Origin of the sequence: Mycolicibacterium duvalii (genome assembly GCF_010726645.1) — a bacterium.
In the GTDB taxonomy this organism is placed as follows: Bacteria; Actinomycetota; Actinomycetes; order Mycobacteriales; family Mycobacteriaceae; genus Mycobacterium; species Mycobacterium duvalii.
The window spans coordinates 5570418-5627177 of sequence record NZ_AP022563.1 but is presented as its reverse complement, the minus strand read 5'-3'; the positions used below and the strand labels follow the sequence as shown (position 1 = coordinate 5627177).

Sequence of the window (56760 nt, the reverse complement as noted above, 5' to 3'; positions counted from 1 at the left end):
GCTCGATTCCGCTGCGGCGATGGCGGCGTCGGTCTACCGCACGGTCCGTCCGGTCAACTCCACCGGGTCGCGGCTGATGACGCAGCGGACCCTGATCCGCCGGCTGGACGTGCTCGAGGTGCCGATGCCCCCGTTGCGGGAGGCCGCCCACCGCAGCGGCGGCGCACTGAACGACGCGTTCGTCGCCGGGGTGGCCGGGGGTCTGCGTCTGTATCACGAGAAGCACGGCACCGGCGTCGAAGCGCTGCACCTGTGCATGCCGATCAGCCTGCGGGCTGAGGGTGACGCGCCCGGAGGTAACCGAATCACGTTGATGCGTTTCGATATTCCGGCCGGCCTGACGGACCCCGCCGAACGCATCCGGCAGATCCGTGAACGCACCGAACGCGTGCGCCACGAGAAGTCGTTGCCGTACACCCAGGCGATCGCCGGGGCGCTGAACCTGATGCCGCGCTGGTACATCGGCTCCATCCTGCGCCACGTCGACTTTCTCTGCAGTGATGTGCCCGGCATACCGGTGCCGGTGTACCTGGGAGGCGCGAAGGTACGGATCCAGTACGCGTTCGGCCCGACGATCGGTTCGGCCGTCAACGTCACGCTGCTGACCTACGTCGACACCTGTGCGCTCGGTATCGACGTCGACAGCGGTGCGATACCCGACATCGGACTGTTCCGCGAATGCCTGCAGGCGGGCTTTGACGAGGTGCTGGCGCTGGCCGCTGATTGAGGCGGGCACCGCCCACTGACATATTCCTTGACAGGAATATGTCGGCAGTCGTAGCGTGGCGTCATGCAGGCGACGACGTTGGGGGCTCTCGCCGAGCCGAACCGCCTGAGGATCGTCGAACTGCTGCGCACAGGTCCGTTGTCGGTGGGCGAGATCGCCGAGACGTTGGAGATTCGCCAGCCGCAGGTGAGCAAACACCTTCGGGTGTTGGGTGATTCGGGGATCGTCGTCGGTGAAGCGCTGTCGCGCAAGCGCATCTACCACCTCGACCCTGCACCCTTCGAGGAGATCGGACGCTGGGTCGAGTCGTTCACCCACCTGTGGGAGGCCCGGCTCGACTCGTTGGGCCGCTATCTCGATTCGCTCGCCGACGGAGCCGACGGCGAGCCGACCGACCGCTGACCGCGCCGTGTACTGACCCGACGATTGGAGAATTCATGCTGTCCCAGATCTTCAAGAAGACCAAGAACCTGCACTTCGAACGCACCTACCGCGCCCCTGTCGCGACGGTGTGGCGGGCATGGACGCAACCGGACATGTTGCGGGAGTGGTGGGGACCGGAGAAGACGTTCGTCGCGGAGTGCGACGTGGATCTCACGGTGGGAGGGCGGATCTTCATCGTGATGGAAGCCGGCGAGGCCATGGGTAAGTATCAGGGCACCCGCTGGCCGATGTCGGGCACCTTCACGCTCATCGATGAGCCGACCCGGCTGCGATACGACGCTCGCTCGTGGACCGAGGGCGAGGAAGACGGTTCGACGATCCAGCACACCAATGCGATCACACTGACCGAACGTAACGGCGACACCGTCGTTGTCCTCGACATCGCCATCACGGCGATCGGTCCGAAGGCCAAGATGGCCGCGTTCGGCATGAAGTGGGGATACAAGGCGCAGCTCGACAAACTGGAGAAGTACCTGGCCAACCGGTGACGGTGCTCAGTGCTGTTGCCTGGGCGGAGTTTCCGGCGAGAGTCGCTCGCGCAGGCTGTCGTAGATCGGTTGGGAGCCCAACAGGTGCGCGGCGAGGACCGCCGCGGCCGTGGCGGCCAGCATCGGCACGGCGACCGACGTCGTCGCCGTCATCTCGATCACGATGACGATACCGGTCACCGGCGCCCGTACGGTGGCACCGAAGAATGCCGCCATACCCACCAGGGCCATCGGCACCGAGAGATGGGCGACGTCGCCGGGCCACACCATGTTGAAGACGCCGACGAACAGCAGTCCCCACAACGCGCCCACGGCCAGCAACGGCGCGAACAACCCGCCGGGCACTGCGGCCGAGTACGACAACGGCCCGGCGACGAACCGCATCAACAGATAGCCGACGACGACCGGCAGCACAAGGGCGTGACCGCTGAGGATCAGTTGAGTGAGGGTGTCCCCTCCCCCGACGCCGAGCGGCAGCACGAACATCGCCAGCCCGATGACCGCGCCGATGACGGTCGCTTTCGCCACGGCGGGGATGCGACGCAGTGCGGTGACGTGGTCGATGAACCACAACACCAGCGCGTTGTAGAGGGCGCCGAGCACACCGGCGAACAGCCCGAACACGATGAACAGCGGCAGCCAACCCAATGCGGGCGCAGGAATCGAAACCACCTGGAAATCCGGGTGATTGCCGAGCAGGAGCCGCGAGCACCCCACCGCGGAGGCCGCGGCGAAGATCGTGGCCACCACGGTCTGCACGCGGAATGACTTCGTCACTTCCTCGAGGGTGAACAGCGCGCCGGCGATGGGCGCATTGAAGGCGACGGCCAGACCCGCTCCGCCCAGCGCCGTCTGCATCATCCTGACTTCGCTATCGGGTAATCGGGCGCGCCGGGCCGCTTCGGCTCCCACCGCGGCACCCATGTGCACCGTCGGTCCCTCGCGGCCCAGCACCAGGCCCGATCCGATCGACAACACCCCGCCGACGAAGCGGGCCGGCAGCAGACGGATGCGGGGCAGGCGGGCCTCGCCGCGAAACACTGCCTCCACGTGTTGGATTCCGCTTCCGGCCGCGAGCGGTTCCCACCGCACGATCAGCGCGGCCAGTGTGGCGCCGGTTGCGGCGGCGGCCATCGGGATCAGGAATGACGGCCCCGGCAACTGGTGGGCCCAGTCGACCAGGTCGATACGCAGCCGCTCGGCGACCTGCAGGCACCAGCGGAACGCGCCGCCGACGAATCCGATGATGACACCGGCGGCCACCGCGGTTACGCAGATCACGACGGACATGCGCACTGACGGTGGCAGCCCGTCCGACGCCGCTGGCGCGGTCATGAGGCGAGCAACCGTTCTCCTCTGTCGCGGGGCCGGACTGAGTGTTCAGTGTGGCAGACAGCCTCACGCTGACACCGCATTCGCCGACGAAATAAGCCTAGTCAGATGACAATCATTTTCAATAACCGGGTCAGGGCGGTACGCTGCTAGTCGACGGCGGTGAGAGCTATCGAGCCGGCTGTGACAGATCACGGACGGAAACGCCAGCAGCACAACACCATCGAGCGCACGACCGAGTGGCGAGAGGCAGCATCGTGGACGGCACCGAACATTCAGCGGCCGTTGCAGACCGCACGTATAAGCCCGCGGCCCAGATGTCGTCGCTGTTCAGGTGGGTCGAGACACTGCACGACACCAAGACGTGGGGCAGCTTTCTCGACGCAGGAACCGGCGTGAAGTCGCTGGACTGGGTGCTCACCCTGCCGACCGAACGCTGGACGGCCGTGACGGCGGCGCAGAACATGGCCGACAAGACCCGCGCATCACTGGGTGAGCGCATGCGCGATCAGGATCGCCTACTGGTCGGCAACTGGGTCAATGACAGTCTCCTCACCGGTGAGTCCTTCGACACCGTGCTGGTGGACTATCTCGTCGGAGCCATCGAGGGCTTCGCTCCGTACTGGCAGGACCGGGTGTTCGAGCGGTTGCGCCCGCTGGTCACCGACGGCGGACGGCTCTATGTAATCGGGCTGGAACCGTACGTGCAGTTCACCCCGGACACCGCGAGCGGTCGGATGATTTGGGAGATCGGTCGGGCGCGCGATGCGTGCCTTCTATTGGCCGGAGAGCGGCCGTACCGCGAGTACCCCATGGATTGGATGCTGCGAAAGCTGGGACTCGCCGGTTTCCGGATGATCGATGCGCGACGCTTCCCCATCCGCTACCACGCGCAATACGTCCACAGCCAGCTAGACATGTGCCTGAATCGGCTCGAGCGTTTCGTCAGTACGGATCTCGGGGCCGCGATGCGCACGTACGTCGAGGATCTTCGGACGCGGGCCCTGGCCCTCCACGAGCAGGAGGGCGGCCTGCGCCACGGCTTCGACTACGTCATCGCCGCCGAACCGATGTCTTGAGCGACGCCCCGAGGGCGTCACCAAGCGGGCCGGGGGGTGCCAGTCCCGGGTAGACCGAGCGCCCAGTAGCTCGCGCTGCGGAAATGCCCGGCGGAGCTTCCGCCGGGCATCTCGCCCCCAGCGGTCACTTGCGTCGCGCCCGCATGCCCTTCCATTCACTGACCGTCGCGCTGAGAGCCCCTGTGAACCAGCGCCTTCCGAGAACCAACGCGCCCAGCGCGGCGATCAAACCCGTCCACACCAGCGGTGCCGTCCACGAAGTCGTGCGACTGGTCGGGACGGCGGCGAGATTCTCCGTCTCGTCGGCACCGAGGCTCGTTCCACGGTCATGGTCGTGGTCGTGGTCATGACCACCATGGTCATGGTCGTGACCACCATGGTCGTGGTTGTGACCACCATGGTCATGGTCGTGGCCACCGTGGTCGTCGTCGTGGTTGCCTGACCCGTGAGCGTGGGCGTGCCCGTATGCGCTGTGGTCATGCGCATGCCCGTGCGAACCGTGGGCGTGAGCATGACCCGCTTCGCCGTGATCGTGACCGTGGTCGTGCGACATTCCAACGAGCGCAACGTGGTCGTGGACGTGGTCATGGCCGTGACCCATCCCCGCTTCGGCGCCGTGGTCATGCGAATGGTCGTGTGCTAGTTCACCTTCGTGGCCATGATCGGTCCCGCCATGGCTGTGCCCGTGGTCGGCACCATCGCCGCCGTGGCTGTGGCCGTGGTCGGCACCATCGCCGCCGTGGCTGTGGCCGTGGTCGCCGCCATCGCCGCCGTGGCTGTGCCCGTGGTCGCCGCCATCGCCGCCGTGACTATGCCCGTGGTCGCCGCCGCCGAGGTATCCCTGGCCTTGGCCACGCGGGCGAGGACGTTCCCCGGACTCGTGATCGTGGTCATGATCATGGTCATCACCATCGTGATCGTGATCATGGTCATCACCATCGTGATCGTGATCATGGTCATCACCATCGTGATCGTGATGGTGGTCATCACCATCGTGGTCATGGTCATGGTCATCACCATCGTGATCGTGATCATGGTCATCACCATCGTGGTCGTGATCATGGTCATCACCATCGTGGTCATGGTCATGGTCATGGTCATCACCATCGTGGTCATGGTCATGGTCATCACCATCGTGATCATGGTCATGGTCATCACCATCGTGATCATGGTGGGGCTCGCGCTGGGACAGCACGTCAAAGTAGTTGCGCGTAGCTAGCTCTCTGCCGGCGCGCATCTCGGCATCTATGTCCTGACCGGCGTCGTCGCGGCCGGGTGCGGAATCGCGGATGTCATCCAGCTGATCCGGCCCTCCGCCGTCATCGCCGCGACGGGCCGGCGCGATGAGCGTCTCGCGTTCGTGGCCACCGGCGGGTGCAACGCCGTCGGCCATGTCACGGTCGACGCCCGGGTCGTGACGGTCGCCGTCACCGCCTTGCTGGCGGACACGCCGATCCTGATTATCAGGTTCTGTTCGCAATAACACCTCTCGGTCAGCACGGGTGTCCCTCCCGACATCGTCGGCCGCCTCATTTCGGCTCGGCGCGAACTCGCGCACGGCTCGGCGCGCATCGCGGTCGTCGCCAGGTCCACCACCGCCGCGAGCTGAGTTCCGTGGCGCTACTTGCTCAGCGGCGCGCTGGGCACCGGGCTCGAACCTCCGGACAGGATCGCGACCATGGGAGTCTCGACGAACGGCGCCGTCAGAGCTGCGGCCACTTCGGCGCGACTCGCGCGTGGTGCCGCCCCGGTCGCTCGAACCGGCGGTCCGCGCGCTGCTGTCTGCCGGACTCAGCGGCAGGATCGGACGCTGGTAACTGACCAGGTCGATGGCGTGGCTGCTCACGACGTGTTGGCGCCGGGTGTCGCCGGACGGATTGTCGTCGACCCCATAGGCGCCGACCAGCATCACCACCGATGCCGACGATGAGACCGCCCACAACCACTGCTCACGCACGCTGAAAACCTCAATCCACTCGATTCATGCCCCGCGCAGCACATTAATGGGAATGGTTATCATTAGCAATAAGCGCCGCAGCGCGGCGGCACCGAGGGGGCCACCGCCGCCACCGAACGCCGGCAGCTCCTGGCTGCGCGCGGCGGCTCCATCGACCGCCCGCTCGCTGAGCTTTAGGGCCTCGTAGCATGGGACATGCTGATGGATAACGGTATTCAACGTCTGCCGTTGAAGGTGTCGACATGCTCGCCGATGCCGCCGTGGGCCCGCGAGGAGAAGGTCGACGCCGTGAGGTACTCCGTCTCCTAGTCTCGAAGCAATGGCACCGGACGACGAAGGGCACACTCTGCGGTCGCGGCTGTCGACGTCGGCATCGGCGGCCCGCGATGCGGTGGGCAGCCACGTGCGGGTGCGCTTCGCGGCCCTGCCCCGGCCGGTGCGGCAGGCGGGCCGGCTCATCTATCGCACCAGCCGCTCGACGATCAGGGATCGGGTGCCGGGCCTGGCCGCCGAGGCAGCGCTGTTCACACTGATCTCCCTGCCGGCGCTGCTGCTGGCCATCATCGGTTCGCTGGGTTTCGTCGCGGCCTCGCTGAGCCCTGAGGGCACCGAACGGTTCCGCACGGTCGTCCTCGAGATCCCCCGATCGTTTCTCTCCGATCCCACCTACGGGTCCTACGAGCAGATCGTGGACACCGTGCTGAACTCGACCCGCGGCGGCGTCGTCTCGGCCGGCATCGTGCTGAGCATCTGGACCGGATCACGTGCGGTGAACCGGTATTTGGAGACCATCACCATCGCCTACAACGTCGACCCGCGGGCGGGGTGGCGACAGCGCCTGTTGGCGCTGGGGCTGACCATCGGACTGCTCCTCGGTGCGGTCGCCGTGCTGCCGGCGCTGGTGTTCGGCCCGCAGATTCTTCAGTGGCTGTTGCCCGACACCGTCGCCGACGCGACGCTGCGGTTCTTCGAGCTGGCATTCTGGCCGGCTGTCGTGCTGCTGGTCCTGGCCGGGCTGGCGACGCTGTACCACGTGGGCGTGCCGTGGCACACCCCGTGGCGCCGGGATGTCCCGGGGGCGATTCTGGCGATGGTGTTGTGGCTGCTGGCATCCGCGGCGCTGCGGGCCTACCTGGCCCTGACGGTCCAGACCGATGCCGTGTTCACCCAACTCGCGGTACCGATCGCAGTCGTGTTGTGGCTCTACATCACCGCATTCGCGGTGCTGCTGGGCGCGGAATTCAACGCCGAGATCGAGAAAATGTGGCCGTGCGACAAGCATCCCTGGCGGCTACGCAGTCTTCTGCGCCGGCGGCGCAGCAGCGAGTCTCTTACGCAACCCTGCTGACATGCGCCGCGGACTCCCCGATGGTCGCCGACGCGCCGACGCCGATCATGGTGCGTAACAGCGCGTCATGCTGGCGTCGGCCGCGGTGATCGGCGCGCTCCATTCCGCCGGGCAGGCTCAGAGCGGCCACGCTGCGCGCCAGGTTCACCGGCATCTTGAGCAGCGGATACCACGGCAGCGAGTACGACGGCAGCCCCAGTGACCGCACGGCGCGACGGCCGAGGAACGCACTGGTGATGGACAGATGCTGGGCCCGGGCGATGCGCCGACGCAGGCCGGGCAGCCTGTCGTAGTGCCAGGACAGCGGGTCATCGACCATCGGCACGGCCAGCTGTTTGGTCGATTCGTCGGGTGCGGCCAGCGCGGAGAGCGTGTGCGCGAGCACCCGCACGCTGTCGCGGAAACTTCTGGGCAGCCAGTGATCTTCGACGCCGATGAGCCAGCCGACGTACCGGGTCAGGTGAGCCACAGCGCTGTACTCCGAGGGCGACAGCACCACCCCCATGCCCACCGCACCGACGGCCGGCGCGACGAGTGCGCCGACCAGCGTCGCCGCCATGTCTGTCTGATTGACCGGCACGCCCCATTCGCTCGTGCGCCAGTCCGGCATGGCCGCCACGTGCCGGCGCACGAACGAGTGGATGAGCCGCACTCGGATCGTCGACCGGTATCCCACCCCGAGCGGCTCCAGGCCGTCCTCGGCGATGACGTCCATCGCCCACTGCATGGTCTCGGCGAACCGCTTGTTCGACCCCTTCTCCAGGGCGCCGGTGCGCAGCAGTGTCTTGTTGAAGCCGGAGAACTGATAGCCGCCCAGCAGCGACACGTCACGGGCCAGGTACATCCCGTCGGCACCGCCGCGCCGCAGCGCCCGTTGCCCCCGGCGCACCAGGTCGAGGTCCACCCACTCGGGGCGCTTCTCGACGCTGTCGAAGAATTCCCGCAGCGGGGCCGGAGCGTCGGTGACATTGGCGATGCCGTCGGTCAGCGCGCGCTCGAACAACGGTCGCGTCTGTTCCACTCCGGTGGCAACCATCCAGTCGACCAGTCGATCCATCGGCTCGTCACCGACGGTCAGGCGTTCGCCGAGAACCTGCCACTGCTGAGCTGTCGGGTTCGCGATCGCCAACGCCGTCGCGATGGCGCGCACCCCGGCCGGGATGGGCCGGGGCCGCTCGGGATGGCGCGTCGGGATGGGCACGCTCACAGCAGCTCCTCCTCGAGCTAATTCTGACAACACGCGTAGTCAAAGTGACCGTAGACGGAGGCCCGGTCGGTGTCAACGACGGGTCCGGCCTGCGGGGACCGGATTCGGGAGTGTCCGAACTCTGACGAATTCGACCGCCACCGGCGCGACACCCCGCGCTCGGGCACGATGGCGGTGACGGCTCGGCGAGGAGGTCTGGACATTCACCGTTTCGGTTGCTTCGCATCGGGTTCGGGCGTGCTCGGCGGACGACGATGAGTGCCCGGCCCGTCCCCGGGAAGCCCGGCCCCGGGCAGGAGTCGGTGTGGGACTACCCGCGGCCGCCGCGGCTGGAGCCGTTCGCGGGCTCGATCACCGTGGAGTTCGCCGGCGCCACCGTCGCGTCGACGACCCGGGCCTGGCGGGTCCTGGAGACCAGCCATCCCCCGACCTACTACCTGCCACGGTCGGCCTTCGCCGACGGCGCCCTGCGCGACACGGCCGGGTCCTCGTGGTGTGAATGGAAGGGCGCCGCGACCTATTACGACGTGGTGGCCAACGGTCGCGTCGCGCACCGCGCCGCCTGGACCTACCTGCATCCAAGCCGCGGTTTCGAGGAGATCGCCGGGGCGGTGGCCGTGATGGCGGCCATGGTGGACCGCTGCACGGTCAACGGCGAGGACGTCATCCCGCAGCCCGGCGGGTTCTACGGCGGCTGGATCACCAGCACCGTCGTCGGACCGTTCAAGGGGATACCGGGTTCCCTGGGGTGGTGAGGCGTCAGGAAGCCGCCAGCGAATTGCCCTCTCGCGGGGTCGAAGTCGACCCGGAGCCGCCCCGGAGACGTGGGCGCAGACCGTAGTCGTCGGGGCGCAGGGTCATGTCGGCGTAGCTGGCCAAGTCCTGTTCGGTCCCGAGCGTGAGCTCGACGGCCGTCTTCGCCTGGAACAGCGCGATGACCGCCTGCTGGTGATGCTCGGTACCGAAGGACGTGAGGGCCAGCGCCAGCTTGCGGTCGACGTACTGCACCGACCGTTGCAGCTCGGAGTCACTCGGTTGCTTTGGGCGGGAACGTGTTTCAGTTGCCGTGTCGATACCCAGCCCGCTGTACCAGCGGTGCCCGAGCGCACCGAGGATGGCAGCGCAGGCCGGGATCACCAGTACTGTGCACAGTAGGCCGAGGGTGCCCTCGAACGCGAGCGCGCCCACGAACCCGAGCAGCAGCAGCACGCTGGCCGCGAACAGCAGGCGCGCCGCCGGGGGCACCGCGGCGAGTCCGCGCCACATCTGCCGCACGGCGCCCGCGCCGGATCGGGCGGTCTTGGCCACCAGACCAGCGGCGGAGGTGAGGATCTTGATCGCGGCGCGACCGGCGTCGTCGACATGCTTGCGGGTGATGGGCGACTTCGGCATCGACCACTGTCGCTGCGGGGTCACCGGGGCCGGATCCGCCGCCCCGTCGGCGGCGGGCTGAGGTGCGGCAGGTACGTCCAACTGTTCAGCCGCAGCGTCTTCGTGCGGGCCCGCCTTAGTCACATCCGCATCAGAAGTCACTTTGGCATCATCGCGCAAACTGGCCGCGGGCTCACTCTGGCGCGCCGATACCGATCGATTTCCTGCCCATTCGCCGCTGCGCGAGCGGCGGACTTGCATCCGATGCTCTCGAACCGGACAGAGCGGGTAACCACCGCTCATGACGTCGTTGTTGCTGGGGCCTCTGCTCCGACATGTGGGACATACTGAGGCCACCGTCTTTGTGGAATGCGACGGCCCCTGCCAGGTGGAGGTACTCGGTCGTACGGCAGACACCTTCGAGATCGACGGACATCACTTCGCCGTCGTCTGTGTCGAGGATCTCGACCCGGACCGCGAACATCCCTACCAGGTGCATCTGGATGGCCGTCCGGCGTGGCCGCCGCCCGACTACGAGTTCCCGCAGCCGCGTATCCGCCTGATCCGTGACGACGGGCGGCTTCGGCTGTTGTTCGGGTCGTGCCGGGCCTCGGGTCCGCACCGGCCACCGGACACCCATCAGCGGTGGTGGCACAAGAAGGGTAAGGGCATCGACGCGCTGCGCACCTACGCGCTGCGAATGTTGCGGCAGCCCTCGGCCCTGTGGCCCGACACGGTGATGATGGTCGGCGATCAGCTCTACGCCGATCAAGTGCCAGACCCCATCAAAGACATCGTCGCCGACCGGCAGGTGCACGCGAACGGACCGGTGGAGGTCCTCGAAGACTTCCAGGAGTACTGCCTGGGCTACCAGGATGCGTGGTCCGAGCCGGTGGTGCGCTGGCTGCTGTCTACGGTGCCGTCGGCGATGATCTTCGACGACCACGAGATCAACGACAAATGGAACACCTCGCAGGCGTGGCTGGACGCCATGCGCCAGACCGACTGGTACGAGACCCGGATCATCGGCGGCCTGATGGCCTACTGGATCTATCAGCACCTCGGCAATCTCAGTCCCGCAGAACTGGCCGAGCACAAGACTTTTCGGCAGATCACCGAGACCCGGGACGGCAGCGAACTGGTGCGCGACCTCGCCCGGCGAGCCGAATATCAGGACGGCCACTCCCGGTTCAGCTTCTGCCGCGACCTCGGGCCGGCACGACTGCTCATGCTCGATTCGCGCACCAGCCGACGACTCGAGCCGGGTAACCGCCGGATCATGAGTCCCGACGAATGGGATTGGATCAAGTCGAAGGTCGACGGGCGCTACGAACACCTGCTGATGGCGAGTCCCACCCCGTTCTTCCTCCCGGCAGGGATGCACTTCCTCGAAACCTGGGCCGATGCCGTCACCGACAGCACCTGGGGCCGGTGGGGCAGCCGGCTCGGCGAGCGGGCCCGCATGGCCGCCAACCTCGACCATTGGGCCTGCTTTCAGCTCAGCTTCAGCGAGCTCGAACAGCTGATCCTCGACGTCGCGGCCGGCCGCTGCGGCCGAACACCCGATTCCCTGATGATGTTCGGCGGCAATGTGCACCACTGTTGGGTGGACGAGGTGAGCCTGCCCCCGGATGCCCCCGACTCCGCGATGCGGATTTGGAACACCGTGTGCTCGGGAATGCGTAAGGAGGTCTCCCTGGGCCAACGGATCAGCCTGCAGGTGGGACACACCCGACCGGTCGCCTGGATCGCCCGTGGGCTGGCCCGGGCCGCGCGAGCCCGCCGCCCGCAGCTGAGCTGGCGTCGGGTCACCAGAACGCACTTCCGCAACCAGATCGGCACGTTGGTGATCGCCGACGGCGAGGCCGGGGTGCACATCGAGCGGGTCGACGGCGGATGGCGCAAACCACGACTGGTCACCGTGATCGAGCACAAGCTCGTGTAACGCGGCCCCCGCGCCTAGCGCTGCGCCGTAGGCTGGTTGAGGATGAACGACAAAGCCGCCACCCGCAAAGAGCTCTTCCGGACCGCGAAGGCATTGGGCGTCGACGTCCCGGCGAAAGCAACCAAGCGCGAGCTTCTCGCCGCATTGGGTGATGGGTCAGCCGATACACACCGCGACGACGCCCGGGATTCCGAGGAGACCGACGCCGGCGGGCGGGTGTCGGCGCGCGACGACAGTGACGCCTCCCACCACGCGGACGGACGCCCGCGCGTCGCCAGCCAGATGGACGCTTTCCGCAGACTCGCGGCCGCCCGCTCGGACGGGGGCGTCACCCCGTCGCCGCGCGTACTCACGGGCAACGATCGCCGCATCCATGTGCGCCAGACCATCCGGGAGGATCACCAACTGCGCATCGCGCGGCACAACGAAGAGGCCTTCGAGAAGTTCGACAAGCTCGCCGGGTCGCGGTTCTCGTTCTTCCGCGGAACCGCGCTGCTGTTCTACCGCGACATGGTCGGCGACGACGCGTGGATGCCCACGGTGCTGGCCGCCGGGGACGTCCATCCGGAGAACTTCGGCGTCATGCCCAACGCCGACAACGTGCCGATCTTCGGCATCGACGACTACGACGAGGTGTTCTACGCGCCGTTCACCTGGGACCTGAAACGCGGCGCGACCGGGTTCCTGATCGCCGCTGACGAAATCGGCGGCTACGGAAAGAGCAAGCGCCGCAAGATCGCCCGCGCGTTCGTGCGCGGCTACGCCGACCAGGTCCGGGTGTATGCGGCCGACAACACCGAGGAAGCGGCGGATCTTCGGCGCGACAACGCCCCGAAGCTGATCGCCGACCTCTTCGACGAGGCGACCTCGGGCGGGCGGGCCGCCTGGTTGACCAAGAAGTGCTACAACGAGAACAAAACGGGCTTCAAGGCCAGTAAGAAACTCGTGCCCATCACCAGCCGCCGCGACGAGTTCCAGGAGCTGATCGACCGCTACGTCGCCGAATCCGGGATCACGGTGCCCCCGCGGGCCGGCGCGATGCAGGTCAAAGACGTCGCTGAGCGGCGCGGCCAGGGCACCGCGTCGCTGGGCCTGGTGCGCTACTACGTGATGATCGAGGGCCCGCTCACCGACGCGTCGGATGACCTGCTGTTGGAGTTGAAGCAGGCGCGCCGATCGGCGCTCGAGGGTCTGGTGCCGTCCTCCGAGCATGTCGTCGACGGCAACGCCGACCGCGTGGTGCACGGCCAACGAGTGCAATTGGTCAGCGGCGACACGTTCTACGGCAGCATCAAGCACCGCGGCATCAGTTTTCTGGTGCGGGAACGCTCGTGGTTCCGCGACGACATCGACCTCGAGGATCTGTCGTTCGGGCAGTGGCGCGACTACGCCCGCATCTGCGGAGAGGTGCTCGCCCAGGCTCACGCGCTCTCCGACGAAGCGGGCCTGCTCGACCACGACGTCGAACCCGACATTGTGGATGCGATGGGGGTCACCGAGCTGTTCGTCGACGATATCGTCCGCTACGCCGAGGAGGCCGACAAACGGTGCCGCCGCGACCACGACGCGTTCCGCGATGACCACGAACTCGGCGCGTTCCGCCGCATCGACCTCGTCTACCGGTGAGCACCGGCAGGCATTCCGGACAAGGAGACAAACCCTGATGCAGCTGTCTGCCGATCGCGCCGACCGGGTCGATGCGATCCAGAAGATGATCTTCACGCTCGCCGACGCGATCGCGCCCGTCGTCGATCTGTCCCGCGTCTATGTCGACGGGCTCGATGGGCTTCCTCGCGATGGACGCTTCCTTCTCGTCGGCAACCATACGGTGTCGGGGTGGGTTGAGGTGGTGTCGATCCCCTACTTCGTGCATCGCGAGCTCGGGACGCGGGTGCGGGGTCTGGCGACCCGCCAACTGGCCGACGTGACCGGGTTGGCGCGGGACGTTCTCGACGCGGCGGGAGCAGTGGTCGGCGACCCCGAGACGGCGGCAGAGCTGATGCGCCGCAACGAGACGGTGCTGGTCTTCCCCGGCGGTGGTCGCGACATGCTCAAGTTCAAAGACGAGGAATACCAGTTATTCTGGGAGGGCCGCAGCGGATTCGCGCGGCTGGCCATCGCTCACGACTACCCGATCATCCCCGTGGGTCTCGTCGGCGGTGACGATGTTTACCACAGCATCGTCGAACGTGACGGCACCTGGGAACGCATGACCCGCGGCCTCGGCCGGCGACTGCACGGCGTGACCGGTGTGGGCATCCCGTTGACGCGTGGGCTGGGACCCACGCCGATACCGCGACCGCAGCGGATGTATCTGCGGTTCGGAACCCCGATCGAGACGAGACGGCCCACACACGTGGAAACCCCCGACTGGGAAGCCACCGTCAAGGAGCGCACCCAGACCGCCCTGGAAGCGATTCTGCGCGATCTGCAGGAGAAGCGGTCCACCGACCCGTTCCGCCACCTCAACCCGCTCGCCTGGGGGAAGGCGACTCGACCCTCGGGCGGTTGAGGATCTGGCCGAAGCGGGTCATCTCAGGTCGCACTGACCCCCGGAATACGTCCTTCGCGGAAGGCCTCGACGAAGTGGCGGTGGTCGTCTCGCACAATCCTCGAATATTCGAGACCGAATTGGACGATGTCTGAGACGAATTCGTTCTCCGCATCGCCGATCACGTCGACGATCGCCTCCTCGGTCTGGAAGCCGACCAGCGACTGGTCGCTGTCGGCATCACTGACACAATGCATTTTGGCCACCGCGCGACCGAGCTGCTCGATCACGTCGGCGAGTTCCGCAGGTTCGGTCAGGTCGCTCCAGTCCAAATCCGCCTCATACGGCGATATTTCGCTGACGACAAAACCAACCCCATTGATGTCGGTGTAGCCCAGCAGTGGATCGGCGTGTGCCTGCAGAGCCCGTTGTGACACGGCCGTGCGATGTCCGTGGTGAGTGAAGTAGCGGTGCACGTCGAGATCGTCGACAACCCGGCTGGGCGCCGCGACGTTGCCCTGTTTCATCGACAGCACCGCGTCGTTGTCAAGCGCCTGGTTGAAACCCTCGATCAGCACCGTGTAGGCCGGGAGTCCGGCGCTGCCGATGCCGAATCCCGTCTTGGCGATGACGTCTTTGACGTCGTAGGTGATGCCGCGGAACCGCTGCGTTCGCGGAATGGTGTCGAGATACCGGTGAAACGCGTCGACGACCGTGTCGCGCTCCTCCCGACCGAGCCGCACGACGCCCGGCAGGTCACGAAACCGACGGTCGGATTCGTCGACCACGGTCAACCGGTCGAGCATCTGCGAGCGCGTCGACAACCGTGCAGTCTGCAGTGCGGTGAGCACCGCCCCGCTGGCAGTCTGCAGATTCAAGGCGAAGGACGCATCGTCGGCACTCTCGACGTACCACCGCACCTGACGCACATAGGCGCGGGTGAACGTCTCGATCAACGCGCCGATCTGGCGGTCAGACAGAGCCTTCTGCCAACACATCAGGGCGACACTGGCGGCGAAGCGCTGCAGGTCCCACGTGAAGTGACCGACATAGGCCTCGTCGAAATCGTTCACATCGAAGATCAGTACCCCGGCACCGTCCATGTAGGTTCCGAAATTCTCGGCATGCAGGTCGCCCTGGATCCACACCCGGCTCGTACGTTCGTCGGCCCAGCGATCCTCGCGCGCGTGGACGTCGGCGTAGAACAGGCAAGCGCTGCCGCGATAGAACGCGAACGGGTCGGCCGCCATCTTGCGGAACTTCGTGCGGAACGCCCCCGGGTCGGCGCTCATCAGGTCGCTGAATGCGGTCAACAGGCTCTCGACGATGAACGATTCCCGGGCGTCCGGCCTCGTCACCTCATCTTGGAACTCAGGCATTGGCACCAGGGTAGGCGTCGCCGTGTCCGGGCAAATGCAGTAGCGCAGTACTGCACCGGCTTGCGCGACGCTGAGCCACGATCCTCTCAAAGCCGCAGGCAGTGCCCGGCGAGAGGAACGACGATGGACAACGAGGGGTACATCGTTCGGGTCGGCGGGTTGGCGGTAGCCCTGGGACGGGAATTGCAGTGGCTACCGCCAACCCGACGGTCGGGAGTCCCGCGATCAGAAGGTCAGCGCGCCGAGTCGGCTCTCGTGAGCAGCAGCGCTGCCTCGTTGTAGGGAAACGCTCTGTAGAGCAGCCGGGAACTCGGTCGGACGAGGTCCGCGGCGTCGGCCTTGCTCACCACCTGCGGGTTGGTCAGAGCGACGTCCCGCCCCCGCTTGCGCAGTACCGTCGGCCCGCCGGCCAGTACATTTTTCAGCCAGTCGGTCTGCGGGCCGTACCCGATGAGGACGGCGTAACCGTCGTGGGTCGCAAATACGAGTAGGGGCGTGCGATAACGCTTGCCCGACCTCCGCCCCACGTGCTCGAGCGTCCCGAGGTTCGGCAGCCACGGTGTGATCGCACGAGCCGCCGGATTGGTGATCCGCTTGTTGAATTCCGCGATTCGCCGAGGCATGCGCATAGTCGGATCTTAGGTAGTGGCCCGGGTGGTGCCTCGAGAACGCGTTGACACACCGCGCGGCTCGGCGAGCTGCAGCGACCTTGACATTTGGCCACCTTCGGACGGTTCGGTCATGGTGCCCCCAGTCGGACTCGAACCGACACTGTGCGGATTTTAAGTCCGCTGCCTCTGCCAATTGGGCTATGGGGGCGTCGCGGTGCAGCTTATTTCAGAGCGCTGACGTCGCGGGACGGTGGCCCGCGGCGCATGCAAAAGGGGCGCCTCGGTGAGGCGCCCCTTTCCGGTGCTCTGCGGGCTACGTGACGTCGCCTACTTGACGTCGACGAAGTAGGTGCGCCCGGCGGGGACCTGGATGCGGTCATCGCCTTGGGCGTCCCACACCCATTCGGTGAACTCCGGGCCGGGGCGCACCGAGACCACGGTGGCCTCGCCCAGCGGGGTGCTGCCCTGACGGTTGACGATGACGCGGTTGCCCTCGGCCTCGAGCGCGCTGATGGTGGCCCCGGCGTCCCCGGAGCCCGACGGCGCGGCGGCAGCCGGGGCCGCCAATCCAAGCACGGCGACCGATAGTCCGGCGGCCGCGGTGGCGGCGATGGTGAAATTCTTCATTGCTCTATCCCTCGTTCGGGTCTCAAGCCGTGGAGCGAATCACGCGGTTTCGACATCTGGTGCGATCGTGATCGATCTGACCTGTTAAACCGGCAGGTCAGCGCGTAAATTTCCACTGGCAGAAATTGAACGACGGCTGGCCGGATCTTGATTCCGGCCGGCAAGAGCGCCGCCTAGGGCCTCGTGGTGGCGCAACCCAGAGGCCCTACCCTCGGGCCCGTCACAGTCCGCTAGCTGGTCGGCGGCTCGTAGTGGGCGTGCGGGTTCTTCGCGTGCCAATCGCGTTGTTCCCATTGCACTTTGCGGTGCATCCGGGCCAGCCACAGCAGGCCGCCGCCGATCAGCAGCGCCGCGACGGCCACACCGATCACGCCGCCGAGGGCGGCGGAGTTGGCCAGCGAGTACAACCCGACCACCAGCGCGAGCACCCCGAGACCGACGGCGATCAGTCCGGGCGCGTTGTGGCCGGCCTTCATCGTCTCCCCGGCATGCTGGCGGGTGGTGCGGGCATGGTCGACCGGATCTTGTGAGGTGTCAGGCATTGTCGTTCTCCTCTCGCCGCAACGTCTTGGCGTTGCTCACTGGTAGGGCGGGTAGTCGGACTGCCGCAACGTCCGCGCCAGGTGCATGGCGTTGCGTGCGGCCGCCGCGGTGGCCGAGGCCACTGATTCGGGGACCTCGTCGATGTCCTTGTAGTCGGTCGACCCCATCGCCGGGCCGTTCCAGTACGTGCATCCCTGCGCCGGGATGCTGAAGCCGAGGTCGTTGAGCCCTTGGAAGACGTCGGCGACCACCTTGTGCGCGCCGTCCTCGTTGCCGACCACACTGACGATCGCCACCTTGCCGGCCATCACCGGTCGGCCCTGATCATCCTCGGTCGACATGTCGGCGTTCAGACGTTCCAGCACCCGCTGCGTGACCGAGGAAGCATGTCCCAGCCAGATCGGCGTACTCAGCAGCACCACATCGGCAGCCATGACCTTCTCGCGGATCTTCGGCCACTCGTCGCCGTCACCCATGTCGGCCTCGATGCCGGGGGCGATGGCGTAGTCGACGCAGCGCACCGCCTCACATTCCGCGCCCTCACCGCGCATGGTCTTGAAGACGTCCTCGGCGATGAGGGCGCTGCTGGATTCGTCCGGGCTGCGCTTGAGGCTGCAGATCAGCCCCAGCGCACGCACCGGTGTCGTGGTTTCCGCCATGCCGGCCAGATACCCGACGTGATCATGACCAAACGACGCCCTCGAGGCCGGTAATGATTACGACATAAGCAACCTGGGGTTTCAGCGTCCGGTGCGGTGGGCATCACTGGACGGACGCAACGTAGGAGGTCCGTCATGAGTGAACCGCGCTCCGAAAAGGCCGAATCCGACGTCGAGCCCGATCCCAAGGTCGCGGGATCCCGCGCCGACGACGAGAGCGACGACCCGAATGCGGGGCCGTATGTCGGCCGCGTCGGCTCCGATGACGATATCGACGCCGAGGAGTCCGGCGCCGAGGCCCGCGCCAAGACCGAGTGACCTCAGTGGCTGCGTAGCTTGGCGATGAGCTTGTCCTTGGTCAGGTGGGAGTAGTTCGACAATCCGAGTTCCTTGGCGCGTTTCTTCAGATCCGCGACGCTCCAGTCGTAGTAGGAGCCTGAACTTCCCCCCTTGCGACCGACAGCTGATTTGCCGCGGGCGGCCGCGGCGTTGGCGATCCGCGCGGCCTTCTCCTTCGAATTTCCTTCGCTGCGCAGCTCTTCATACATCTTCTCGTTCTTGATCGACGAGTTCGGCATGCTGTCCTCCTCCGTAAGACGGCTGTCCCCTCGGGTTCCACACTCCCGGAGGCGCCAAACACGCGCGTTCAGCTGCGCGCCACGCGTCGGATCAGCATGCGGGTGGCCTTCTCGAGGACGGCCTGGGCATCGTCGGGTCTGGTCATCTTGGTGGCCCGCTTGGTCGCTGACGCGATGGTGAGTCCCCGCTCGTAGCCGGTGACGACGCGTGGGTCGACGTAGGACGACCGGGCCACCGCCGGCGTGTTGCCCAGCTCCTCGGAGACCTCCTTCATCACCCCCGCCGTCGCGCGCTTGATCGCGGTTTTCGACGTCGGCGGTTTGGCGTCGGCGAACGCGGCGGCCGCCAGCACCGTGCCGTGCCAGGTTCGCAGATCTTTGACGGTGTAGTCCGCCCCGACCAGCTCCTTGAACCGGGCGTTGAGGTCATCGGCGCGCACATCGACCCAGTCGCTGTTGCCGCTGCGACACACCAGAAGTCGCCCCGACCGATCGGTACGACGCATCAGCGAGCGGACGGCGCGGACCACCTCGGGATCGTCGACCTCCACGGTGCGCTGCACCCCGCTCTTCGCCGGATAGTCGAATTCGACCGCATCCTTCTTCAACGTCACGTGCTCGCACAGCAGCGTCGCCAGACCGTAGTGTTCGTGCTCTTCGGCGGACTGCTCGCCGCCCGCGCGAAAGTATCCGCGGTCCAGCAGTTGCAGCGCCAGCGCGAGCACCCGGTCCCGCGTCAGCCCGCGGCCCGCAAGATCTTTGGCGATTTCGGCACGCCACTGCGGCAGCAGCGCCGACATCTCCAGTACGCGGTCGAACTTCTCTTCGGCCCGCTCCAGCTGCCAGCGCTCGTGGTAGAGGTACTGGCGGCGCCCGGCAGCGTCGGTGCCCACCGCCTGGATGTGCCCGTTGGGCTTCGGGCTGATCCACACGTTCTTCCAGGCCGGTGGGATGACCAGCTCTTTGATGCGTTGCGCGGTGTCGGGATCGGCGAGCAGTTCACCGTCGGGTCCGTAGTAGGCAAACCCCTTGCCGCGCCGTTTACGTTTGATCCCTGGAGTGTCGAGCTTGCTACGCGTCAGCCGCACTGCCGGGAGCTTCCGTCCGTCGTGGATTCACCGTCCGGGAATACCCGCCGACGACGGCTCATACACCGTCTGCCCTGTTCAGGGCTTCAGGATCACCTTGACCGCACCGTCTTCCTTCTTCTGGAAGATGTCGTAGGCGTGCGGCGCCTCATCGATCGGGACCACGTGTGTGGCGAAGGTGTCCACGCCGAGCGGGTCGGAGTCGGTCAGCAACGGCATGATGTCGTCGACCCATTTCTTGACGTTGGCCTGGCCCATCCGAAGCTGGATCTGCTTGTCGAACATCGTCAGCATCGGCATCGGGTCGGCCATCCCGCCGTAGACGCCGATCAACGACACGGTGCCGCCACGACGCACGCAGTCGATGGCGGAGTACAACGCATCGAGACGGTCGACGCCGGCCTTCTCCATGAATGGCTGGGCCACCGCGTCGGGCAGGAAGGAACTGGCCGTCTGGGCGGCGTGCGCCACCGGCGAGCCGTGCGCCTCCATGCCCACGGCGTCGATCACCGAGTCGCTGCCGCGTCCCTGGGTCAGCTCACGGATCGCGTCACCGAGCGAACCGTTGAGCTCGCGCAGGTCGACGGTCTGGATGCCGCGCGCGGCGGCGCGCGCCAGTCGCTCGGGCACCAGGTCGACGGCGAACACCTGGAAACCCTTGTGCTGGGCGATGCGGGCGGCCATGTCGCCGATCGGCCCGAGACCCAGCACCGTGACCGTGCCACCCTCGGGCACAGCCGCGTACTCCACGGCCTGCCACGCCGTCGGCAGCACATCCGAAAGATAGACGAAGCGCGAATCCGGTGGTCCCTCAGGGACTTTGATGTGGGTGAACTGCGCCTGCGGCACCCGCAGATACTCGGCCTGGCCGCCGGGTACCTGGCCGTAGAGCTGGGAATAGCCGAACAGCGCCGCGCCCTTGCCCTGGTCGCGGACCTGGGTGGTCTCGCACTGGGTGTAGAGCTGCTGGTCGCACATGAAGCAATGCCCACAGGAAATCTGGAACGGGATGACGACGCGATCACCCACCGACAGATTCGTCACCTCGGGACCGACTTCGCGCACGATGCCCATCGGCTCGTGGCCGAGAATGTCACCTTCTGACATGAACGCGCCGAGCACCTCGTAAAGGTGCAGGTCCGAACCGCAGATGTTGGTCGAGGTCACCTCGATGACGGCGTCGGTGGGCTCTTCGATCTTGGGGTCGGCGACGTTGTCGACGCGCACGTCGCGCTTGCCGTGCCAGGTAACTGCCTTCATGCGGGTCTGCCTACCCTGCGAAGAGGGATTCAAACGCAGAGCCGACTACCACACACTCGCGTTTTTCGGCGCAGATCCGCGGGTAAACGGCGATCACACAGCCCAAAACCATTCCTCAGCAAGGAGATCCACGTGACTGCACCGACAATCGCGTCGGCGCGCGACGTCGTCGACTACCTCAAGACCCAGCACGAGACGATCCGGAACCTGTTCATCGAGACCCTCGACGCCGCCGATGCCGGCAGCCGGGAGGAGTCGTTCACCCGCCTGCGCACCATGCTCGCCGTTCACGAGACCGCCGAGGAGATGGTCGTGCACCCGCGGGTCCGGCGCAAGATCGACGACGGCGACGCCATCGCCGACGACCGGTTGGCCGAAGAGCACGATTCCAAGGAACTGCTCAGCGACATCGAGAAGCTGCCGATCGACAGCGCAGAGTTCAGCAAGGCGCTGATCCACCTGCAGGCCGCGGTGCTCGAGCACGCCAAGAATGAGGAAGAGCTCGAATTCACCGCGCTGGAAGCAGAACTCAGCGACGACGAGCTCGCCAAGCTCGCCGATGCTGTCGCGCTCGCCGAGAAGATCGCGCCGACCCATCCGCATCCAGGTGTGGAATCGGCCGCGGCCAACTTCGTCGCCGGGCCCTTCGCTTCAGTGCTCGACCGTGCGCGAGACGCGCTGGGTGGTGTGTTCGCCCGCAAGTAGACAGCGTGCAGCATCGAACAGCCGGTGGATTTCCACCGGCTGTTCGGCTGTACGGCGGTCTCGCTCAGCCCGGCAGGGTTTCCCCGCCGATAGGCGCCAGCACTTCGCCGCTGTAGTACGACGAGAGCCGGCTGGCGGCGAAGAACACGTAGGACGGGGCGATCTCGTCGGGCTGGGCGGCGCGCCCCATCGGCGTCTGCTCGCCGAATCCTTCGGTCTTGTCCTGCCCCATCGTCGCCGGGATCAACGGCGTCCACACCGGCCCGGGTGCCACACAGTTGACCCGGATGTTCCTGTCGACCAGCGACTGTGCCAACGAGTAGGTCAACGCGTTGACCGCCCCCTTGGTCGCCGAGTAATCAATTAGCGTCTTGTTGCCGCGCAGCCCGTTGATCGAACTCGTGTTGATGATCGCCGACCCGTCCGGCAGATGTTTCAACGCCGCTTTGGTGACGTGGAAGAAGCTGTCGATGTTGACCGAGAAGGTGCGCCGCCACTGCTCGTCGCTGATCTCGGTGAAGTCGGAGATCGGCGACTGAAACGCCACGTTGTTGACCACGATATCGAGTCCCCCGAGCTGTGTGACCGCGTCCTCGACGACGGCCCGGCAGTGGCCCGGGTCGGCGAGGTCACCCGGCAGCGTCACCGCGCGTTGCCCGGCCGTTTCCACCAACGACGCGGTGTGTGACGCGTCGTCGTCCTCCTCGAGATACGCGATCGCGACGTCTGCGCCCTCCTTGGCGAACGCCACCGCCACCGCCCTGCCGATGCCGGAGTCTCCGCCGGTGATCAGCGCCCGCTTGCCGGCCAGTAGGCCGGTGCCGACGTAGTCGCGCATCTCGTCGCGCGGCTTGTCGGCCATGTCGGCGGTGTCGCCCGGGTATGGGATCACGCCGTCGGGTGTCACGTCGTCGCCAGCCATTGCGCCTCCTCGGGTGTCGTCCGCGCCGCATACCCTCGGCCGCGCCCACGAAACGCGGCGCGCTACGGCGTGGGCGGCGACGGCTCCGAGCGGCGCAGACCCAGCCGCATACCCATCGGCAGCAGCAGCCAGAACGCGCCGAACACCACCAGGGCGCTTCCGCCGGCGATCAAGGCGGGCACGGTGCCCACCACGGCGTAGAAGATGATCATCGTCATTCCGGAGACGGCCAGTCCGAGCAACAGCACACCGGCGTAGGCGCAGCGGTGCGACGCCAGCACCAGGCTGCGCAGCCGGTGGCGGCGGAACAGCAGCCGGTGCATGGCCACCGGCGCGACGAGCAGCGCCGTCGACAACACCGCCGTGCACACGGTGACCAGATAGACCACCCGCATGGGTCCGCTCAGGACATCGAAGCGAGTCTGGAACGGCAGGGTCAGCAGGAACCCGGTGAGCACCTGAACGCCGGTCTGGACCACCCGCAACTCCTGCAGCAAGCTGTTCCAGTTGCGGTCCAGCCGTTCCATCTCGGTTTCCCGACGACCACGGTAAAGGTGCTGCTCCTCGCGGTGATCGTCGCCGGCCATAGGGCGATCCTGGCACGTCAGCTGTGGCGCAGGCCAGGTTTGACGATGGCACGGTCGGGTAGAGAGACGATCAGTCCGCCCTGCGCCGCAGACACATTGGAGTGACGATGAGCAAACTCTCCCGATCGCTGTTCACACCGCTGTCGGTAGCCACCAGCGTCGGCGGCGGCCTGCTGGCCAGCGCCGTGTTCACCCGGATCTGGAAACACATCGGCGACAACGACAACGAGCCGCCCGATCCGAAAGACCTGCAGCAGCCCCTCGTGGCCGTATTCGCAACCGCGGCGCTGCAGGGCCTGATCATCGGTGTGGTGCGTGCGGGCGTCCAGCGGGCCAGTGCGCGCGGTTACCAGGCGCTGGCCAACGAACCGCCGCCGTCCTAGAGCTCTCAAAGGAAATCCACAGAAAGCGGTGAGCCGGTTCTTAGCTGAGGTGTCCATTGTGGAGCTATGTCCACAACGGTTGCCCCTCGTCCCGGCATGGGTTTCCGTCCTTCGTGGCGGTTTCCCCGCACCGCGTCCCTGACATTGCTGGCCAGCGCGGTGACCATGCTGGTCGCCACGACCGCACCGCTGGCTCCGCTCGTTTACTGGCTCCTCTCCGGACTCGCGCTCACCGCAGCGTTGGCCGTGCTGGTGGTCGGCGAGAGGTCCTGGGAACGCAGCGTCGACCGCGCCCGCGCGGCCGGCATCGTCGCCCGCTGACCTCGCGGGATAGCGGGCAAGTGAGCTACCGCGCCGGGAACTCCTCGGCCAGAGCGATCAGCTTGGCGCGCACCAACTCCGGGCGCTCGTCGAGGATGAAATGGCCGCAGTCGGTGTACTCGACGGTGTAGTCGTCGGCGCGCGCGGTCTCCGCCGACGCGAGGTCGGGGTGGATGGCGTCGTCGTCGGTGCCGAACAACGCGCGGATCGGCACCGTGGCACGCCGCGACTCCCCGTGGCGTGCCACGGTGGGAACCTCGTGCAGCAGGAACGTCCGGTAGGTGTCACGCGCGGTGCGGGCCACCAGCGGATCGCGGAACCGCTCGGTGTAGACCCGCGCCGTCTGCGGATCCACCTCCGACACCCGGCGGTAGACGATGTCCAGGAACGACGTGCGGGTCTGCACCGGCACCCCCGCGAATGCGATCAGCGGCTGGTACATCAGGAACCGCCACAGATGCGGTGCGAGCACCTTCGGCGGCACCCACAGGTGGGCGATGTTGAGCGGCATGTACGCGTCGATGCGGTCCGGGGCCTGCAGCGCGACCAGGAAGCCGATGTAACCGCCCCAGTCGTGCCCGACCAGCAGCACGCGGTCGAGGCCCATCGCGTCCATCAACGCCACCAGGTCGGCGGCCACGTCCTCTTTGGCCCAGCGGTGCGGCGCCGCTCCAGACCAGCCGTAGCCCGGCAGGTCGGGTGCGATGATCCGCAGCCCCGGGGGCGGATCGCCCAGCAGGTCACGGTAGACGTAGTGGTGCTGCGGCCAGCCGTGGAGGGCGAGCACGGGCCGGCCGTCCTCGGGGCCGGACTCGGTGACGTGGAATTTCACGCCGCGCGCGGACACGTAGTGGCGGCGGACGCCGGGAATCTCCGGGGGTTGGCTCGTCATGGCCCTGAGACTAATCCGAACGGTCTACGGTTCACCCATGCCTGGGTATCGCGAACTCTTCGACGCCAGCATCGACGACCCCGAGCCGTTCTGGGGCGACGCGGCCACGGCCGTGACGTGGACCAAGCCGCCGCAGCGCGTCCTCGACGACAGCAATCCGCCGTTCTATCGCTGGTTCCCCGACGCCGAACTCAACACCTGCGCCAACGCGCTGGACCGCCATGTCGACTCCGGTCGCGGAGACCAACCGGCGCTGATCTACGACTCGGCGGTCACCGACACGAAACGCACCTACACCTACCGCGAGCTGCTCGAGCACACGGCGCGGTTCGCCGGGGCGCTGCGCGGCCTGGGTGTGGGCCGCGGCGACCGCGTCGTCATCTACATGCCGATGATCCCCGAGGCCGTGATCGCGATGCTGGCCTGCGCGCGGCTGGGCGCGGTGCACTCGGTCGTGTTCGGCGGGTTCGCACCCCACGAACTGGCGGTGCGCATCGACGACGTGCGCCCGACGGTGGTCGTGTCCGCATCCTGCGGCATCGAACCGGGCCGCGTGCTCGAGTACAAGCCGATGCTCGACGCCGCGATCGGCATGGTGGACCATCCACCGCGGCACTGCGTGGTGGTGCAGAGGGACCGGCAGCGCTGCGAGCTGATCGAGGGCCGCGACTGGGACTGGGCGGATGTGATGGCGGCCGCCACGCCCGCCGACCCGGTGCCCGTCGCAGCGACCGACCCGCTCTACGTGCTCTACACCTCCGGCACCACCGGTAAACCCAAGGGCATCGTGCGCGACAACGGTGGCCACGCGGTCGCGTTGCTCTGGAGCATGCGTCACATCTACGACGTCGCGCCGGGTGAGGTGTTCTGGGCCGCCTCGGATGTGGGCTGGGTGGTCGGCCATTCCTACATCGTCTACGCGCCGCTGCTGCTCGGCGCCACCACCGTGCTGTACGAGGGAAAGCCGGTCGGCACCCCCGATCCGGGCGCGTTCTGGCGTGTCGTCGCCGAGCACGGCGTCAAGGTGCTGTTCACCGCCCCGACGGCGATCCGCGCGATCCGCAAGGAGGACCATGAGGCCGAACACGTCGGCCGCTACGACCTGTCCTGCCTGAAGTATCTGTTCCTGGCCGGCGAACGCCTCGACCCCGACACCTACCACTGGGCGTCGGCGAAGCTCGGCATCCCCGTCATCGACCACTGGTGGCAGACCGAGACCGGCTGGGCGGTGGCAGCCAATCCCGTGGGCGTGCAACGGTTTCCGATCAAGCCAGGTTCGCCCACGGTTCCCATGCCGGGCTATGACGTGCACGTCCTGCACGACGACGGGTACGGCTGCGACGCCGGCCAGGAGGGGGCGATCTGCATCCGGCTGCCGCTGCCGCCCGGCACACTGCCCACGCTGTGGAACGCCGACGCCCGCTACGAGGCGTCGTATCTGTCCGAGCATCCGGGGTTCTACCTCACCGGTGACGGTGGCCATTTCGACGAGGACGGCTACCTGTTCGTCATGGGCCGAATCGATGACGTCATCAACGTCGCCGGGCACCGCCTGTCCACCGGAGCCATCGAGGAGGTCCTCGCGACGCACCCGTCGGTCGCCGAGTGCGCGGTGATCGGCGTGCCCGACGACATCAAAGGCCAAGTGCCGCGGGGACTGGTGGTGGTCAAAGCCGGCGCGGACACCGACGGCCTGGCCGACGAGCTGGTTGCGCTGGTGCGCAGTGAGATCGGCGCCGTCGCATCGCTGCGGATCGTCGACGTCGTCCCCGCTCTGCCCAAGACGCGGTCCGGCAAGATCCTGCGCAAGACCATGCGGGCCCTCGCGGCCGGCCGCGACGAACCCGTGCCCTCGACGATCGAGGATCCGTCGGTGCTCGACACCTTGCAGACGATCCTGCGCGGCTGAGAGTGTGCCCGCGGGTGTGATCCCGCGCCTGATGGGTATCTCTACCTGCACGCACGTCAATAGCGACGTGAGGGGAGGTGGGGATGTCGACAGAACCGAAGTACATGGCCGTGCAGGGTGCGGCGGTGCTCGTAGCGACGGCGCTGACCCTCACCGGAATACTCGGCTTTGTGCCCGGTGTCACCGCCAACCTCGGCGAAATCAGCTGGGCAGGACCGCAGTCCGGCGCGGCGCTGTTCGGCAGCGTCACCGTGTCGGTGGCCGCCAACGCCCTGCACATCCTGGTCGGGTTGTGCGGCTTCGCGCTGGCCCGCACCTACGCCGCCGCCCGTGCCTACCTGCTCGGCGGCGGCCTGATCTACTTCGCTCTGGGCTGCTACGGGTTCGCGGTCGACTACGGCCGGCACGTGCTGCCGCTGAACTCGGCGGCCAACTGGCTGCACGTGGTCGCCGGCGCGGTGATGGTGCTGTTGGCCGTCACCCTGGCCGGGCAGCACGATCCCACCCGTCGCCGCCACCTGCGGGTGCGCCGCGCCGCCGCCCGGTAGCGCGGGGTCAGACCAACTCGGGCACCCTCAGGTGCGCGATCGCCAACTCGAAGTCGCACTCCTCCACCGTGTCGGCGCCGGTTTCCTCGGTGGTGGCGTCTCGCAGCCTGTCGAGCTCACCGCGATGACGCTCGAGCGCCTCGACGCTGTCGTAGGCCGACGACACCACCGCGCGGGCGGCGTCTCGGTTGATCAACAGACTTGTGCTGCAATGTCCCTCGAGTTCGTCGAGGACGGGCAGCACCCGATCTTTGAAGATCTCGATGCCCGGCTCGATCCGGCTCGGGTCGATTCTGACCCAGGTGACCCGGACGCGGGCGCCCTCGTGGCTCTCATGATGGCGATGCATCACCGCGATCTCCCAGTCGGCCACCTCCATGGTGCCGCCCAAGATCTGCGCTGCGCGGTCGCGCACCTCGCGCACCAGCGGTGCGCTGGCGCGTATCGCCTCCTCGGACTGCCAGGACGTGGTCGCGATGCAGCGTCCCGTATTGCGGTCGACCAGCAGTGACAGGCCGACGAAGCCGTGCAGCTTCTGCACCACCGGCATCACGGATTCGCGGATGTTGGCTATCCCGTCGTCGACTGACGACGGCCGCCCCCAGACGGTCGTTGTTCGTGCAAACACAATCTGCCTCCTTTCGCCGAGGCAGCGTCGTGACGGCGCTGCCGTCGGAGCCGATTGTCCTCCGCCCGCGGGCTCGCAGCAATAGCTCAGGCGATCGACAGCGCGATGCCGTCGAGGATGTCGTGCTCGCTGACCACCAACTCGTCGATGCCGGCGCGCTCGCCCAGCACGGCGGCCAGCTCCTGCACGATCAACGCTCCCCCGCCGATGACGTCGACGCGACCCTCGTGCATCGGTCCGAGCGCCGCACGCTGCTGACGCGTCATCGACAGCAGCTGATCGCAGACCTCGAGCAGATCGTCGAAGCGCACCCGCGAGAGGTGGATGGCCTCGGAGTCGTAGGTGGTCATCTTGTGGGCCAACGCGGCCAAGGTCGTCATCGTGCCGGCCACCCCCACCCAGGTGTGCGCCTGCTCGACCGGCACCACACGCAGTGCCTCGTCGAGGGCTTCGCGGACCACCGCCCGCGCCCGCTCGATCTGTTCGCCGGTCGGCGGATCGGAGTGCAGGCACCGCTCGGTCAACCGCACACACCCGATATCGGTCGAGAAGCCTGCGGTCACGTCCTGAGCGCCCAGAACCAACTCCGTCGAGCCGCCACCGAGGTCGACGACGAGGAAAGGCGCTGCTGCAGCGTCCAGTTCGCCGACAGCGCCGCGGAAGGACAGCTCGGCCTCCTCGTCGCCGGTGATCACCTCGGCGACCGCGCCCTCGACCACCTCGCCGAGCACCTGCGCCGTCATCGCGAAGAACTCGTCGCGGTTGGCGACGTCCCGCGCCGCGGAGGTGGCCACCATCCGGACCGCACCGACCTCGTGCATGCGCATCGTCTCGGCGTAGCCAGCCAGCGCCGCCTTGGTGCGCGCCAACGCATCCGGCGCGAACTCGCCGGTCGCGTCCACGCCCTGACCCAGCCGGACGATGCGCATCTCCCGCACCACGTCGGTGAGCGCCCCGTCGGAGACGTCGGCGATCAACAACCGGATCGAGTTGGTGCCGCAATCCACCGCGCCGACTCTGGTCATGTCCACCGCTCCCGATCCAGTATCCCGGCCATCGCCGGTTCGCTTGCCAGTACCGCCAACGCCTCGTCGCCGAACGGATTGACCCCCGGCCCCTTGGCCAACGAATGCGCAATCACCACGTGCAGGCACTTGACCCGGTCGGGCATGCCGCCGCCGGAGAACGTCGTACCCAGCGGTTCGATCGCGTCCCGCTCGGCCAGATACGACTCGTGGGCCCGCCGGTAGGCGGCGGCCAACTCGGGGTCCTGCGCCAGCCGTTCGGTCATGTCGCGCATCATCCCCGATGATTCCAGCCGGCTCGCCGCCGCCGTCAACGCCGGGTGGGTCAGGTAGTACAGCGTCGGAAACGGAGTTCCGTCAGGGAGTTTCGGCGCGGTCTTGACCACTCCGGGTTCACCGTTGGGGCAGCGGTAGGCGATCTCGAGCACCCCGCGCGGCGCACGGCCCAATTGCGCCGCGACAGCCTCGAGGTCGGCCGGGTCAACCACCGGGCGGGGGCGCGGCGGGCGGCGGCGCGGCCGGCCCGGGCGGGGGCGTCGGGGCGGTAATCGGGCGTGGCACATCGGAAATCGTATTCCACAGCGCCGTGTACCAGGGATCGCTGCTGACGCCGGCTTCGGCCGGCTCACCGGCCGGCGACCCGGGAGCCGTTGCGCCGGGAGGCAACTGGACCTGATAGGGGATTTCTCCGGGCAGTACGAAGCCCAGCCGCTCGCGGGCCTGCGCGGCGATGTACACCGGGTCGGCGAGTTTGGCCTTCTGTTCCTCGAGCTCGGCGATCTGCTCGCGCAGCTGCGCCTCGCTGGCCTGCAGCTGCTTCATCTCGGTGCGTTGCGAGAAGTACGTCCGCACCGGTCCGGCGATCGTCAGCGTCAACACACACACGACCGCCGCGAGGATGGCCGCCCGCCGTGCCGCGGATCCGAAGCGCTGCTCGGCGGCCGCCTCGGCGGAGACCAGGATCGACTCGCGGACCGACCCGGTGGCCTTGGTACCGGAGTCACCCTCGAAGGTGGCCAGCTCCTTGCCGGGCTCCCCGCTCTTGGCCTCGCGACGAGCCGACGTGCCCCGCGGCTTGGCGCGTCCGCCGTCGGTGGACTTACCCGGCCGGGTGGGCCGGGACGCGGGCGTCCGCCGACGGGGATCGGGCCGTTTCGCTTCGGGCACGGGCTATTTGGTGTCCAACGAGAAGCGCGGGAAGGCCAGGTCACCGGCGTAGCGGGCGGCGTCGCCGAGCTCGTCCTCGATGCGCAGCAGCTGGTTGTACTTCGCGACGCGTTCACTGCGCGCCGGGGCGCCGGTCTTGATCTGACCGCTGCCGACCGCGACCGCGAGGTCGGCGATCGTGGTGTCCTCGGTTTCGCCGCTGCGGTGGCTCATCATCGTCTTGTATCCGGACATGTGGGCCAGTGACACCGCGTCGAGAGTCTCGGTCAGCGTCCCGATCTGGTTGACCTTGACCAGCAGCGCGTTGGCCGCACCACGCTGGATGCCGTCCTCGAGTCGCTCGGGGTTGGTGACGAACAGGTCGTCGCCGACGAGTTGGACGCGGTCCCCGATCGCGGTGGTCAGCGCGACCCAACCGTCCCAGTCGTCCTCCGAGAGCGGATCCTCGATCGACACCAGCGGGTAGGAGTCCATCAGCTGCTCGTAGAACGTCGCCATCTGCTCGGCGGTGCGGGTCTGCTTCTCGAACGCGTAGCCGCTGTCCTTGGTGTAGAACTCCGTGGCCGCGACGTCGAGCGCGAGCGCCACCTCGCTGCCGAGCTTGAGGCCGGCGCCGTCGATCGCCGAGCCGATCAGATCCAGCGCCGCCGAGGTGCCGGGCAGGTCCGGGGCGAAGCCGCCCTCGTCGCCCAGCCCCGTGCCCAGGCCCTGCTTCTTGAGCACCGACTTCAGCGAGTGGTAGACCTCGGCGCCCCAGCGCAGCGCCTCGCTGAATGATGGCGCACCGATCGGCGCGATCATGAACTCCTGGACATCGACGCCGGTGTCGGCGTGGGCACCGCCGTTGATGATGTTCATCATCGGCACCGGCAGGATGTGGGCGTTGGGCCCGCCGATGTAGCGGAACAGCGGCAGCTCCGCCGACTGCGCTGCGGCTTTGGCGACCGCCAGCGACACCCCGAGGATCGCGTTGGCGCCGAGCCGGGACTTGTCCGGGGTGCCGTCCAGGTCCACCAGCGCCTGATCGACAAGCCGCTGCTCGTCGGCTCCGAGCCCGATCACCGCCGGCGCGATCTCGTCGAGCACCGCCTCGACGGCCTTCTGCACGCCCTTGCCCAGGTAGCGCGCACCGCCGTCGCGCAGTTCGACGGCCTCGTGCTCGCCGGTGGAGGCGCCCGACGGCACCGCGGCGCGGGCGACGGAGCCGTCGAGCAGGCCGATCTCGACCTCGACGGTCGGGTTGCCCCGGGAATCGAGGATCTCGCGGGCTGCGACCTGCTCGATGATCGGCACTGTTGTCTCCTTGGTGTCGGGTCCGGTGGTGGTTGATTGTGCTAGAGAGCCTAGAGCCTGCCCCGTGGGGCGGCCCTGCCTAGAGCGGCCGCCCGTCGGCGTAGGCCGTCGCCCAGTCGCGCACCGTGCGCACGTACTGCTCGGAGTTGTTGTAGGCCAGCACCGCGTTCATCCAGCCGCGGGGTGTGTCGAGGTCCTTGCCGCTCCAGCACAGATAGCCCGCCGCCGACAGCGCCGCGTCGTCGATGTTGTCGGCGCTGATGTCGCCGTCGTTGTTGGCGTCCACGCCGTAGAGCCGCCAGGTCTCGGGGATGAACTGCATCGGCCCCATCGCGCGGGCGAACGGTTCGTCGCCGTCGTGGCTGACCGAGTCGTTGTCGAGGATCTCCAGGTTTCCGGAGGTGCCGTCCAGCAGGACCCCGCGGATCGGCGGGTCGACGTCACCGTTTCTGGCCACCACGGCGCCGCGATAGGTGCCGTGGTGGCTTTCCACCTGCCCGATACCGGCCAGCGTGGTCCATTTCAGGTTGCAGTCGGGATTCTCCACCTCCGCGACCCGCGCGGCATAGGCGTAGGCCTCCAGCGCCGTGACGGGGATGCCCAGCGCAGGAGCGCGCGCGACGGCCCAGTCGTGGAGCTGGTCGGCGGGCCGGCCGGCGGCGTAGGTGTCGATCTGCGGGACCGGGTCCCCGGCCGGGGGCGGGATGCCACGCGGGATCGGCGAGCCCAGATGCCACGAACAGCTCGCCGCCATGAGCAGCGCTGTCGCGCCGATCACGGCAATCGCCTGCAGCCAACGCACCCGCGTCACCGGACTCCTCAACCCACTTCGGACGTAGCCCATGGTCCCATGCCTCCGGGGATGGTCGGTCCGACACACCCGTCCCGGGGCCCTGACGTCACGAAGTGCGGGTACCCGTCCCGACCGGTGGATTAGGTTTGCCTACTCTCACACTGTCCAGACGTGTTAGGTTGCGCGTCGACTACGAGGAGGTTCCATGAGGCGTCATCATGCCTGGCCAGCCACGGTCGCCGCGCTGGCGTTGATCCTGTCCGGCTGCTCCGGCGGCTCGGGCGGCGACGACACCGACGACACCACCACCAGCACCACGACGACGTCGGCCGCCGCGGCGCCCGATCCGCTGGTCGAGCAGGCCGCGACCCAGTACAAGGCCTACGTCTCCGGGCAGATCGACGAGCTCGTCGGCGTGGTGAAGGTGTTCACCGACGCGGTGCGGGCCGGGGACCTGCAGGCCGCCCAGGACGCCTACGCCCCCTCCCGGATGCCGTGGGAGCGCATCGAGCCGATCGCCGGCCTGGTCGAGGAGATCGACGGCAAGATCGACGCCCGGGTGGACGACTTCGCCGGCGTCGATGATCCCGAGTTCACCGGCTGGCACCGCCTGGAGTACATCCTCTTCGAGCAGAACACCACCGAAGGTGGCGCGCCGTTCGCCGACCAGCTCGACGCCGACGTCGCGGCACTGCAGGATCAGTTCGCCGCGGTCGAGGTCGAACCCGTCAACGTCGCCACCGGCGCGGCCGAGCTGGTCGAAGAGGTCTCCGAGGGCAAGATCACCGGCGAAGAGGACCGCTACGCCAAGACCGACCTGTGGGACTTCGATGCCAATCTGCAGGGCGCCCGCGAGGCGGTCGGCACGCTGAACCCGGCGCTGACCGAGGCTGATCCGGCGCTGCTGGGCGAGATCAACGCCGGGCTCGACGCCGTCTACGCGACCCTGCAACCTCTGCGCCAAGGTGACGGCTGGGTGCTGTTCTGCACCGAAAACGATCCGTACCCGTCGGCGCGCTGCCCCGAGGTGACCGTCGAACCGCAGACCATCGACACCCTCAAAGCCCAACTGGCCGATCTGTCGGAGAACATGTCGCAGGTCGCCGGGGCGCTGAAACTGCAGTGATCGAACGGCCGCGACGTCCGGGCCTGTCCCGCCGCGGATTCGTCACCGCGGTGGCGGGCGCCGGCGCCGCGGCCGGCGCGGGCGCCCTGGTCGGGTGCTCGGGCCGCGCCGGCGCTCCGGCCGCCGCGCCCGCCGAGCGGTTCATCCCGTTCGAGGGGGCGCACCAGACCGGCATCACGGCGCTGCCGATCCCCAACCAAGGCCTGATCGCGACCTTCAACGTGTTGTCGAAGGACCGCGCGGCATTGGCGTCGACGCTCCGCGAACTCACCGACGAGATCCGCACGCTGATGGCCGGTCATCCCCCCGAGGTGCGTGATCCCGCGTACCCGCCGGTGGACTCCGGGATCCTGGGCGAAAAGCCGCCCGCAGACAACCTGTCGATCGTCGTCAGCGTCGGCGCCTCGCTGTTCGACGACCGCTTCGGGCTCGCCGACCGCACACCGCGGGACCTGGTCACCATGCCGTTCCTGGCCAACGACCGCCTCGACCCGAAGCTGTCCCACGGCGACATCGCGATCCTGTTCGAGGCCGGGCACAGCGATACCGTCCAGTTCGCGCTGCGCCAACTCATGCGTCGCACCCGACGCGATCTGGTGCTGCGGTGGATGATCGACGGCTATGCACGCGGCATCGGCGCGGGCCGCGCCTCGGAGGCCGCCACCCCGCGGAACCTGATGGGCTTCAAAGACGGGACCGCCAACCTCGACGCCGCCGACGGCGCGGTCATGGACCGGCACGTTTGGGTGGGCCCCGACGACGGCGAGCCCGAGTGGGCCGTCGGCGGTTCGTACCAGGCCGTGCGCATCATCCGGATGTTCGTGGAGTTCTGGGACCGCACGCAACTGGTCGAGCAGGAGGCGATCTTCGGGCGGGCCAAGGTCAGCGGCGCACCGCTGGGACGCGACGGCGAGTTCACCGATCCGGACTACGCGTCGGACCCTGACGGGAAGCGCATTCCGCTCGACGCACACATTCGGCTGGCCAACCCACGGACACCGCAGAGCGACGAGAACCTCATTCTGCGCAGAGGATTCAACTACTCACGGGGATTCGACGGCGCGGGACGCCTCGACCAGGGCCTGGCCTTCGTGGCCTATCAGCGCAGTCTGGAGAAAGGCTTCCTGACTGTGCAGCGCCGACTCAAGGGCGAACCCCTCGAGGAGTACATCCTGCCGGTCGGTGGCGGGTTCTTCTTCGCGCTGCCGGGCGTCACCGGTCCCGACCGGTTCCTCGGGGACCGACTGGTCGACTGATCGACATCCGCGAAAGTGCTGCCACGGTCGTGATTTCGCTGCAAGAACTACCGTGAGGTCACTCTCGCGGAGTCTCCGGCCAGTGTGCGCGCCACTCGTCGGCGTCGATCCCGGTCACGGCCGTGTCGTCGAGTTCCTCGGCCACCTCGTCGCCCCGGCGGGTTGCGGCCACCGCCCTCTCCGCCGTGCGCACATCGGTCATGAACTCCAAAACCGCAGTGCGCAAAGCGGTCTCGGCATCGACGTCGGCCGATATCGGCACCGAGGTCAGTGCAGCCGGTATCAGGTCGTCGGGCACGCCCGCGGTCTCGGCACGGGCCAGCACCTTCTGCGCCAGCGCCAACGCGGGTTGCCCGGTGGGGATGTCGTCCATACAGGAGGCGCGGGCCTTCTTCTCCAGCGCTTTGCGCTGTTCCCACTGGGCCAGCTGATCTTCCAGTGTGACCGTCTCCCCGGCCAGCACCGCGGGCACCCGGTTGCCCAGCTTGCGCACCAGCGCGTCGGCGACATCGTCGATGCCGAAAGCGTTCTCGGAGGCATCCTCGGCGATACGGGCATGGAAGAGCACCTGCAGCAGCACATCGCCGAGCTCGTCGCGCAGCTCGGCGAGGTCACCGCCGTGCACGGCGTCGAACAGCTCGTAGGTCTCCTCGAGCAGGTAACGTCGCAGCGAATCGTGGGTCTGCTGGCTCTCCCACGGTCCTGCGGTGCGCAGCCGGTCCATCAGCGCGACCGCGTCGACGAGCCGCTCCCCGGGTTGGGCGGCGGGCGCGGAGACCACCCGCTCGCCCGCGGCGATGCGCGCCGCCACCGACGGATGCTCGGGATCGGACGACAGCAGCGTCGCCGCAGCCTCCCCGTCGTAGGCGGGTCGCGCCGACGGCAGCGACCACGGCACCTTGATCGGCAACTCCTCGGTGTACTGCACGTCACCGGCCAGCAGCTCGATCGCCTCGATCGGGATCAGCGACGGGCGCCGCGGGTCCAGCAGGACGACCGTCATGCGCCACCTCCGAACTTCGTTATATCAACTTCGCCGTCGGCTTTCCCGTCGATCGCCAGCAACAGGCCGGCGACGAACGCCACCAACTCCAGGTCACGGATCCGGGGCGCCCCGACGCCGCTGCCAGCGCGCGGGATGGGAACCTGCACCGTCGACGTGGTGGCCCGGTAGGCGCTGCCGGCATAGAGCCTCTTGAGCCGCAGCTGCGCCGAATCAGCAAGTGTCAGAGGAGAAATACGCACGGTCGACGCCGACGAGGTGCCGACCTCGGTGACGCCGGCGGCGCGGGCCAGCAGCCGCAGCCGGGCCACCGCGACCAGCCGCAGCGCCGGCTCGGGCAGCGGACCGTACCGGTCGACCAGTTCCTCGACCACGGAGTCGATGGCTGGGTCGTCGGGTGCGGCGGCCAGCCGGCGGTAGGCCTCCAGCCGCAGCCGGTCGCTGCCGATGTAGTCCGGCGGCAGATGCGCGTCGACGGGCAGGTCGATACGCACGTCCTTGGGCTCTTCGGCGGTGGCGACGGTCTTCCCGTCCGCGGCCGCCCGATAGGCCTCGACAGCCTCGCCCACCAGGCGGACGTAGAGATCGAAGCCGACGCCGGCGACGTGGCCGGACTGCTCGGCGCCCAACACGTTTCCGGCGCCACGGATTTCGAGGTCCTTCATCGCCACCGCCATGCCGGCGCCCAGCTCGTTGTTCTGGGCGATGGTGGCCAACCGGTCGTAGGCGGTCTCGGTCAGCGGCACCTCCGGCGGATACAGGAAGTACGCGTACCCGCGTTCGCGCGAGCGCCCCACCCGGCCGCGCAGCTGGTGCAGCTGGGAGAGCCCGAAGGTGTCGGCCCGCTCGACGATCAGGGTGTTGGCGTTGGAGATGTCCAGGCCCGTCTCGACGATGGTGGTGCACACCAGGATGTCGTACTCGCGGTTCCAGAAGCCCTCGACGGTCTTCTCGAGTTGCTCCTCGGGCATCTGGCCGTGCGCGACCACCACCCGCGCCTCGGGAACGAGCTCGCGCACCTTGGCCGCGGCCGAGTCGATGGTGCGCACCCGGTTGTGGATGTAGAACGCCTGCCCGTCGCGCAGCATCTCGCGGCGCAGGGCCGCGGCGACCTGCTTGTTGTCGTGCGGACCGACGTAGGTCAGCACCGGGTAGCGCTCCTCGGGCGGGGTCAGGATCGTCGACATCTCCCGGATGCCGGCCAGGCTCATCTCCAACGTGCGCGGAATCGGGGTGGCGCTCATGGTCAGCACGTCGACGTGGGTGCGCATCGACTTGATGTGTTCCTTGTGCTCGACGCCGAAACGCTGCTCCTCGTCGACGATCACCAGCCCGAGGTCTTTCCACATCACCCCGGTCTGCAGCAGGCGGTGGGTGCCGATGACGATGTCGACGGTGCCGTCGCGCATGCCCTCCAGGGTGGCGCGCGAGTCCGCGGGATCGGTGAAGCGCGACAACCCCTTGACCGTCAGGGGGAATCCCGCCATCCGCGCGGTGAAGGTCTGCAGATGCTGGTCGGCCAGCAGCGTGGTCGGGACCAGCACCGCGACCTGCTTGCCGTCCTGCACGGCCTTGAAGGCCGCGCGCACCGCGATCTCGGTCTTGCCGTAGCCGACGTCTCCGCAGATGACCCGGTCCATCGGGACCGGTTTCTCCATGTCGGTCTTGACCTCTTCGATGGCGGTGAGCTGGTCCATCGTCTCGGTGAACCCGAAGGCGTCTTCCATCTCCCGCTGCCACGGGGTGTCCGGCGCGAATGCGTGGCCGGCCGAGGCCTGGCGTTTGGCGTACAGCGCGACGAGTTCGGCGGCGATCTCGCGGACCGCCCGGCGCGCTTTGGTTTTGGTGTTGGCCCAGTCGCTGCCGCCCAGCCGGCTCAGGGTCGGCGACTCCCCGCCGACGTAGCGCGAGAGCTGATCCAGCGAGTCCATCGGCACGTAGAGCTTGTCGGTGCCGCCCCCACGCTTCGCCGACGCGTACTCCAGCACCAGGTACTCGCGCCGAGCCCCGCCAACCACCCGCTCGGTCATCTCGACGAACTTGCCGATGCCGTGCTGGTCGTGCACCACCAGGTCCCCGGCGGTCAGCGCCAGCGGGTCGACGACGTTGCGGCGCTTGGCCGCCAGCTTCTTCCCCTCGGTGGCCGCGACGCGGTTGCCGGTCAGGTCGGCCTCGGTGATGATCACCAGGTTCGCACCCGGCAGCACCACGCCGTCGTGCAGCGGACCCTTCAGGACCCCGACCACACCTTCACTCGGCGCTGCGCCGGGCTCGAGAACCGTTGCCGCAATGTCGGATTCGCCGAGCTGCTCGACGACGCGCTGGGCGGTTCCGCTACCGGGGGTGACGATCGCGCCATAGCCGCCGGTGGCCACATGCGCGCGCAGCATCGCGAAGATCTCGTCGAGGTTGTGTTGCTGGCCCCGCGCCGACGGGGCAGGCCGGATGTCGAGTGTTACCGAATCGCCCGAACCGCTGTCGAGCTGGCTCAGCGTCCACCACGGGTGTCCGCCGGCACGGGCCGCGTCGCGCGCGTCGGCGAACCCGACGAAGCCCGACGCGCCCAGCGCTTCCAGGTCGATGGGCGCGTCCCCGCCGACCGCCGCGACCGACCAGGACGCCTCGAGAAACTCCTGACCGGTCTTGATCAGGTCGCCCGCGCGCGACCGGACCTTCTCCGGGTCGCACACCAGCACCGGGGCGCCGGCGGGCAGGTGGCTGGGCAGGGTCACCAATTCGGTGGGTCGCAGCAGGGGCAGCAGCGCCTCCATCCCGTCGACCGGAATGCCTTCGGCGAGCTTGGCCAGCATGTCGGGGACACTGCCCGGCACGTTGTTCTCCTGCACGGGGTGCTCGGCGCTCAGTACGGCGGCGCGCTCACGCACGTCAGCGGTGAGCAACAGCTCCCGGCACGGCACCGCGATCACGCTGGTGATGTCGATCTCGGGGATCGAACGCTGGTCGGCCACCGAGAACATCCGCATCTCCGAGACCTCGTCGCCCCAGAACTCGACCCGCACCGGATGCTCGGCCGTCGGCGGGAACACATCGAGAATGCCTCCGCGGACCGCGAATTCGCCGCGTTTGCCGACCATGTCGACGCGCGTGTAGGCCAGCTCGACCAGCCGTTCGACGACGGCATCGAAATCGTGCTCGGCACCGACGCTCAGGGTCACCGGCTCCAGCCCGGCCAGGTCGGGTGCCATCGGCTGCAGCAGCGAGCGCGCCGTGGTCACCACGATGCGCAGCGGCGGTCCCAGCCGTTCGTCGTCGGGGTGGGCCAGCCGGCGCAGCAGCATCATCCGGGCGCCGACGGTGTCGACGCCCGGTGAGAGCCGCTCGTGCGGCAGCGTCTCCCACGACGGGAACATCGCCACGGTGTCGCCGGACACGCCGCGCAGCTCGGCGGTCAGATCGTCGGCCTCGCGGCCGGTCGCGGTGACAACCAGCAACGGTGGGTTGTCCGTGGTCGCCGCCGCCAGTGCGGACGCCGCGAGGACCCGGGCGCTGGCCGGGCCGACGAGGGCGAGATCGGCGGGCCTGTCGGCGGCACGGCGGGTGACCTCCTGCAGGCAGGGGTCACGCAGTGCCAACTCGACGAGACCCGCGATCGGGGTGTGGGCATGGAGGAGGCCCGATGCGGTCATGATGGGTTCATTCTAGGCGCCCACCCGAACCCGGTTCCGGGCCCGCTGCGCAACGTTGCCGGCAAATTCCCGCTGAACTAATTGACAGCGAAACCAATTTGCTTATGCTTCTCAAGACGCGTTCGGAAAGCAGCGCTTTACCGCAGCTGTCGCCGTTACAGATCCGCGGTCGTCTCTAAAATCTTTGTTACCGCTCACGTCTGAGCAAAGCATTCAGTCCTGTCTGGATGCGCAACCGGCACCGACGCGGCAGCGGCGGCACAACGAGAGGGTCGCATGGCGCGTATGTCTGTCGGTCGGGTCGCGGTCGTCGCGGCCGCTGCGAGTATCGGACTCACTGCGCCCGCGGCGGTGCACGCGGCACCCACTCCGCCTACCCCGGGCCACCTGTCGATCTCGATGGGAGGCGAAGTCAAACACCAGGAAGGCACCGCGATCGCCGTCTCGGTCGGCGCGGGGGCGGACGATTGGTCGTCCCAGAGCTCGGCGATCGCCAGGGGTGTGAACGCCAGGGCGGAAGTGCGCGACGATCGGTCGGTCGCGGAAGCCACCGGTGACGGGGCCGCCGCCGTGGTGACCGGAACGCAGGGCTGGGCCGTGGTGACGGGAGCCGGTAGCCGGGCCACCGTCGCCGGTACGGACAACCGCGCCAGGGTCAACGGAGACGGCGTCGCCGTCGGGATCAACGACGGGGCCCAGAACCGCGTCGACGCCGAGGGCTCCAATTTCGCGTTGGGAGTCCTGGGCTCGGGCAACATCGTCGACTTCACGAATGTGCACGGCGGCGATTACAGCGTGATGGGCTTGGGCACGATCTCCTGCCGCAACGGCGCTGTCGTGTGCTCCCCCACACCCGGCACCGGGGCGGTGGGACGTCGGACACTGGGGGTGGCCATCCTGACAACGCCCCGGGGGCCACTGTTCGGACTGTTCGGCAACGGCGTCGACGCCGCGGCGGACTGCACCGGCGAGGCGTGCAACGGCGGTCGGGGTGGATTGTTGTGGGGCAACGGTGGCGCCGGGGCCAATGGCGGTCAGGGCGGCGTTGCCGGACTGTTCGGCAACGGCGGCGCGGGTGGTGACGCGACCGCCACCACCGCTGCAGGCCAGGGCGGCCGCGGCGGACTGCTGATCGGCACCGGCGGCAATGGCGGCGCCGCCAACGCGGTCTTCACCACCGCGGGCGACGGCGGCGATGCCGGCCTGCTGGGCCGCGGCGGGGACGGCGGCTCGTCTTCGGCCACGTTCGGAGCCGGCGGCAACGGAGGTCAGGGCGGCCTGCTGGCCGGAAACGGCGGCCGGGGTGGCGACGCCACCGGTGACTCCGGCACCGGGGGCGACGGTGGCGACGCCGTGACCGTGGGCACCGGTGGGCGTGGCGGCAACGGCGGATCCGCTGAGGCCGGCTCGGGTTACGGCGGCGACGGCGGTCGGGGCGGGTCGCTCGCGGGCCACGGTGGCCGCGGCGGAGACGCCACCGGCACCAACACCGCGGTCGCCGGCTGGGGCGGCGACGCGACAGGCACCGGCAACGGCGGAAACGGCGGCGCCGCGGTCGCCACCGACCCGGACTACGGCGTCGCCGTCGGCGGTGACGGCGGAGACGCCGGGCGCTACGGCGACGGGGGCGACGGCGGCACCGGCACCGGCACCTACGCCGGCATCGGCGGAGACGGCGGCGACGGCGGTTCGCGCGCCGGCGACGGCGGGAAGGCCGGCGGTGGCCGCGGCTCCGAGGCGGGCGACGCCGGCAACAGCGCCGACGGCGACTGAACGAGCGGCTACTCCTCGTGCAGTACCGGGTCGGACTCCAGATGGGTCAGGCCGTTCCAACACAAGTTGACCAGGTGCGCGGCCACCACTTCCTTCTTCGGTTCGCGCACGTCGAGCCACCATTGCGCGGCCATCGACACCGAGCCGACCAGGGCCTGGGCGTACAGCGGCGCCAGGTCGGGGTCGAGCCCGCGCCGGGAGAAGTCTCCGGCCAGGATCGACGCCACCTGGCTGACGGCGTCGTTGAGCAGCGTCGAGTACGTGCCCTGGGTGATGCTCGCCGGTGAATCACGGATCAGGATCCGGAAGCCGTCGGTGTGTTCTTCGACGTAGGTCAGCAGCGCCAGCGCCACCCGCTCGACCCGCACCCGCGACCGGTTGTTGGTCAGCGACGACGTGATGCCGTCGAGCAGCGCCGACATCTCGCGGTCGACCACCACCGCGTAGAGGCCTTCCTTACCGCCGAAGTGCTCGTAGACCACCGGCTTGCTGACGTTGGCGCGCAGCGCGATCTCCTCGACCGAGGTGCCGTCGAAGCCGCGCTCGGCGAACAGCGACTTGGCGATCTCGATGAGTTGCTGGCGCCGCTCGGTACCCGTCATCCGGGCCCGCGGGGCGCGCAACTCCTTCTCCGACCCAGCCACGGGTCTCAGAGTAGAGGGTGCCGGGCGCCGACACGGGTAGCGTCTAGCACCGTGATCACGCTGGACCGGCTGATCAACGTCCTCGGCGGCTACGGTGCCCGCCTGCGCGTCACGTCGGTGGACAGGTCCACCGAACTGCGCAGTGTGGTGCTGCCCGAGGTCGTCGACGGCCGAACCGTCTCGGGCGACGTGTTGCTGGCGGTGGGCGCTCCGTCGGCCGAGGAGGCGTTGCGATGGGCCCGCGCGGCGCGCGCGGCGGTGGTGATCGTCCGCCAAACCGGCGCCGCGATCCCGGCCGAACCCAGCGACATCGCCGTCGTCGCCATCGACTCGGCGATGCCGTGGAGCGACTTCGCCGCCATCGTCTACGGGCTGGTCATGGAGGGCCGCGAGACGGAGTCGGGCCGCGGACCGACCGACCTGTTCGCGCTGGCCGACAGCCTGGCCGGTGCGGTGGATGGTCCGGTGGTGATCGAGGACCGGTTGGCGCAGGTGCTGGCCTACTCGCGCGGCCAGGAGGTCACCGACGCGGCGCGGGTGGCCACCATCCTGGCGCGGCAGGCGCCCCCGGACCTGCGCGCGGTGTTCGACGCCCATGGCGTGTTCGCGCATCTAGCTGCATCCGACGAGCCGGTGTTCGTGCCCGGCGTCGACGCGGCCGGGATGACCGGCCGCATGGTCGTCGCCGCCCGGGCCGGGCGCGAGCTGCTCGGCTCGGTCTGGGTCGCCTGCTCGGAGCCGCTGACCGGGTCGGCCTGGCGAGCCCTGACCGAAGGCGCGCACACGGTGGCCCTGCACCTGCTGCGCTCGCGCGCCAGCGCCGACCTCGAGCGGCAGGTGGAATCGGAGCTGGTGATCCGGCTGTTGGAAAGCCCGGCCGACGCCGCCACCGTCGCGAGCCGGCTGGGTCTCCCGCCGGCCGACCTGCGGGTGATCGCGTTGCGCGCCGAACAGCGCGGGCACGGCCATGCCGCGCTGCTGCAGGTGTTCGAGCGCGCGACCGCAGGTTTCGGCTGGTCGCGGCCGTCCCGCAGCGCGCTGGCCGGCACCACGGTCTACACCGTGCTGGCGGCCCCGGAGGCCGCCGTCGCCCGCGGGTGGGTCAGCAGTCTGGTCACGACGCTGGACGAGCAGGTCGTCGTGCGCGCCGGTATCAGCGCGCCGGCCCCGGCGACCGGCCTGGCCGGCGCCCGGACCGAGGCCGACGAGTGTCTGGCCCTGCAGGAGAGCACCGATTCGGTCGTGTTCCCTGCCTATGACGAATCCTGGGACGACGTGCTGCTGCAACGGCTGCGCACTGCGGCCCGGTCCGGGCGGGCCCCGGCGCGCGGCGCGGTCGCCGACCTGCGGGACCACGACCGTCGCCACGGCACCGCATACGTGCGCACGCTGCGCGCCTGGTTGCAGGAGCACGGCGACCCCGTGCGCACCGCCGCTGCGCTGGGGGTGCACGAGAACACCGTGCGCTACCGGATGCGGCGGATGGCCGGGCTCACCGACTTGCACCTGGACGACTCGCACAAGCGGTTCGCGATGATGATCGAGTTGGCCGTCGACTGACATTTGTCCTGTCGCCACATTGCCCCGCCCCGGTTTTGTCGGCGCGCGACAATCCGCGCGCGATGTTCCCTCCGGACGATGGAGACATCGGTGCAGGCGCACGGGGAGGAAACAGCGATGGCGGCCAGATCAGGGATGGACGACGGTCCCCGGTCTGTGGTCGTCGTCGGCGCCGGCATCGTCGGGCTCTCCGCCGCATGGTTCCTGCAGGAGCGCGGCGTGGAGGTCACCGTGGTGGACCGGAACGGCGTCGCCGCCGGCGCTTCCTGGGGCAATGCCGGCTGGATCGCGCCGGCGCTGACCGCGCCGCTGAACTCTCCGGCGGTGCTGCGGGCCGGGCTGCGGTCGCTGGCCGATCCCGACGCGGCGCTGCACATCCCGCTGCGCCCGGACAGCGCGGTGCTGCGCTTCTTGACCCGATTCGCCGCGAATTGCCGGCCATCGGTGTGGCAGCACGCCGTCGCGGCCAACGCCGTCCTCAACGAGGAGGCGATCGAGACCTACGACGTCCTGGTGTCCAACGGCGTGGACGCTCCGGTGACCGACACCCCGATCTCGGTGGCGTTCGCAAACCTGCGCAACGCCGACGGCTTCGCCACCGAGCTCAGACATCTTGGCCCCCGCGGCGATGAGCTGCATACCGAGCTGCTGACCGGCACCGCACTGCGCGACCAGGTCCCCCTGGCGTCGCCGGCGGTCGCCACCGTCGTCAGCGTGTCCGGGCAGCGCTTCGTCGACCCGGGCCGGTTCACCCACGCACTGGGACGGGCCGTCGCCGAGCGCGGCGGCCACCTCGCCACCGCCGAGGTCACCGGCTGGTCCCGCACCGGCGGTGAGGTGCGGGTGCACCGGCGCGTCGGCGCACCGCTATGTGCCGACGCGGTGGTCCTGGCCGCGGGCGCGTGGCTGCCGGCGCTGACCGGCCGCCGGGCCCGGGTCCGAGTGCAGGCAGGCCGCGGCTACTCGTTCACCGTGCCCGTCGAGCGGGCACTACCGGGTCCGATCTATCTGCCCGAGGCGCGGGTCGCGTGCACCCCGTACCGCGGCGGGCTGCGGGTGGCCGGAACGATGGAGTTCCGCCGCCCGGACGACCCGTTGGCGCCCCGCCGCGTCGACGCCATCGTCGCGTCGGCGGCGCCGCTGCTCGACGGAGTGCGCTGGAACCAGCGGCACGACCTGTGGGTCGGCTCGCGACCCGTCAGCGATGACGGCAAGCCGCTGATCGGCGTCTTGGAGCCGGGTGTCTTCGTTGCCGGCGGCCACGGCATGTGGGGCCTCGCGCACGGACCCGCCACCGGTCGGCTGCTGGCCGAGCAGATCACCACCGGCAAACAACCCGAGGTGCTGCGGCCGTTCGACCCGCTGCGCCCGGGACCGCGATTCGCCGGCCCGGACGACACCTGACATTCCTGCCCCCGGCATCGCTGGGGCTCCCCCGGTCGTCAGGGGCGGCGCGAACACCCGCCCGCCCCTGACGGCAACCACTCCCACCCCGGAAGGACAACCCCGTGTACGACACCGACCGCATCTGGATGACCCCGCAGGCCCGGCAGGGCCTCGAGACGGAACTGGCCGGCCTGCTGGCCCTGCCGAACCCGGCGGACGCCGACGACACCGAGCGCACCGACCAGGTCGTCGACGCGTGGCTGGCACGCAAGGAACGCATCCGCGAGATCCACGAGTTGCTGAGCAGGGCCGACGGTTCAGAGCTTCCGCCCGACGACGGCATCGTCGAACCGGGCATGGTGGTGACCGTCCGCTACGACGACACCGGTGACTCGGAGGCATTTCTGCTCGGCACCCGCGGCACCTCCGACACCGAACTCGACACCTACACGGTCAATTCCCCGCTGGGCAGTGCCCTGCTGGGCGCCACAGCCGGCGAGCAGCGCAGCTACCAGCTGCCCAACGGCACCATCCAGCAGGTGACAGTGCTGGCGGCCAAGCCATTCGGCGCCCACGCACTCGACAACGCGGCGGCGACCGGCTGACCCGTCCGTCGGCTAAAGTGCACGCGTACGGGACGTCCGATCCGTCTCGGTGATCCGTCGTGGTGTAATCGGCAGCACCTCTGATTTTGGTTCAGATAGTTCAGGTTCGAGTCCTGGCGACGGAGCACATCATCGCGAGCGTGCGCCTGCGCTGACGTGCGTGTTCGCGGGGGAAGGACGAATATGCCTCAGGCCGCGGTTCTGATTCTGGCCGCAGGTGCGGGCACCCGGATGAAGTCGGACACCCCCAAGGTGCTGCACACCCTGGGCGGGCGCAGCATGCTGGCCCACGCGCTGCATTCGGTGGCCGAGCTCGATCCGCGCCACGTGGTGATCGTGGTCGGTAAGGACCGGGAGAAGGTCACGCCCGCGGCGCGGCAGCTGGCCGAGCAGCTGGGTCGGGACATCGAAATCGCCGTGCAGGAACAGCAACTCGGCACCGGTCACGCCGCCGAATGCGGCCTGGGCGCACTGCCGCCGGACTTCACCGGCACGGTGGTGGTCACCTCCGGCGATGTCCCGTTGCTCGACGCCGCCACACTGGCCGGGTTGATCGCCACCCACGACGCCAACGGCGCCGCGGTGACCGTGCTGACCACCACTCCGGACGACCCGACGGGTTACGGCCGCATTCTCCGCACCACCGAGGGCGCGGTGACCGGCATCGTCGAGCAGGCCGACGCCACCCCGGAGCAACAGGCCATCACCGAGGTCAACGCCGGCGTGTACGCGTTCGACGCCGCCGCGCTGCGCTCGGCGCTGAGCCGGCTGCAGTCCGACAACGCCCAGCACGAGCTGTACCTGACCGACGCGCTGGCGATCGCCCGTGCCGACGGGCGCGTCGTGCAGGCCGAGCACGTCGCCGACACCGTGCTGGTGGCCGGTGTCAACGACCGCGTACAGCTCGCCCAGCTCGGGGCCGAGTTGAACCGGCGGATCGTCGCGCGGCACCAGCGCGCCGGCGTCACGGTCGTCGACCCCGCGACCACCTGGATCGACGTCGACGTCACCATCGGCCGAGACACCACCGTGCGTCCCGGCACGCAGCTGCTGGGCCGGACCGCGGTCGGGGGCCGGTGTGAGATCGGTCCGGACTGCACGTTGACCGACGTCACCGTCGGCGACGGCGCCGAGGTGGTCCGCACCCACGGCAGCTCGGCGGTGATCGGCGAGGACGCCGTCGTCGGCCCGTTCACCTATCTGCGCCCCGGGACCGTGCTGGGCAGCGCCGGCAAGCTCGGTGCGTTCGTGGAGACCAAGAACGCGTCGATCGGCACCGGCACCAAGGTGCCGCACCTGACTTATGTCGGCGACGCCGACATCGGGGAGCACAGCAACATCGGCGCATCCAGCGTCTTCGTCAACTACGACGGAGAAACCAAGAGCCGCACCACGATCGGATCGCACGTACGCACCGGCTCGGACACCATGTTCGTGGCCCCGGTGACTGTCGGCGACGGCGCCTACACCGGCGCCGGAACGGTGGTGCGCGACGACGTCCCGCCGGGGGCCCTGGCGGTTTCGGCCGCGTCGCAGCGCAACATCGAGGGTTGGGTGGCGCGCAAGCGCCCCGGCAGCGCGGCTGCTGCAGCGGCCCAACGAGCCGCCGCAGCCGACCAGGCGGACGTCACCGAAGAACCCCCCGAAGCTACCCGCGAGTAGCGATTTGCGACCCTTTGTTGGCATTCTGGTAACCCGCCACCGTAGGTGCGTCACCGCTACGTACGATGGCCGGAGTATCGATCCGCCATCGATCTGAGAAGCCGAGGGCAGCCCGTGAGCCACGACTGGACCGACAACCGCAAGAACCTGATGCTCTTCTCGGGTCGGGCGCACCCCGAACTGGCTGATCAGGTCGCCAAGGAGCTCGACGTCCCGGTCACCGCCCAGACCGCGCGGGTCTTCGCCAACGGCGAGATCTTCGTCCGGTTCGACGAGTCGGTGCGCGGCTGCGACGCGTTCGTGCTGCAGAGCCATCCCGCGCCGTTGAACGAATGGATCATGGAGCAGCTGCTCATGATCGATGCGCTCAAGCGCGGCAGCGCCAAACGCATCACCGCGATCCTGCCGTTCTACCCGTATGCCCGGCAGGACAAGAAGCACCGCGGCCGCGAACCCATCTCGGCGCGGCTGATCGCCGACCTGTTCAAGACCGCCGGTGCCGACCGCATCGTGACCGTGGACCTGCACACCGACCAGATCCAGGGCTTCTTCGACGGGCCGGTCGACCACATGCGGGCCCAGAAGCTGCTCACCGGCTACATCGCCGAGAACTACCCGGGTCATGACATGGTCGTGGTCTCCCCCGACTCCGGGCGGGTGCGCGTCGCCGAGAAATGGGCCGACTCACTGGGCGGCGTGCCGCTGGCCTTCATCCACAAGACCCGTGATCCGCTGGTTCCCAATCAGGTGGTGTCCAACCGCGTCGTCGGTGACGTCCGCGGCAAGACGTGCGTGCTGACCGACGACATGATCGACACCGGCGGCACCATCGCCGGCGCAGTGCGCCTGCTCAAGGAGGACGGCGCCGGGGATGTGATCATCGCCGCGACGCACGGCGTGCTGTCTGATCCGGCGCGCGAACGCCTCGCCGGCTCCGGTGCGTGCGAGGTGATCGTCACCAACACGCTGCCCATCAGCGAGGAGAAGCGCTTCAAGCAGCTGACCGTGCTGTCGATCGCACCGCTGCTGGCCAACACGATCCGCGCGGTGTTCGACAACGGCTCGGTGACAAGCCTTTTCGACGGGTCGGCCTGACATGGGCGCTCAATCCGCCGTCATCTACCACAACCCGAAGTGCTCGACCTCGCGCAAGACGCTGGAACTGTTGCGCGACAACGACATCGAACCCGAGGTGGTGCTGTACCTGAAGACGCCGCCGTCGCGCGCCGAACTGGCGAAGATGATTCGCGATGCCGGAATCGATGTGCGTACCGCGGTGCGAAAGAGGGAATCGCTCTACGCCGAACTCGGGCTCGCCGACGCCTCGGACGACGAACTGCTCGACGCTCTCGCCGAGCACCCCATCCTGATCGAGCGGCCGTTCGTGGTGACCGACAAGGGCACCCGTCTGGCCCGTCCCGTCGACTCGGTACGCGAAATTCTGTGACACCACGTCCCCGGATGGTTGTGGCCGCAGCCGCGGCGCTGCTGTCCACGGCCGCCTGCGCTCCGGAATCCCCGGACTATCAGGCGATCTGGTCGACCACGACCAGCACCACCGCCGCTGCGGCGCCGGATCCCGGGGCCGATTCCGACGAGGAGCGCCTGTCCATCGCGGCGTGGCTCGAACGCGAAGGAGTGGCCGGCCAACAGGTGGCTCCGGAGAAGCTGACCGACCTCACGGTCTCGATGCCGGTGCCCGAAGGGTGGCAGCCCTACCAGAACCCGAATCTCAGTCCGGGCACCCGGGTGATCGCCAAGGGCACCACCTACCCCATGGCGATGCTGATGGTCTTCGAGCTCGACGGCCAGTTCGACGTCGCGGAGGCGCTCGAACACGCCAACGTCGACGCCGAGATCTCGGAGAACTTCACCGAGCTCAACGCCTCACGCACGGACTTCAACGGTTTCCCGTCGTCGATGATCGAGGGCAGCTACGACCTCAACGGCGCCCGGATGCACAGTTACAACCGCATCGTCATCGCCACCGGAGCAGCGCCGCAGCGGCAGCGCTACCTGGTGCAGTTCACGGTGACCGGCTTCGCCGACAAGGCCGCCGAGGAAGCGCCCGACATCGAAGAGATCATCAGCGGCTTCACCGTCGAAGTCCCCTCCGGCGCGCCGGCGGGCTGATTACCCGCGCGTCCCTGCAGAAACTCCGGGACCGCAATTCCGGCGAAGCGAACTAGGGTGTGCCCTATGAGCGAGTGGACCGCAGCCGACCTCCCCTCCTTCGCCGGTCGATCCGTCATCGTCACCGGAGCCAACAGCGGGCTGGGACTGGTCACCGCGCGTGAGCTGGCCCGGGCGGGCGCGACAACCATCCTGGCGGTGCGCAACCTGGACAAGGGCCGGGCCGCGGCCGAAACCATGACCGGTGACGTGCAGGTACGCAAGCTCGACCTGCAGGATCTGGCGTCGGTGCACGACTTCGCCGACGGCGTGGATCAGGTCGACGTGCTGGTCAACAACGCCGGCATCATGGCCGTGCCGTACGCGCGCACCGTCGACGGATTCGAAAGCCAGATCGGGACCAACCACCTGGGTCACTTCGCCCTGACCAACCTGCTGCTGCCGAAGGTCCGGGACCGCGTGGTCACGGTGTCGTCGCTGATGCACCTGATCGGCTACGTCAGCCTGACCGATCTGAACTGGAAGTCGCGGCCCTATCTGGCCTGGCCCGCCTACGGGCAGTCGAAGCTGGCGAACCTGCTGTTCACCAGCGAGTTGCAGCGCAAGTTGACCGCCGCCGGGTCGTCGGTGCGGGCGGTGGCCGCCCACCCCGGCTATTCGGCGACCAACCTGCAGGGACAGAGCGGCAACAAATTCGGGACCCGTGTTGCCGCGCTCGGCAACCGGTTCATGGCCACCGATGCCGACTTCGGCGCGCGACAGACGCTCTACGCCGTAGCCGTCGACGTGCCCGGTGACAGCTTCATCGGCCCCCAGTTCATGTCCCGGGGTGCCACCGGCCCGCGGTGGCGCAGCCCGCTGGCTCGCGACCGGGCCAAAGCCGCCGGACTGTGGACGTTGTCGGAGGACCTCACGGGTGTGCGATTTCCGCTCTGAGGTCTCGCTGCGCTAATCTGGCGAGCGCGTCACGGCGAGGGTGGCCCTGTGAGCCGCCGTTATCGACGGGAACCAGCAATTCTTTTGGTGAGCAACCCTGGCCGTGCCCGAGAACCCGACCTTCGGCACAGGAGCAACGACCATGGCACAGACGCCCCCCAACAATCTGACCGCGACGGTCCGCGAGAACACCGGTAAAGGTGCGTCGCGCCGCGCCCGCCGCGAGGGCCGCGTTCCCGTGGTGCTCTATGGACACGGCACCGAGCCGCGCCACCTCGAACTCAACGCGCACGACTACGCCGCGGTGCTGCGCAACGCCGGCACCAATGCGGTGCTGACCCTCGACATCGCCGGTGAGGAGCAGTTGGCGCTGACCAAGGCGCTCGACGTCCACCCGATCCGGCGCAGCATCCAGCACGCGGACCTGTTGGTGGTGCGCCGGGGCGAGAAGGTGACCGTCGACGTCAACGTCGTTGTCGAGGGGGAGGCCGTTCCGGGCACCCTGGTCACTCAGGACGCCAACGCCGTCGAGATCGAGGCCGATGTGCAGTCGATTCCCGAGCATCTGACCGTCTCGGTGGAGAGCGTCGAGGCCGGTACCCAGATCCTGGCGGGCCAGCTGGAGCTGCCGTCCGGGGTGACGCTGGTGACCGACCCCGAGGTGCTCGTGGTCAACGTCGTCGAGGCGCCTTCGGCCGAGGAGCTCGAGTCCGAGGGCGGTGGAGCCACCGTCGAGGAGCAGGCCGCGGAGGCCGACGAGGCCGAGGCTGCGGAAGAGGGCTCCGAAGCCCCCGCCGACTCCGAGTAGGTCGGGTTGGTGGCCGAGCCCATCCTGGTGGTCGGCCTGGGCAACCCCGGTCCGCAGTACGCCACCACCCGGCACAACCTCGGCTTCCTGGTCGCCGACATCCTGGCCGATCGCATCGGCTCGGGGTTCAAGGTGCACAAGAAGTCGGGGGCCGAGGTGGTCACCGGACGCCTCGGCGGGAAGTCGGTGGTGCTGGCCAAGCCGCGCACCTACATGAACGAGTCGGGGCGCCACGTCGGGCCGTTGGCGAAGTTCTACTCCGTGGCACCGGCCGACGTGATCGTGCTGCACGACGAACTCGACATCGACTTCGGTCGCATCCGGTTGAAGTTCGGCGGCGGCGTCGCCGGGCACAACGGGTTGCGCTCGGTCGGGGCAGCGTTGGGCACCAATGATTTCCAGCGCGTGCGCATCGGCGTGGGCCGACCGCCGGGCCGGCAGTCCGGTGCGTCGTTCGTGCTGGAGAACTTCAACTCCCGCGAACGTCCCGACGTCGGCACGATCTGCGAGCAGGCCGCCGACGCGACCGAACTGCTGATCGCCCAGGGACTCGAAGCCGCACAGAACATCGTGCACGCCTGGGGTTGACGTCTCAGTCCGAGGTGCGGCGTTTGTAGGCGTAGAGCGCGAACGGCGCGAAGATCGCGGTCAGCGCGATCGACCACAGCACGGTCGACAGCACCGGATGATGCAGCGGAAGTTGGGCACCTGCCGGCGCCGGTCCCCCGTTGCCCCACAGTTCACGCATCGCCTGCGCGAGCGAGGAGACCGGGTTCCACTCGGCGATGACGCGCAGCCAGTGCGGCATCGGTTCGGTCGGCACGAAGGTGTTGGCCAGGAACGTGATCGGGAACAGCACAGTGAACATGACCCCGTTGACCGCCTCGACCGTGCGCATCAGCGACCCGATCAGGATGCCGAACCAGATCATCCCGAACCCGAAGAGCAGCAACAGCACGAACGCCAGCACGGCCTCGGCCACGCCGTTGCGGATGCGCCACCCGATCGCGAGCCCGGTCAGCGACATCACCACCACCCCCAGTGACGAGTGGATCAGGCTGGCGATGCTGCGGCCGATCAGCACCGCCGAGCGGGAGATCGGCAGCGAGCGGAACCGGTCGATGATGCCCTTCTCGACGTCGGCGGTGATACCGGAGGCGACGACGAACGCCGAGAACACGATGGTCTGCGCCAGGATGCCGGCCAGCAGGTACTCCCGGTAAGACGATCCGCCGGTGTTGATCGACGCACCGAAGACGAACGCGAACAACAACACGAACATGATCGGTTGCGCGGTGACATCGCTGAGCATCTCGGGCATCCGCTTGGTGTGGATCATGTTCCGCTTGACCATGATCCAGGACTGCTGGGCGATGTTGGTCGGGTGCGTCGGCACCGGATCGGGCCGGACCGACGCGCGGGCCTTGGTATCGAGTGCGGTCACGCGCTCACTTCTTCGCTGTCGTCGGTTCGATGCCCCGTCAACGACAGGAACACATCGTCGAGGCTCGGACGCGACAGCCCGATGTCGTCGACCGCGATTCCGTCGTCACGCAACCAGCCCGCCACCGTGATCATGTCGTCGATGCCGTCGGCGGACGCGGTGAGCCGGCGCGCTCCGGCGTCGACGAACACCTCGACGCCGGTGCGGGACAACAGCATGCGTGCCGCTTCCAGATCGGCGCCGGCCGACAGCGTGACCACCAGGCTGGCCCGGCCGGCCTGCTGTTTGAGCTCCAGCGGAGACCCTTGCGCGATGATACGACCGCGGTCGATCACCACGATGTTGTCGGCCAATTGGTCGGCCTCCTCCAGGTATTGCGTCGTCAGCAGCAGCGTGGTCCCCTGGGCCACCAACCCGCGCAGCACGTCCCACAACTCGGTGCGGCTGCGCGGATCCAGTCCCGTGGTCGGTTCGTCGAGGAACAGCACCGGCGGCGAGGCCAGCAGGCTGACCGCCAGGTCCAGTCGCCGCCGCATCCCGCCGGAGTAGGACTTGACCACCCGGTCGCCGGCCTCGGTGAGCGAGAACTGGTGCAGCAGTTGGTCACCGAGTGTGTTCAGATGTTTCCTGCGGATGCCGTAGAGCCCCCCGATCATCCGGATGTTCTCGCGCCCGGTGAGCATCTCGTCGACGGTGGCCACCTGACCGGTCAGGCCCATGTGCCGGCGGACCTCGTCGGGTTGGGTGCGGATGTCGTATCCGGCGACCCGGGCGGTCCCGCTGGTCGGCTCGGTCAGCGTCGTCATCATCCGCACCGTGGTGGTCTTGCCCGCACCGTTGGGTCCGAGCAGCCCCAGCACGGTCCCGGGCGGCACCACGAAACTGACCCGATCGACCGCGGGCACCCCGTCGTAGTGCTTGACCAGTTCCACGGCTTCGATGGCCGGCGCAGCAGGCATGGTTCGACGGTATCCGGTTACGCCAGAAGGTGCCCCCCAGGCCGCCGTCCCCACGGCCACGGGCTAACGACGCTTACCAGCAGCTCCCCCGGTTGCCACACGAACATGCCCCTTGGCCAAGCATTCTGCCAGCTCAGAAGTCGCGCTAACGAAATTCATCAATTTGCCAGCAACGTCATCAGGCAATCCTTACCATCGCTGCTAGCCCATTGACGTGGGCGTCAACACGCGCTTCCGCGTCATCGCGGACTCGACCGGGGGGATCTTCTTGATGGCTGCTTGCGCTGCAACGAACCAGGCGGACGGTGCCGAGAACAGCGGAGCCTGCGCCCGCGCGTCGCGCCGGCGATCGGAAGACTTCGCCGTCCGCCGGTGGTTGAAGGTCGGCGCCGCGTCAGCGGGCCTCGGGGCCGCCCTGGTGGGCCTGTCGCTGATGGGCCCGCAGGTCGGTGTCGCCGCTGCCGACGACACCGGTTCCTCCGCGGCGAGCAGCTCCGAGTCCGCCTCTTCCAGCGGGAGAAATGAACGTTCCGAACGTGATTCGGCCACTCGCAGCAAGCGCACCCGTTCATCGGCGGATTCCATCGGCACCGGAGACCGTCGGGCCGCACGCAGCACCGTCGACGTCCTCGACGCCAGGGACGGCGAGGCCTCCGATGAGCTCGTCGACGAGACCACGATCGCGGCCACCGACCTCTCGGACGCCGGCAGCGGGTCGACGTCACCCACCGAAGACCCCGACGACAAAACGGAGCACCGCGTCGCCCCGGCGACCCACACCAGCACCGAACTACGCGTCCTGGCCGACACCGAGGCTCCGGCAGCGGATGCCGCGACATCGCTGCCGGCACCGCTCGCCCCGCTGACCAGTCAGGGCCTGTTCACCTTCTTGTTCGGCAACGGCACCGCCGCCCGGCCCAACGGCGGCATCCTGATCGGCAACGGCTACTCCTGGACCGCCGCCACCTGCCCGGCGGTGACGGCCTGCACGGGCGGCAACGGAGGCCTCTTCGGCAATGGCGGAAGCGGATTCAACGGCGGGAACGGCGGCCGCGCCGGCTTGTTCGGCGACGGCGGCGACGGCGGCAACGGGGTTGCCGGCGTCAACTCCGGCGCCGGCGGACGCGGCGGTGCGGGCGGCCTGATCTACGGCGATGGCGGCGACGGCGGCGACGGCGCCACCACCACAGAAGGGTCCGCGGGTGGCCAAGGCGGATCGGCCGGCACCTTCGGACACGGCGGCGCCGGCGGAAACGGAGGATCATCGACCGGCCAGTTCCGCGGCGGTACCGGTGGCCGGGGCGGCAGCGGCGGCCTGCTCTGGGGCGACGGCGGTAACGGTGGTGGCGGCGGCAGCGCCATCTTCAACGGGCAGACGGGTGGCGTGGGCGGCCGCGGCGGCGACACCGGATTGCTGTCCCTGACAGGCGGAGCCGGATCCGGCGGTGTCGGCGGCGCGGGCAGCTTCGGCGGCCAGGGCGGCGACGGCGGTGACGTGGGCCTCCTGGCGGTTTCCGGAATGGGTGGAGCCGGCGGCGCGGGCGGCAACAGCCCGTTCCACGGCGCCACCGAGAACCACGGCGGCGACGGCGGAACCGGCGGCCGGGGCGGGCTGCTCATCGGCAGCGGCGGTGACGGCGGCGCCGGCGGAGACGGCGGCGGCCACGGAGGCAACGGCGGCGACGTCGGGCTGCTGTCGTTGTTCGGGACCGGCGGCGACGGCGGTGACGGCGGCGTCGGGCAGGAGGGCAGACCGGGCACCAACGGTTCGGAGGATCTTCCCGACGGTGGCACCGGTGCCGCCGGTAGCCGCGGAGGCAGCGGCGGCGACGGCGGCAACGGCAGCCAGATCTTCGGCACCGGCGGCGACGGCGGCCATGGCGGCGCGGGCGGCACGGGCGGAAAGGGGGGCCAGGGCGTTCACCGCAAGAAGGTGGAGGTGGGTCCCGGCCGCGATGGAGGCGACGGCGGGGACGGCGGCAGCGGTGGCCCCGGCGGAGCCGTCGGCGGTGTCGCCGGCAACGGCCGCTTCTTCTTCGTCATCCCGGCCAATGGCACAAACGGAGCCAGCGGACCGGGGGGCGACGGGGGCAAGGGCGGCAACGGCGGTGACGGCGGCTGGTCGGAAGACGGTAGCGACGGCGGCAACGCGGGCAACGGCGGCAACGGGGGTGACGGCGCGCTCGGCGGAGCCGGCTCGGCCGGTGGCGCCGGGGGCGAGGGTGGCGCGGGTGGAGCGGGCGCAGACGCGAACGCCACCCACACCGCCGGCGACGGTGGCAACGGCGGCAACGGCGGCGTCGGCGGTCCGGGTGGCCCCGGTGACGGTGACGATCAGGGCGGCGACGGCGGAGTCGGCGGTGTAGGCGGCGGCGGGGGTAACGGTGGCGACGCCGGCACCGCCGGTAACGGCGGCAACGGCGGCAACGGCGGCGACGGCGGCGACGGGGCGGCCACCGACGGCGGCGGCGGTCTCGGCGGCGCACAAGGTGACGGTGGTGTCGGCGGCAGCGGAGCCGACGACACCAGCGGCGACGACGGCACCTCCGGTGCGCGTGGTGAGGACGGCTCGGCTGCGGCCAGCGCATCATCGCTGGTGAACTTTGAGACGGCGGAGCCGCCGTCGCTTCTGGCTGGAATAGGCCGGGCGCTGGCGTACGTCTTCTTCAACCGCGCGCCGAGCGTCTCACCCGAGTTCGGCGGGCAGTCCGGCGCGAACAAGGCCATCACGATCGATCTGAACGGCCGGAGCAACAACGGTTTTGACCTCACCTACACGATCAAGCAAGACCCGCGATACGGTCGGCTGGTGCCCGGCGCGGAACCCGGCACCTACACCTACATCGCGAATCCGACCCTGACCCGGCCGGGCATCACCGACAGCTTCGTCATCACCGTCGACAACGGGGCGGCAGCCCGCATGCCCGGTCTGGCGGGTCTGCTCCAGACTCTGCTGCACAATTTCGCCGTCAGGTTGGGCTTCGCCGAGCCGGCCACCCGAGATGAGCAGATCACGGTCGAGGTGAAGGGCGACGGGCAGTACGGCAACGCGATCGATGCCAAGAAGTACTGGGTGTCGCAGAGCTACTCGAACTGCGTGCTGCAGGCCAGTGCCGCCGCGGTCGGACAGGCCACGCGCAGCACCCCGCCGACCGAGGAAAGAATGGTCGAACTGGCCAAGACCACCGACAGCGTCGCCACGCCCGGGCGCAAGATGTACCTGCACGAGCGGATCGACGAGGGCGTCGACGAGCAGGATGCGGCGGTGTTGATGGAGAGGTACTTCAACGTCAGCACGACGTACCAGAAGTTTGTCAGCTATGACGAGGACGGCAATCGAATCGGAGCGACACCCGACGACGGTGAACGCGCTCTGCGCGAACTGCAGGCTGCGCTGGCGCGAGGCGAGGCCACAATGGTCGCGTACCCGGTCTCGATCATCTGGACCGCTGTCACCGACTTCGTGCCGGGCCCGGAGGACAGCTACAGCTATGCCGACCACGCTGCGGTG

Annotated in this window: 56 protein-coding genes and 2 tRNA genes (2 of these 58 running past the window's edge); 32 read left to right on the top strand and 26 right to left on the bottom strand. The window is 68.6% G+C overall.

The window, feature by feature from the left end:
• From G6N31_RS26755 to G6N31_RS26745, 3 genes are all read left to right on the top strand, one after another.
• Positions 1-727, top strand: partial view of a wax ester/triacylglycerol synthase domain-containing protein gene (locus tag G6N31_RS26755; RefSeq protein ID WP_098002788.1) — the 3' portion only. Its footprint begins 635 nt before the window's first position; the window shows 727 of its 1362 coding nt (coding positions 636-1362); its start codon lies off the left edge, out of view; it ends in the stop codon at positions 725-727.
• 63 nt (positions 728-790) lie between these two features.
• A complete protein-coding gene (locus G6N31_RS26750; RefSeq protein ID WP_098002787.1) occupies positions 791-1129 on the top strand; it encodes an ArsR/SmtB family transcription factor in 339 nt (112 codons plus the stop codon).
• A 35-nt stretch (positions 1130-1164) separates the two neighbouring features.
• Positions 1165-1659, top strand: coding sequence for an SRPBCC family protein (locus G6N31_RS26745; protein ID WP_098002786.1), 495 nt, complete (start codon positions 1165-1167; stop codon positions 1657-1659).
• Positions 1660-1665: 6 nt separating this feature from the next.
• Here the strand turns inward: G6N31_RS26745 and G6N31_RS26740 are convergent, their stop codons facing one another.
• A complete protein-coding gene (locus G6N31_RS26740) occupies positions 1666-2994 on the bottom strand; it encodes a H(+)/Cl(-) exchange transporter ClcA (protein WP_098002785.1) in 1329 nt (442 codons plus the stop codon).
• A gap of 254 nt (positions 2995-3248) precedes the next feature.
• On the opposite strand from G6N31_RS26740, the gene G6N31_RS26735 reads away from it, so the two are divergent.
• From G6N31_RS26735 to G6N31_RS26720, 4 genes are all read left to right on the top strand, one after another.
• Positions 3249-4070: a class I SAM-dependent methyltransferase gene (locus G6N31_RS26735; protein ID WP_234815242.1), complete on the top strand. Its 822-nt coding sequence runs from the start codon at positions 3249-3251 to the stop codon at positions 4068-4070.
• Positions 4071-4554: 484 nt separating this feature from the next.
• A complete protein-coding gene (locus tag G6N31_RS26730) occupies positions 4555-4713 on the top strand; it encodes a hypothetical protein (RefSeq protein WP_163722407.1) in 159 nt (52 codons plus the stop codon).
• Positions 4714-4728: 15 nt separating this feature from the next.
• Positions 4729-5289, top strand: a complete 561-nt coding sequence (locus tag G6N31_RS27180) for a hypothetical protein (protein ID WP_163722405.1) — start codon at positions 4729-4731, stop codon at positions 5287-5289.
• 1057 nt (positions 5290-6346) lie between these two features.
• On the top strand, positions 6347-7375 hold the full coding sequence (locus tag G6N31_RS26720) for a YihY/virulence factor BrkB family protein (protein WP_098002784.1): 1029 nt from the start codon (positions 6347-6349) through the stop codon (positions 7373-7375).
• Here G6N31_RS26720 and G6N31_RS26715 read toward each other — a convergent pair.
• Positions 7359-8582 carry an oxygenase MpaB family protein gene (locus G6N31_RS26715; protein ID WP_098002783.1) on the bottom strand — a complete coding sequence of 408 codons (1224 nt, stop codon included), beginning with the start codon at positions 8580-8582 and terminating at the stop codon, positions 7359-7361. The genes G6N31_RS26720 and G6N31_RS26715 overlap by 17 nt on opposite strands.
• 254 nt (positions 8583-8836) lie before the next feature.
• Here G6N31_RS26715 and G6N31_RS26710 point away from each other — a divergent pair, with 254 nt between their 5' ends.
• Positions 8837-9337 (top strand): DUF427 domain-containing protein, encoded by a 501-nt coding sequence (locus G6N31_RS26710; RefSeq protein ID WP_098002782.1) that lies wholly within the window; start codon positions 8837-8839, stop codon positions 9335-9337.
• Positions 9338-9341: 4 nt separating this feature from the next.
• Here G6N31_RS26710 and G6N31_RS26705 read toward each other — a convergent pair whose 3' ends face one another.
• Positions 9342-10097 carry a hypothetical protein gene (locus G6N31_RS26705; protein WP_234815241.1) on the bottom strand — a complete coding sequence of 252 codons (756 nt, stop codon included), beginning with the start codon at positions 10095-10097 and terminating at the stop codon, positions 9342-9344.
• A gap of 193 nt (positions 10098-10290) precedes the next feature.
• On the opposite strand from G6N31_RS26705, the gene G6N31_RS26700 reads away from it, so the two are divergent.
• Genes G6N31_RS26700 through G6N31_RS26690 form a run of 3 tightly spaced genes read left to right on the top strand, consistent with a single transcriptional unit; the run spans position 10291 to position 14410 of the window.
• The gene (locus tag G6N31_RS26700) at positions 10291-11898 is read left to right on the top strand and encodes a DUF7800 domain-containing protein (RefSeq protein WP_163722403.1); all 1608 of its coding nucleotides are present in this window, start codon (positions 10291-10293) and stop codon (positions 11896-11898) included.
• Between the two features lie 42 nt (positions 11899-11940).
• Positions 11941-13524 (top strand): DUF2252 domain-containing protein, encoded by a 1584-nt coding sequence (locus tag G6N31_RS26695; RefSeq protein WP_234815240.1) that lies wholly within the window; start codon positions 11941-11943, stop codon positions 13522-13524.
• A 37-nt stretch (positions 13525-13561) separates the two neighbouring features.
• A complete protein-coding gene (locus tag G6N31_RS26690) occupies positions 13562-14410 on the top strand; it encodes a lysophospholipid acyltransferase family protein (protein WP_098002780.1) in 849 nt (282 codons plus the stop codon).
• A 23-nt stretch (positions 14411-14433) separates the two neighbouring features.
• Here G6N31_RS26690 and G6N31_RS26685 read toward each other — a convergent pair whose 3' ends face one another.
• From G6N31_RS26685 to G6N31_RS26660, 6 genes are all read right to left on the bottom strand, one after another.
• Positions 14434-15768 carry a DUF2252 domain-containing protein gene (locus G6N31_RS26685; protein WP_098002779.1) on the bottom strand — a complete coding sequence of 445 codons (1335 nt, stop codon included), beginning with the start codon at positions 15766-15768 and terminating at the stop codon, positions 14434-14436.
• Between the two features lie 233 nt (positions 15769-16001).
• Positions 16002-16397 carry a nitroreductase family deazaflavin-dependent oxidoreductase gene (locus tag G6N31_RS26680; RefSeq protein ID WP_098002778.1) on the bottom strand — a complete coding sequence of 132 codons (396 nt, stop codon included), beginning with the start codon at positions 16395-16397 and terminating at the stop codon, positions 16002-16004.
• A 113-nt stretch (positions 16398-16510) separates the two neighbouring features.
• A tRNA-Leu gene (locus G6N31_RS26675) sits at positions 16511-16587 on the bottom strand.
• A 119-nt stretch (positions 16588-16706) separates the two neighbouring features.
• On the bottom strand, positions 16707-17006 hold the full coding sequence (locus G6N31_RS26670; RefSeq protein WP_098002777.1) for a hypothetical protein: 300 nt from the start codon (positions 17004-17006) through the stop codon (positions 16707-16709).
• A 230-nt stretch (positions 17007-17236) separates the two neighbouring features.
• Positions 17237-17548, bottom strand: a complete 312-nt coding sequence (locus G6N31_RS26665) for a hypothetical protein (protein ID WP_098002776.1) — start codon at positions 17546-17548, stop codon at positions 17237-17239.
• 36 nt (positions 17549-17584) lie between these two features.
• Positions 17585-18208: a flavodoxin family protein gene (locus tag G6N31_RS26660; protein ID WP_098002775.1), complete on the bottom strand. Its 624-nt coding sequence runs from the start codon at positions 18206-18208 to the stop codon at positions 17585-17587.
• Between the two features lie 135 nt (positions 18209-18343).
• Between G6N31_RS26660 and G6N31_RS26655 the strand changes: the two genes are divergently transcribed.
• Positions 18344-18526: a hypothetical protein gene (locus G6N31_RS26655; protein ID WP_098002774.1), complete on the top strand. Its 183-nt coding sequence runs from the start codon at positions 18344-18346 to the stop codon at positions 18524-18526.
• Between the two features lie 2 nt (positions 18527-18528).
• On the opposite strand, the gene G6N31_RS26650 is transcribed toward G6N31_RS26655, so the two are convergent.
• From G6N31_RS26650 to G6N31_RS26640, 3 genes are all read right to left on the bottom strand, one after another.
• Positions 18529-18786 (bottom strand): DUF7218 family protein, encoded by a 258-nt coding sequence (locus G6N31_RS26650; protein WP_098002773.1) that lies wholly within the window; start codon positions 18784-18786, stop codon positions 18529-18531.
• A 68-nt stretch (positions 18787-18854) separates the two neighbouring features.
• A complete protein-coding gene (locus tag G6N31_RS26645; protein ID WP_098002772.1) occupies positions 18855-19874 on the bottom strand; it encodes a DNA topoisomerase IB in 1020 nt (339 codons plus the stop codon).
• A 78-nt stretch (positions 19875-19952) separates the two neighbouring features.
• Positions 19953-21134: a zinc-dependent alcohol dehydrogenase gene (locus tag G6N31_RS26640; protein WP_098002771.1), complete on the bottom strand. Its 1182-nt coding sequence runs from the start codon at positions 21132-21134 to the stop codon at positions 19953-19955.
• A gap of 132 nt (positions 21135-21266) precedes the next feature.
• On the opposite strand from G6N31_RS26640, the gene G6N31_RS26635 reads away from it, so the two are divergent.
• Positions 21267-21839: a hemerythrin domain-containing protein gene (locus G6N31_RS26635; RefSeq protein WP_098002770.1), complete on the top strand. Its 573-nt coding sequence runs from the start codon at positions 21267-21269 to the stop codon at positions 21837-21839.
• 64 nt (positions 21840-21903) lie between these two features.
• Here the strand turns inward: G6N31_RS26635 and G6N31_RS26630 are convergent, their stop codons facing one another.
• Together G6N31_RS26630 and G6N31_RS26625 are read right to left on the bottom strand one after the other, a co-directional pair.
• On the bottom strand, positions 21904-22761 hold the full coding sequence (locus G6N31_RS26630; RefSeq protein ID WP_098002769.1) for an SDR family oxidoreductase: 858 nt from the start codon (positions 22759-22761) through the stop codon (positions 21904-21906).
• 62 nt (positions 22762-22823) lie between these two features.
• A complete protein-coding gene (locus tag G6N31_RS26625; protein WP_098002768.1) occupies positions 22824-23348 on the bottom strand; it encodes a DUF6328 family protein in 525 nt (174 codons plus the stop codon).
• A 107-nt stretch (positions 23349-23455) separates the two neighbouring features.
• Between G6N31_RS26625 and G6N31_RS26620 the strand changes: the two genes are divergently transcribed.
• Together G6N31_RS26620 and G6N31_RS26615 are read left to right on the top strand one after the other, a co-directional pair.
• On the top strand, positions 23456-23731 hold the full coding sequence (locus G6N31_RS26620) for a DUF4235 domain-containing protein (RefSeq protein WP_098002767.1): 276 nt from the start codon (positions 23456-23458) through the stop codon (positions 23729-23731).
• Positions 23732-23797: 66 nt separating this feature from the next.
• Entirely contained in the window at positions 23798-24052 is a 255-nt protein-coding gene (locus G6N31_RS26615) for a hypothetical protein (RefSeq protein ID WP_133117669.1), read from the top strand.
• A gap of 25 nt (positions 24053-24077) precedes the next feature.
• Here G6N31_RS26615 and G6N31_RS26610 read toward each other — a convergent pair whose 3' ends face one another.
• The gene (locus G6N31_RS26610) at positions 24078-24944 is read right to left on the bottom strand and encodes an alpha/beta fold hydrolase (protein ID WP_098002765.1); all 867 of its coding nucleotides are present in this window, start codon (positions 24942-24944) and stop codon (positions 24078-24080) included.
• Positions 24945-24981: 37 nt separating this feature from the next.
• On the opposite strand from G6N31_RS26610, the gene G6N31_RS26605 reads away from it, so the two are divergent.
• Both G6N31_RS26605 and G6N31_RS26600 read left to right on the top strand, forming a co-directional pair.
• Positions 24982-26853: a propionyl-CoA synthetase gene (locus G6N31_RS26605; protein WP_098002764.1), complete on the top strand. Its 1872-nt coding sequence runs from the start codon at positions 24982-24984 to the stop codon at positions 26851-26853.
• A gap of 83 nt (positions 26854-26936) precedes the next feature.
• Positions 26937-27401, top strand: coding sequence for a DUF4383 domain-containing protein (locus G6N31_RS26600; RefSeq protein WP_098002763.1), 465 nt, complete (start codon positions 26937-26939; stop codon positions 27399-27401).
• 7 nt (positions 27402-27408) lie between these two features.
• Here G6N31_RS26600 and G6N31_RS26595 read toward each other — a convergent pair whose 3' ends face one another.
• The 6 genes from G6N31_RS26595 to G6N31_RS26570 form a co-directional block, all read right to left on the bottom strand.
• Positions 27409-28029 carry a hypothetical protein gene (locus G6N31_RS26595; protein WP_098002762.1) on the bottom strand — a complete coding sequence of 207 codons (621 nt, stop codon included), beginning with the start codon at positions 28027-28029 and terminating at the stop codon, positions 27409-27411.
• Positions 28030-28115: 86 nt separating this feature from the next.
• Positions 28116-29054, bottom strand: a complete 939-nt coding sequence (locus G6N31_RS26590) for a Ppx/GppA phosphatase family protein (protein WP_098002845.1) — start codon at positions 29052-29054, stop codon at positions 28116-28118.
• Positions 29051-29542 carry a DUF501 domain-containing protein gene (locus tag G6N31_RS26585; RefSeq protein ID WP_163722401.1) on the bottom strand — a complete coding sequence of 164 codons (492 nt, stop codon included), beginning with the start codon at positions 29540-29542 and terminating at the stop codon, positions 29051-29053. Before G6N31_RS26585 ends, G6N31_RS26590 begins: the two co-directional genes overlap by 4 nt.
• Positions 29535-30221 carry an FtsB family cell division protein gene (locus tag G6N31_RS26580; RefSeq protein WP_163722399.1) on the bottom strand — a complete coding sequence of 229 codons (687 nt, stop codon included), beginning with the start codon at positions 30219-30221 and terminating at the stop codon, positions 29535-29537. The genes G6N31_RS26585 and G6N31_RS26580 overlap by 8 nt, the downstream gene beginning before the upstream one ends.
• A gap of 3 nt (positions 30222-30224) precedes the next feature.
• The gene (gene eno / locus G6N31_RS26575) at positions 30225-31514 is read right to left on the bottom strand and encodes a phosphopyruvate hydratase (protein ID WP_098002760.1); all 1290 of its coding nucleotides are present in this window, start codon (positions 31512-31514) and stop codon (positions 30225-30227) included.
• Between the two features lie 79 nt (positions 31515-31593).
• Positions 31594-32325, bottom strand: coding sequence for a lytic transglycosylase domain-containing protein (locus G6N31_RS26570; RefSeq protein ID WP_098002759.1), 732 nt, complete (start codon positions 32323-32325; stop codon positions 31594-31596).
• A gap of 187 nt (positions 32326-32512) precedes the next feature.
• On the opposite strand from G6N31_RS26570, the gene efeO reads away from it, so the two are divergent.
• Positions 32513-33433 carry an iron uptake system protein EfeO gene (efeO, locus tag G6N31_RS26565; protein ID WP_098002758.1) on the top strand — a complete coding sequence of 307 codons (921 nt, stop codon included), beginning with the start codon at positions 32513-32515 and terminating at the stop codon, positions 33431-33433.
• The gene (locus G6N31_RS26560) at positions 33430-34689 is read left to right on the top strand and encodes a Dyp-type peroxidase (RefSeq protein WP_098002757.1); all 1260 of its coding nucleotides are present in this window, start codon (positions 33430-33432) and stop codon (positions 34687-34689) included. The genes efeO and G6N31_RS26560 overlap by 4 nt, the downstream gene beginning before the upstream one ends.
• 58 nt (positions 34690-34747) lie before the next feature.
• On the opposite strand, the gene G6N31_RS26555 is transcribed toward G6N31_RS26560, so the two are convergent.
• Complete coding sequence (locus G6N31_RS26555) at positions 34748-35692, bottom strand: nucleoside triphosphate pyrophosphohydrolase (RefSeq protein WP_098002756.1); 945 nt, start codon at positions 35690-35692, stop codon at positions 34748-34750.
• Entirely contained in the window at positions 35689-39339 is a 3651-nt protein-coding gene (gene mfd, locus G6N31_RS26550; protein WP_098002755.1) for a transcription-repair coupling factor, read from the bottom strand. Before mfd ends, G6N31_RS26555 begins: the two co-directional genes overlap by 4 nt.
• 276 nt (positions 39340-39615) lie before the next feature.
• Between mfd and G6N31_RS26545 the strand changes: the two genes are divergently transcribed.
• The gene (locus G6N31_RS26545; protein WP_163721971.1) at positions 39616-41112 is read left to right on the top strand and encodes a PGRS repeat-containing protein; all 1497 of its coding nucleotides are present in this window, start codon (positions 39616-39618) and stop codon (positions 41110-41112) included.
• A gap of 8 nt (positions 41113-41120) precedes the next feature.
• Here the strand turns inward: G6N31_RS26545 and G6N31_RS26540 are convergent, their stop codons facing one another.
• Positions 41121-41714 carry a TetR/AcrR family transcriptional regulator gene (locus G6N31_RS26540; RefSeq protein ID WP_098002754.1) on the bottom strand — a complete coding sequence of 198 codons (594 nt, stop codon included), beginning with the start codon at positions 41712-41714 and terminating at the stop codon, positions 41121-41123.
• 93 nt (positions 41715-41807) lie between these two features.
• Here G6N31_RS26540 and G6N31_RS26535 point away from each other — a divergent pair, with 93 nt between their 5' ends.
• From G6N31_RS26535 to pth, 11 genes are all read left to right on the top strand, one after another.
• The gene (locus G6N31_RS26535; protein WP_098002753.1) at positions 41808-43316 is read left to right on the top strand and encodes a PucR family transcriptional regulator; all 1509 of its coding nucleotides are present in this window, start codon (positions 41808-41810) and stop codon (positions 43314-43316) included.
• A gap of 117 nt (positions 43317-43433) precedes the next feature.
• Positions 43434-44720, top strand: a complete 1287-nt coding sequence (locus G6N31_RS26530; protein ID WP_098002752.1) for an NAD(P)/FAD-dependent oxidoreductase — start codon at positions 43434-43436, stop codon at positions 44718-44720.
• Positions 44721-44824: 104 nt separating this feature from the next.
• Positions 44825-45307 carry a GreA/GreB family elongation factor gene (locus G6N31_RS26525; RefSeq protein ID WP_098002751.1) on the top strand — a complete coding sequence of 161 codons (483 nt, stop codon included), beginning with the start codon at positions 44825-44827 and terminating at the stop codon, positions 45305-45307.
• Between the two features lie 53 nt (positions 45308-45360).
• Positions 45361-45432 (top strand) — tRNA-Gln (locus G6N31_RS26520).
• A 58-nt stretch (positions 45433-45490) separates the two neighbouring features.
• Positions 45491-46969, top strand: a complete 1479-nt coding sequence (gene glmU, locus G6N31_RS26515) for a bifunctional UDP-N-acetylglucosamine diphosphorylase/glucosamine-1-phosphate N-acetyltransferase GlmU (protein ID WP_098002750.1) — start codon at positions 45491-45493, stop codon at positions 46967-46969.
• Between the two features lie 114 nt (positions 46970-47083).
• The gene (locus tag G6N31_RS26510) at positions 47084-48064 is read left to right on the top strand and encodes a ribose-phosphate diphosphokinase (protein WP_098002749.1); all 981 of its coding nucleotides are present in this window, start codon (positions 47084-47086) and stop codon (positions 48062-48064) included.
• Position 48065: 1 nt separating this feature from the next.
• On the top strand, positions 48066-48416 hold the full coding sequence (gene arsC, locus G6N31_RS26505; RefSeq protein WP_098002748.1) for an arsenate reductase (glutaredoxin): 351 nt from the start codon (positions 48066-48068) through the stop codon (positions 48414-48416).
• A 14-nt stretch (positions 48417-48430) separates the two neighbouring features.
• Entirely contained in the window at positions 48431-49102 is a 672-nt protein-coding gene (locus G6N31_RS26500) for an LpqN/LpqT family lipoprotein (RefSeq protein WP_098002747.1), read from the top strand.
• A gap of 66 nt (positions 49103-49168) precedes the next feature.
• Positions 49169-50038 carry an oxidoreductase gene (locus G6N31_RS26495; RefSeq protein ID WP_098002746.1) on the top strand — a complete coding sequence of 290 codons (870 nt, stop codon included), beginning with the start codon at positions 49169-49171 and terminating at the stop codon, positions 50036-50038.
• 142 nt (positions 50039-50180) lie between these two features.
• Positions 50181-50846 (top strand): 50S ribosomal protein L25/general stress protein Ctc, encoded by a 666-nt coding sequence (locus G6N31_RS26490; RefSeq protein ID WP_098002745.1) that lies wholly within the window; start codon positions 50181-50183, stop codon positions 50844-50846.
• A gap of 9 nt (positions 50847-50855) precedes the next feature.
• Positions 50856-51434, top strand: a complete 579-nt coding sequence (pth, locus tag G6N31_RS26485) for an aminoacyl-tRNA hydrolase (protein WP_098002744.1) — start codon at positions 50856-50858, stop codon at positions 51432-51434.
• A gap of 4 nt (positions 51435-51438) precedes the next feature.
• Here pth and G6N31_RS26480 read toward each other — a convergent pair whose 3' ends face one another.
• Both G6N31_RS26480 and G6N31_RS26475 read right to left on the bottom strand, forming a co-directional pair.
• Complete coding sequence (locus G6N31_RS26480) at positions 51439-52290, bottom strand: ABC transporter permease (RefSeq protein ID WP_098002743.1); 852 nt, start codon at positions 52288-52290, stop codon at positions 51439-51441.
• Positions 52287-53249, bottom strand: coding sequence for an efflux ABC transporter ATPase subunit, DrrA-related (locus G6N31_RS26475; RefSeq protein WP_098002742.1), 963 nt, complete (start codon positions 53247-53249; stop codon positions 52287-52289). Before G6N31_RS26475 ends, G6N31_RS26480 begins: the two co-directional genes overlap by 4 nt.
• Before the next feature lie 214 nt (positions 53250-53463).
• On the opposite strand from G6N31_RS26475, the gene G6N31_RS27700 reads away from it, so the two are divergent.
• Positions 53464-56760: the 5' portion of a hypothetical protein gene (locus G6N31_RS27700; RefSeq protein ID WP_163722398.1), read on the top strand. 189 nt of this gene lie beyond the right edge of the window; the window shows 3297 of its 3486 coding nt (coding positions 1-3297); it begins with the start codon at positions 53464-53466; its stop codon lies off the right edge, out of view.

Excerpts from the sequence above, each read along its gene's own strand:
- G6N31_RS26750 (WP_098002787.1), top strand. The coding sequence starts at position 791 with ATGCAGGCGACGACGTTGGGGGCTCTCGCCGAGCCGAACCGCCTGAGG.
- G6N31_RS26745 (WP_098002786.1), top strand. The coding sequence starts at position 1,165 with ATGCTGTCCCAGATCTTCAAGAAGACCAAGAACCTGCACTTCGAACGC.
- G6N31_RS26740 (WP_098002785.1), bottom strand. The coding sequence starts at position 2,994 with ATGACCGCGCCAGCGGCGTCGGACGGGCTGCCACCGTCAGTGCGCATG.
- G6N31_RS26730 (WP_163722407.1), top strand. The coding sequence starts at position 4,555 with ATGCCCGTGCGAACCGTGGGCGTGAGCATGACCCGCTTCGCCGTGATC.
- G6N31_RS27180 (WP_163722405.1), top strand. The coding sequence starts at position 4,729 with ATGATCGGTCCCGCCATGGCTGTGCCCGTGGTCGGCACCATCGCCGCC.
- G6N31_RS26720 (WP_098002784.1), top strand. The coding sequence starts at position 6,347 with ATGGCACCGGACGACGAAGGGCACACTCTGCGGTCGCGGCTGTCGACG.
- G6N31_RS26710 (WP_098002782.1), top strand. The coding sequence starts at position 8,837 with ATGAGTGCCCGGCCCGTCCCCGGGAAGCCCGGCCCCGGGCAGGAGTCG.
- G6N31_RS26695 (WP_234815240.1), top strand. The coding sequence starts at position 11,941 with ATGAACGACAAAGCCGCCACCCGCAAAGAGCTCTTCCGGACCGCGAAG.
- G6N31_RS26690 (WP_098002780.1), top strand. The coding sequence starts at position 13,562 with ATGCAGCTGTCTGCCGATCGCGCCGACCGGGTCGATGCGATCCAGAAG.
- G6N31_RS26685 (WP_098002779.1), bottom strand. The coding sequence starts at position 15,768 with ATGCCTGAGTTCCAAGATGAGGTGACGAGGCCGGACGCCCGGGAATCG.
- G6N31_RS26680 (WP_098002778.1), bottom strand. The coding sequence starts at position 16,397 with ATGCGCATGCCTCGGCGAATCGCGGAATTCAACAAGCGGATCACCAAT.
- G6N31_RS26670 (WP_098002777.1), bottom strand. The coding sequence starts at position 17,006 with ATGAAGAATTTCACCATCGCCGCCACCGCGGCCGCCGGACTATCGGTC.
- G6N31_RS26665 (WP_098002776.1), bottom strand. The coding sequence starts at position 17,548 with ATGCCTGACACCTCACAAGATCCGGTCGACCATGCCCGCACCACCCGC.
- G6N31_RS26660 (WP_098002775.1), bottom strand. The coding sequence starts at position 18,208 with ATGGCGGAAACCACGACACCGGTGCGTGCGCTGGGGCTGATCTGCAGC.
- G6N31_RS26655 (WP_098002774.1), top strand. The coding sequence starts at position 18,344 with ATGAGTGAACCGCGCTCCGAAAAGGCCGAATCCGACGTCGAGCCCGAT.
- G6N31_RS26650 (WP_098002773.1), bottom strand. The coding sequence starts at position 18,786 with ATGCCGAACTCGTCGATCAAGAACGAGAAGATGTATGAAGAGCTGCGC.
- G6N31_RS26640 (WP_098002771.1), bottom strand. The coding sequence starts at position 21,134 with ATGAAGGCAGTTACCTGGCACGGCAAGCGCGACGTGCGCGTCGACAAC.
- G6N31_RS26630 (WP_098002769.1), bottom strand. The coding sequence starts at position 22,761 with ATGGCTGGCGACGACGTGACACCCGACGGCGTGATCCCATACCCGGGC.
- G6N31_RS26625 (WP_098002768.1), bottom strand. The coding sequence starts at position 23,348 with ATGGCCGGCGACGATCACCGCGAGGAGCAGCACCTTTACCGTGGTCGT.
- G6N31_RS26620 (WP_098002767.1), top strand. The coding sequence starts at position 23,456 with ATGAGCAAACTCTCCCGATCGCTGTTCACACCGCTGTCGGTAGCCACC.
- G6N31_RS26615 (WP_133117669.1), top strand. The coding sequence starts at position 23,798 with ATGTCCACAACGGTTGCCCCTCGTCCCGGCATGGGTTTCCGTCCTTCG.
- G6N31_RS26610 (WP_098002765.1), bottom strand. The coding sequence starts at position 24,944 with ATGACGAGCCAACCCCCGGAGATTCCCGGCGTCCGCCGCCACTACGTG.
- G6N31_RS26605 (WP_098002764.1), top strand. The coding sequence starts at position 24,982 with ATGCCTGGGTATCGCGAACTCTTCGACGCCAGCATCGACGACCCCGAG.
- G6N31_RS26600 (WP_098002763.1), top strand. The coding sequence starts at position 26,937 with ATGTCGACAGAACCGAAGTACATGGCCGTGCAGGGTGCGGCGGTGCTC.
- G6N31_RS26590 (WP_098002845.1), bottom strand. The coding sequence starts at position 29,054 with ATGACCAGAGTCGGCGCGGTGGATTGCGGCACCAACTCGATCCGGTTG.
- efeO (WP_098002758.1), top strand. The coding sequence starts at position 32,513 with ATGAGGCGTCATCATGCCTGGCCAGCCACGGTCGCCGCGCTGGCGTTG.
- G6N31_RS26555 (WP_098002756.1), bottom strand. The coding sequence starts at position 35,692 with ATGACGGTCGTCCTGCTGGACCCGCGGCGCCCGTCGCTGATCCCGATC.
- mfd (WP_098002755.1), bottom strand. The coding sequence starts at position 39,339 with ATGACCGCATCGGGCCTCCTCCATGCCCACACCCCGATCGCGGGTCTC.
- G6N31_RS26545 (WP_163721971.1), top strand. The coding sequence starts at position 39,616 with ATGGCGCGTATGTCTGTCGGTCGGGTCGCGGTCGTCGCGGCCGCTGCG.
- G6N31_RS26540 (WP_098002754.1), bottom strand. The coding sequence starts at position 41,714 with ATGACGGGTACCGAGCGGCGCCAGCAACTCATCGAGATCGCCAAGTCG.
- G6N31_RS26530 (WP_098002752.1), top strand. The coding sequence starts at position 43,434 with ATGGCGGCCAGATCAGGGATGGACGACGGTCCCCGGTCTGTGGTCGTC.
- glmU (WP_098002750.1), top strand. The coding sequence starts at position 45,491 with ATGCCTCAGGCCGCGGTTCTGATTCTGGCCGCAGGTGCGGGCACCCGG.
- arsC (WP_098002748.1), top strand. The coding sequence starts at position 48,066 with ATGGGCGCTCAATCCGCCGTCATCTACCACAACCCGAAGTGCTCGACC.
- G6N31_RS26500 (WP_098002747.1), top strand. The coding sequence starts at position 48,431 with ATGGTTGTGGCCGCAGCCGCGGCGCTGCTGTCCACGGCCGCCTGCGCT.
- G6N31_RS26495 (WP_098002746.1), top strand. The coding sequence starts at position 49,169 with ATGAGCGAGTGGACCGCAGCCGACCTCCCCTCCTTCGCCGGTCGATCC.
- G6N31_RS26490 (WP_098002745.1), top strand. The coding sequence starts at position 50,181 with ATGGCACAGACGCCCCCCAACAATCTGACCGCGACGGTCCGCGAGAAC.
- G6N31_RS26475 (WP_098002742.1), bottom strand. The coding sequence starts at position 53,249 with ATGCCTGCTGCGCCGGCCATCGAAGCCGTGGAACTGGTCAAGCACTAC.